This window comes from Caballeronia sp. LZ032 (assembly GCF_031451315.1).
Lineage (GTDB): Bacteria > Pseudomonadota > Gammaproteobacteria > Burkholderiales > Burkholderiaceae > Caballeronia.
On sequence record NZ_JARUXP010000004.1, the window covers coordinates 1,263,739 to 1,321,409 of the forward strand.

44 protein-coding genes, 1 tRNA gene and 1 pseudogene (2 of these 46 only partly in view) are annotated in these 57,671 nt (G+C 64.3%); 19 read left to right on the forward strand and 27 right to left on the reverse strand.

The window, feature by feature from the left end; translation table 11 throughout:
- The 6 genes from QCE69_RS33665 to QCE69_RS33690 all read right to left on the reverse strand — a co-directional run.
- Positions 1-4,162 carry the 5' portion of a hypothetical protein gene (locus QCE69_RS33665; protein WP_309935242.1) on the reverse strand. The gene continues 3,716 nt to the left of window position 1, outside the view, so the window shows 4,162 of its 7,878 coding nt (coding positions 1-4,162); its start codon is at positions 4,160-4,162; its stop codon lies beyond the left edge, outside the window.
- Between the two features lie 423 nt (positions 4,163-4,585).
- A tRNA-Ile gene (locus QCE69_RS33670) sits at positions 4,586-4,662 on the reverse strand.
- A 146-nt stretch (positions 4,663-4,808) separates the two neighbouring features.
- A complete protein-coding gene (rpoD, locus tag QCE69_RS33675; RefSeq protein WP_309935244.1) occupies positions 4,809-6,875 on the reverse strand; it encodes an RNA polymerase sigma factor RpoD in 2,067 nt (688 codons plus the stop codon).
- Positions 6,876-7,332: 457 nt separating this feature from the next.
- Positions 7,333-9,210 (reverse strand): DNA primase, encoded by a 1,878-nt coding sequence (gene dnaG, locus QCE69_RS33680; protein ID WP_309935247.1) that lies wholly within the window; start codon positions 9,208-9,210, stop codon positions 7,333-7,335.
- A gap of 19 nt (positions 9,211-9,229) precedes the next feature.
- Entirely contained in the window at positions 9,230-9,676 is a 447-nt protein-coding gene (locus QCE69_RS33685) for a GatB/YqeY domain-containing protein (RefSeq protein ID WP_309927138.1), read from the reverse strand.
- Between the two features lie 295 nt (positions 9,677-9,971).
- Positions 9,972-11,198, reverse strand: coding sequence for an NAD(P)/FAD-dependent oxidoreductase (locus QCE69_RS33690; protein ID WP_309935249.1), 1,227 nt, complete (start codon positions 11,196-11,198; stop codon positions 9,972-9,974).
- A gap of 100 nt (positions 11,199-11,298) precedes the next feature.
- On the opposite strand from QCE69_RS33690, the gene tsaD reads away from it, so the two are divergent.
- Positions 11,299-12,327 (forward strand): tRNA (adenosine(37)-N6)-threonylcarbamoyltransferase complex transferase subunit TsaD, encoded by a 1,029-nt coding sequence (gene tsaD / locus QCE69_RS33695; protein WP_309935252.1) that lies wholly within the window; start codon positions 11,299-11,301, stop codon positions 12,325-12,327.
- 5 nt (positions 12,328-12,332) lie between these two features.
- Here the strand turns inward: tsaD and QCE69_RS33700 are convergent, their stop codons facing one another.
- The gene (locus tag QCE69_RS33700) at positions 12,333-12,971 is read right to left on the reverse strand and encodes a glutathione S-transferase N-terminal domain-containing protein (protein WP_309935254.1); all 639 of its coding nucleotides are present in this window, start codon (positions 12,969-12,971) and stop codon (positions 12,333-12,335) included.
- 23 nt (positions 12,972-12,994) lie between these two features.
- Positions 12,995-14,236 carry an MFS transporter gene (locus QCE69_RS33705; protein WP_309935256.1) on the reverse strand — a complete coding sequence of 414 codons (1,242 nt, stop codon included), beginning with the start codon at positions 14,234-14,236 and terminating at the stop codon, positions 12,995-12,997.
- 104 nt (positions 14,237-14,340) lie between these two features.
- Between QCE69_RS33705 and QCE69_RS33710 the strand changes: the two genes are divergently transcribed.
- Positions 14,341-15,258: a LysR substrate-binding domain-containing protein gene (locus QCE69_RS33710; protein ID WP_309927147.1), complete on the forward strand. Its 918-nt coding sequence runs from the start codon at positions 14,341-14,343 to the stop codon at positions 15,256-15,258.
- A gap of 50 nt (positions 15,259-15,308) precedes the next feature.
- On the opposite strand, the gene folE2 is transcribed toward QCE69_RS33710, so the two are convergent.
- The 4 genes from folE2 to QCE69_RS33730 form a co-directional block, all read right to left on the reverse strand.
- Positions 15,309-16,115, reverse strand: a complete 807-nt coding sequence (gene folE2 / locus QCE69_RS33715; protein ID WP_309935258.1) for a GTP cyclohydrolase FolE2 — start codon at positions 16,113-16,115, stop codon at positions 15,309-15,311.
- A gap of 147 nt (positions 16,116-16,262) precedes the next feature.
- Positions 16,263-18,179 carry a 1-deoxy-D-xylulose-5-phosphate synthase gene (gene dxs / locus QCE69_RS33720; protein WP_309821074.1) on the reverse strand — a complete coding sequence of 639 codons (1,917 nt, stop codon included), beginning with the start codon at positions 18,177-18,179 and terminating at the stop codon, positions 16,263-16,265.
- A gap of 95 nt (positions 18,180-18,274) precedes the next feature.
- Entirely contained in the window at positions 18,275-19,162 is an 888-nt protein-coding gene (locus tag QCE69_RS33725) for a farnesyl diphosphate synthase (protein ID WP_309927153.1), read from the reverse strand.
- On the reverse strand, positions 19,159-19,497 hold the full coding sequence (locus QCE69_RS33730) for an exodeoxyribonuclease VII small subunit (protein WP_309935259.1): 339 nt from the start codon (positions 19,495-19,497) through the stop codon (positions 19,159-19,161). The genes QCE69_RS33725 and QCE69_RS33730 overlap by 4 nt, the downstream gene beginning before the upstream one ends.
- Before the next feature lie 312 nt (positions 19,498-19,809).
- On the opposite strand from QCE69_RS33730, the gene QCE69_RS33735 reads away from it, so the two are divergent.
- Positions 19,810-20,916 (forward strand): aromatic ring-hydroxylating dioxygenase subunit alpha, encoded by a 1,107-nt coding sequence (locus QCE69_RS33735; protein ID WP_309821077.1) that lies wholly within the window; start codon positions 19,810-19,812, stop codon positions 20,914-20,916.
- Between the two features lie 102 nt (positions 20,917-21,018).
- On the opposite strand, the gene QCE69_RS33740 is transcribed toward QCE69_RS33735, so the two are convergent.
- Positions 21,019-21,279 carry a PepSY domain-containing protein gene (locus QCE69_RS33740; protein ID WP_309935261.1) on the reverse strand — a complete coding sequence of 87 codons (261 nt, stop codon included), beginning with the start codon at positions 21,277-21,279 and terminating at the stop codon, positions 21,019-21,021.
- 137 nt (positions 21,280-21,416) lie between these two features.
- Between QCE69_RS33740 and QCE69_RS33745 the strand changes: the two genes are divergently transcribed.
- Positions 21,417-22,286 (forward strand): sulfurtransferase, encoded by an 870-nt coding sequence (locus tag QCE69_RS33745; RefSeq protein WP_309927160.1) that lies wholly within the window; start codon positions 21,417-21,419, stop codon positions 22,284-22,286.
- Between the two features lie 6 nt (positions 22,287-22,292).
- On the opposite strand, the gene QCE69_RS33750 is transcribed toward QCE69_RS33745, so the two are convergent.
- The 3 genes from QCE69_RS33750 to polA all read right to left on the reverse strand — a co-directional run bounded on the left by QCE69_RS33750 (position 22,293) and on the right by polA (position 27,679).
- Positions 22,293-23,168, reverse strand: a complete 876-nt coding sequence (locus tag QCE69_RS33750) for a dienelactone hydrolase family protein (RefSeq protein ID WP_309935264.1) — start codon at positions 23,166-23,168, stop codon at positions 22,293-22,295.
- 202 nt (positions 23,169-23,370) lie between these two features.
- On the reverse strand, positions 23,371-24,741 hold the full coding sequence (locus QCE69_RS33755) for an NAD(P)/FAD-dependent oxidoreductase (protein WP_309935265.1): 1,371 nt from the start codon (positions 24,739-24,741) through the stop codon (positions 23,371-23,373).
- Positions 24,742-24,940: 199 nt separating this feature from the next.
- Positions 24,941-27,679 carry a DNA polymerase I gene (gene polA, locus QCE69_RS33760; RefSeq protein WP_309935443.1) on the reverse strand — a complete coding sequence of 913 codons (2,739 nt, stop codon included), beginning with the start codon at positions 27,677-27,679 and terminating at the stop codon, positions 24,941-24,943.
- Position 27,680: 1 nt separating this feature from the next.
- Between polA and QCE69_RS33765 the strand changes: the two genes are divergently transcribed.
- Complete coding sequence (locus tag QCE69_RS33765; protein WP_309821083.1) at positions 27,681-28,430, forward strand: TIGR00730 family Rossman fold protein; 750 nt, start codon at positions 27,681-27,683, stop codon at positions 28,428-28,430.
- Positions 28,431-28,478: 48 nt separating this feature from the next.
- Here QCE69_RS33765 and QCE69_RS33770 read toward each other — a convergent pair whose 3' ends face one another.
- Positions 28,479-30,005 carry an AMP nucleosidase gene (locus QCE69_RS33770; RefSeq protein WP_309927167.1) on the reverse strand — a complete coding sequence of 509 codons (1,527 nt, stop codon included), beginning with the start codon at positions 30,003-30,005 and terminating at the stop codon, positions 28,479-28,481.
- A 218-nt stretch (positions 30,006-30,223) separates the two neighbouring features.
- Here QCE69_RS33770 and QCE69_RS33775 point away from each other — a divergent pair, with 218 nt between their 5' ends.
- From QCE69_RS33775 to QCE69_RS33785, 3 genes are all read left to right on the forward strand, one after another.
- Entirely contained in the window at positions 30,224-30,634 is a 411-nt protein-coding gene (locus QCE69_RS33775; RefSeq protein WP_309927168.1) for a hypothetical protein, read from the forward strand.
- A gap of 125 nt (positions 30,635-30,759) precedes the next feature.
- Positions 30,760-31,731 carry a homoserine kinase gene (locus QCE69_RS33780; protein ID WP_309935267.1) on the forward strand — a complete coding sequence of 324 codons (972 nt, stop codon included), beginning with the start codon at positions 30,760-30,762 and terminating at the stop codon, positions 31,729-31,731.
- 8 nt (positions 31,732-31,739) lie between these two features.
- The gene (locus tag QCE69_RS33785) at positions 31,740-32,561 is read left to right on the forward strand and encodes a BPSS1780 family membrane protein (RefSeq protein WP_309935269.1); all 822 of its coding nucleotides are present in this window, start codon (positions 31,740-31,742) and stop codon (positions 32,559-32,561) included.
- A 111-nt stretch (positions 32,562-32,672) separates the two neighbouring features.
- On the opposite strand, the gene QCE69_RS33790 is transcribed toward QCE69_RS33785, so the two are convergent.
- Positions 32,673-32,846, reverse strand: coding sequence for a DUF3563 family protein (locus QCE69_RS33790; protein WP_309821089.1), 174 nt, complete (start codon positions 32,844-32,846; stop codon positions 32,673-32,675).
- Positions 32,847-32,974: 128 nt separating this feature from the next.
- Positions 32,975-34,147: a PHB depolymerase family esterase gene (locus QCE69_RS33795; RefSeq protein WP_309935444.1), complete on the reverse strand. Its 1,173-nt coding sequence runs from the start codon at positions 34,145-34,147 to the stop codon at positions 32,975-32,977.
- 322 nt (positions 34,148-34,469) lie between these two features.
- Between QCE69_RS33795 and QCE69_RS33800 the strand changes: the two genes are divergently transcribed.
- Positions 34,470-35,156: a phosphatase PAP2 family protein gene (locus QCE69_RS33800; RefSeq protein WP_309935270.1), complete on the forward strand. Its 687-nt coding sequence runs from the start codon at positions 34,470-34,472 to the stop codon at positions 35,154-35,156.
- A 21-nt stretch (positions 35,157-35,177) separates the two neighbouring features.
- Here QCE69_RS33800 and QCE69_RS33805 read toward each other — a convergent pair whose 3' ends face one another.
- Together QCE69_RS33805 and QCE69_RS33810 are read right to left on the reverse strand one after the other, a co-directional pair.
- A complete protein-coding gene (locus QCE69_RS33805; RefSeq protein ID WP_309935272.1) occupies positions 35,178-36,002 on the reverse strand; it encodes a TOBE domain-containing protein in 825 nt (274 codons plus the stop codon).
- A 56-nt stretch (positions 36,003-36,058) separates the two neighbouring features.
- Positions 36,059-37,543 carry a CHAD domain-containing protein gene (locus QCE69_RS33810; protein WP_309935273.1) on the reverse strand — a complete coding sequence of 495 codons (1,485 nt, stop codon included), beginning with the start codon at positions 37,541-37,543 and terminating at the stop codon, positions 36,059-36,061.
- Between the two features lie 197 nt (positions 37,544-37,740).
- Here QCE69_RS33810 and QCE69_RS33815 point away from each other — a divergent pair, with 197 nt between their 5' ends.
- On the forward strand, positions 37,741-39,327 hold the full coding sequence (locus QCE69_RS33815; protein ID WP_309927182.1) for an inorganic phosphate transporter: 1,587 nt from the start codon (positions 37,741-37,743) through the stop codon (positions 39,325-39,327).
- 320 nt (positions 39,328-39,647) lie between these two features.
- Positions 39,648-39,806 carry a DUF3309 family protein gene (locus QCE69_RS33820; protein WP_086971801.1) on the forward strand — a complete coding sequence of 53 codons (159 nt, stop codon included), beginning with the start codon at positions 39,648-39,650 and terminating at the stop codon, positions 39,804-39,806.
- A 104-nt stretch (positions 39,807-39,910) separates the two neighbouring features.
- On the opposite strand, the gene QCE69_RS33825 is transcribed toward QCE69_RS33820, so the two are convergent.
- Entirely contained in the window at positions 39,911-40,219 is a 309-nt protein-coding gene (locus tag QCE69_RS33825) for a hypothetical protein (RefSeq protein WP_309935274.1), read from the reverse strand.
- Positions 40,216-40,461, reverse strand: a complete 246-nt coding sequence (locus tag QCE69_RS33830) for a hypothetical protein (RefSeq protein ID WP_309927186.1) — start codon at positions 40,459-40,461, stop codon at positions 40,216-40,218. Before QCE69_RS33830 ends, QCE69_RS33825 begins: the two co-directional genes overlap by 4 nt.
- A gap of 275 nt (positions 40,462-40,736) precedes the next feature.
- On the opposite strand from QCE69_RS33830, the gene QCE69_RS33835 reads away from it, so the two are divergent.
- From QCE69_RS33835 to QCE69_RS33845, 3 genes are all read left to right on the forward strand, one after another.
- Positions 40,737-41,009 (forward strand): DUF2866 domain-containing protein, encoded by a 273-nt coding sequence (locus tag QCE69_RS33835; protein WP_309935276.1) that lies wholly within the window; start codon positions 40,737-40,739, stop codon positions 41,007-41,009.
- Between the two features lie 93 nt (positions 41,010-41,102).
- The gene (locus tag QCE69_RS33840) at positions 41,103-41,540 is read left to right on the forward strand and encodes an MbcA/ParS/Xre antitoxin family protein (protein ID WP_309935445.1); all 438 of its coding nucleotides are present in this window, start codon (positions 41,103-41,105) and stop codon (positions 41,538-41,540) included.
- Positions 41,540-42,271, forward strand: coding sequence for an RES family NAD+ phosphorylase (locus QCE69_RS33845; RefSeq protein ID WP_309935277.1), 732 nt, complete (start codon positions 41,540-41,542; stop codon positions 42,269-42,271). Before QCE69_RS33840 ends, QCE69_RS33845 begins: the two co-directional genes overlap by 1 nt.
- Positions 42,272-42,298: 27 nt before the next feature.
- Here QCE69_RS33845 and QCE69_RS33850 read toward each other — a convergent pair whose 3' ends face one another.
- Together QCE69_RS33850 and QCE69_RS33855 are read right to left on the reverse strand one after the other, a co-directional pair.
- Entirely contained in the window at positions 42,299-43,618 is a 1,320-nt protein-coding gene (locus tag QCE69_RS33850) for a DNA topoisomerase IB (RefSeq protein WP_309927193.1), read from the reverse strand.
- An 84-nt stretch (positions 43,619-43,702) separates the two neighbouring features.
- Positions 43,703-44,440 carry a metallophosphoesterase gene (locus QCE69_RS33855; protein WP_309927195.1) on the reverse strand — a complete coding sequence of 246 codons (738 nt, stop codon included), beginning with the start codon at positions 44,438-44,440 and terminating at the stop codon, positions 43,703-43,705.
- Between the two features lie 158 nt (positions 44,441-44,598).
- Between QCE69_RS33855 and QCE69_RS33860 the strand changes: the two genes are divergently transcribed.
- From QCE69_RS33860 to glgB, 5 genes are all read left to right on the forward strand, one after another.
- Positions 44,599-45,270 (forward strand): DUF1345 domain-containing protein, encoded by a 672-nt coding sequence (locus QCE69_RS33860; protein ID WP_309927197.1) that lies wholly within the window; start codon positions 44,599-44,601, stop codon positions 45,268-45,270.
- 334 nt (positions 45,271-45,604) lie between these two features.
- Complete coding sequence (glgA, locus tag QCE69_RS33865; protein WP_309935278.1) at positions 45,605-47,281, forward strand: glycogen synthase GlgA; 1,677 nt, start codon at positions 45,605-45,607, stop codon at positions 47,279-47,281.
- Between the two features lie 374 nt (positions 47,282-47,655).
- Entirely contained in the window at positions 47,656-51,060 is a 3,405-nt protein-coding gene (locus QCE69_RS33870; RefSeq protein ID WP_309935280.1) for a maltotransferase domain-containing protein, read from the forward strand.
- A 95-nt stretch (positions 51,061-51,155) separates the two neighbouring features.
- Positions 51,156-54,554: a maltose alpha-D-glucosyltransferase gene (treS, locus tag QCE69_RS33875; RefSeq protein ID WP_409021255.1), complete on the forward strand. Its 3,399-nt coding sequence runs from the start codon at positions 51,156-51,158 to the stop codon at positions 54,552-54,554.
- A complete protein-coding gene (gene glgB / locus QCE69_RS33880) occupies positions 54,541-56,766 on the forward strand; it encodes a 1,4-alpha-glucan branching protein GlgB (RefSeq protein ID WP_309935282.1) in 2,226 nt (741 codons plus the stop codon). The genes treS and glgB overlap by 14 nt, the downstream gene beginning before the upstream one ends.
- Before the next feature lie 237 nt (positions 56,767-57,003).
- Here glgB and QCE69_RS33885 read toward each other — a convergent pair.
- Together QCE69_RS33885 and QCE69_RS33890 are read right to left on the reverse strand one after the other, a co-directional pair.
- A pseudogene (locus tag QCE69_RS33885) lies at positions 57,004-57,358 on the reverse strand (IS5/IS1182 family transposase); the annotation flags it as partial.
- 260 nt (positions 57,359-57,618) lie between these two features.
- A protein-coding gene (locus QCE69_RS33890; protein WP_309935453.1) for a hypothetical protein crosses the window boundary here: on the reverse strand, positions 57,619-57,671 show its end. Its footprint extends 733 nt past the window's final position; the window shows 53 of its 786 coding nt (coding positions 734-786); its start codon lies beyond the right edge, outside the window; its stop codon occupies positions 57,619-57,621.

The window sequence follows — 57,671 nt, forward strand, 5'->3', positions numbered from 1 at the left end:
AGTATTCGACTTCCGGCGGATAAGCGTTCGCAGCGGAAAACATGTTGGTCACGGCGGCTTCGAGTTGGGCATCGACTGCCGAGTCACCCGGCATCGGCCAGAACTCAGGACTTGCTGCCGTGGCGTCTGCGAATCGCCGCGAGCGGTGAGCTCTCGCCTCGACTGCGTCACCTTTTCCGTCGTCTTCCAGATGTGCCGCGCGAAGCAGACGCAGGTCGATCGAAGCGTCGATGACAATCTGATGCGACGGCACTGAAGGCGACTCGATGCCGCACAGGTATTCACTCGCAAGAAGATCGGACCTACCGGCCGTGTCGCCGTCGGGCGTTGCGTCGTCTTCGACAGGGGGTTCGTCGAGTGGCGTCACGAGGGCCCATACCGATCCTGCCGCCATCACCGCCGCCAGCGCGCCAATCAAAACGAAGTACTTATTGCGTCTCGAAGCGCTATTGCTGCTGCCGTTGATGCTGACTTCGATCTCGCTGACGTCACGAGGCAGCGACTGAAACTCCATGGACAATGGCGCGCTTTCAGAGGGCTCGACGCTCGACGACTCGCTTCCACGTCGTTCCGACGCATGCGCCTCAGCGCCACGCGCCGCGCGCCAGACAAAGAACAGCGTCAGCATCACGGAGAGACTGGCGGCAAGCCCAGCGGCGCCGACTATTCGCGTCCAGTTGAGGCCGGTGGCTTCCTTCGAGCCGGCGTCCGTGACGAGGAAGTCATGGATTGTCAGGCCGTCGCTCTCGATCTGCTGTACCGAAGTCGAAGAATGCTCATCGGCTGATGCAGCATCGCTTGCCGCGCCCCCGGGAAGCTTGACGGTGCGTGGCTTGACCCACCAATGCCCGCCTCTGAATTCGAGCGGATGCCAGGCCATCCGATCATGCTCCCGACCATTCGACAATACGCACAAAACGCCTTCTTCGCGGCTGTAACGCACGCGATAGACATGGGTCTGCTCTTCAATGTACCTCTTGCCCTGTATCGTATGGACGCCCTGCTCGGCGATGAGATCGCGCACCGACACATCAACGGCCCATGCCCTGTTGAGCGGCATCAGTTCGGCAAGTGTCGAAGGCGCAGCTTCACGCTGTGCAGGAGACCGGTTCAACAGCGCATTCGTCGCCTGATGCAATTTCCCGAGTATCCACGCCTCGGTCTGCTGCTCCAGGTTATGCCTGAGCCGCCTGATGACGGGCGCCTCGCTCGCGGCCAGCGCACCCGTCAGCCTGGACGCCCACTCGAGCCAGGAACCGGCTTGCGGCAATTCAATATGCTCGCGCGCCGCCAGCAGATCGGGCAACAGCGGCAGCATGTGCCGCAAGCCGGCGATGGCGTCGCTTCCCTCGAAGGACGCATCGGCGATGTGACTCAATTCGCGTGTGAGTTCATCGAGCCCACATGCGCGCTCGGCGGGATCCGCCGTGGCCAGCCGGGCCGTCAGCCACGTGAGCCTGACCACGATGAACGCGCGATAGAGCGGTCTGGTCTGCTCAAACCCCTGGAATCCGCTCAACATGGCTTGCCAGTCGCCCGCTTCCGGCTTTGCCGGGAAGCGCCGGATCGCCGTCAATGCGTGACTGAAGTGGGTCTCGCTGAACGACTCCAGCATCAGCGGGCAGAGGTCCTTGGTCGCCTCGATGAGCAGCTTGATGTCGTCCGCGACTTCCACATCGCGTGCGATCTGCCTGATCTCGCCGAACGTCTCCCGAATGACGACGAGGTTGCTTCTCAGGTCGGTGAGATTCGGGTTGTCGCCGAGCGCTTCCACGCGTTCGCGGATGCGTCGACGAAGCTCGCCGACGCGTTCTGCGAGACGCTTGTCTTCGGTACGCGCGACGTCGGTTCTGTCGGCGTGTGACAGCATGCGCGGCAGGCGCGCGGATATCTCCTTGCCGATGCCGTGTATCTCGTCGATGATCCCTTTGACCGATGCGACATCCTGAGCCATGCCCGATAGCAGCTTGTTGACCGTGGCCTGCCATGAGTCTTCTATCGTCACCTGGCCGAGCAAGCCTTGCAGGACCCGCTCCACCCCGAACAATGGCGCGTATCCCAGCGCGTGCCAGACAGCGGTTGCGCCCGCGCTTGCCATTACCTTGAAGTTGGCCAGAGGCATCAGCGCGACTTGAGCGCTGGCAAGAACCGAATCTGCTCGCGTCGCCTCGATGAAGCCCTTGAACAGTTCCTGGGCCAGCGCCGTATCGACGAAGCCATTCATCCACTCGTCTTGCGACACACCGCCGAGCGCAAGAAGCTCGCGCATTTCGGCGCTTTGTATCAGGCTCAGGAGCCATTGCGCCTGCGCGGGTAGCGCGTCGCTTTGCGGACCTGCCAAGGTGCGTTGCAGCAGCACAGAACCGGTCCGCAACATGCTGCGCGTTTCCGGCGCCACATGCTTCAGCAAGACTTCGATCCGGTCCGGGTTCTGCAGTGCATGCGCAAGCCAGCCGAGTTGTTCGGGCACGCCTGCCTGCGCGGGATACGCGGGGAGATCCGAGGTATCGGATTGCTCTGCGACATGCGAGAGCATTCGCGCCCATTCCAGTACGGGCTGAAGCACTTGGGGAAGCCATGCCGCGGGTCCGTCTTCCCTCAACAAGGTTTGCAGGAATTCGGCGAAGCTGCCGTGTCCGTGCGCTTTGAGAAGCGCGCCGAGTTGTCCCGTCAGCATCTGGCAGGAGCGCAGGACGTGCTGCACGCCTGTGCGCGCGGATTCGGGCAGCACGCGTGCCAGGCCCGGATCACGCGCCGCGCGTTCCAGTTGCGTGATGGCGCGTTCGATCGACCTGACACGCGACTCCGCCGATGATCCGTCGCTGCCCCTCCACGATGCGAGCAGACCATCGAGCAATTCGGCGATGGCCATGAGGGGCGTGCGCGCGGCTTCAGGCAGAAGCCGGCCCGCTTGACTTCTGATGAGACTCGACGATGCGCCGAGCTTCGCGGTCAACGTGTCAGCGCTGTTGTGGATCTCGTGGAACGCACCATGGAGACGCTCGGCCGTCTGATATTGCTGCATCAGCACGTTGGCCGTGTCGATGACGATCAATACGGGTTCCGGTATGTGGCTTCTCAATGGTGCGCCTGCCGGTCCCCCGAGGAAGCCGACGAGCGCCGCAAGCCGGTGATGGAGCGAGCCCGCTGCGCTGGGTTCATCGGCGGAGCCGTCTCCGCCGAGGCGATTGCTCACCACCAGATAGGCCTCGCTGAGCGCCCTGCAATAGGTAATGAAGCGGTCGAAGGAGGCGAAGCCCGTTCTCCCTTCGTCCCCGAGCAAGGTGAGCAGGGCTTGAGCGAGACCCGTGAGATTGCCCGCACGCTCGAAGATGGCGCGGGCGTCGTCCATACGACGCATGCACGCTCTAAGCGTCGCCCACGACCGCAGCGCGGCGCGCAGCGATGCGTTCCAGGTCTCCGGCAACCGGTCCGCTTGCAGTTCGATCAGATGACTGGCCTGCGCGAGCTTGTCGGCCATCGAGAGGCTGTCGTTCGTCTGCGTGGCCTTGAGGCGTTGAGTGAGATCATCGAAGGCGGCGTAGCAGGCCAGTCCTCGCTTGAGCCAATCAATGGCAGTTCGTGCGACGTCGCGCATGTTATCCGGCAGCACCGCGATGCATTGATCGAAAAGCGCGAGGCACGCGGCGAAGCTTTCGAGCCAGGATGCGTCGGCCCGGGCATCACTTCGCATGGTTCGATAGAAGCTGTCGGCTGCGCGCCAGAGGGTCAGGGCGTCGTTCAGCTTTGCGGCGGCGCGGGTTGCTTGCGGCCCGCAGGTTTCAGGAAGGTAAGCGGCGTAGGCCGGCAGCAACTCGCCGAGTTGGAGGAGCGTTGTGAGCCAGTCTTCGCGTCGAGTGTAGAGGCGCTGGAGATCGTGAAAGGCCGTTTCGCCGGCGCAGCAGTGTTGAACGACGTCCTGGCTGAAGCGCAGCGCGATACGCGTCACCAGATCTTGCACCGTGCGGATGAAGACGCTGTCTGGCGAAGCGGAGGAGTCGAAGCTCGGGGGCGTGTCATCCTGATCCGGCATTGGATTGTGTTCAAGCCTCCCGCGCGACGCGTGCGGACTCGTGTCCGTGAAGAGGTTGAACGAAGCATCGGGCGAACTTGTGCCTCTGCGGCGTGGCTGACTTTCGTCGCGCCTCTCCCATTCCCACATCGCGTGCTCCTTCGCTTTGTACGGGCATCGGTAAATCGATGTCAGAGAAAAGCAGCTCGAGTGATGCCCAGCGCAAAATGCGAAAGCGACTGGGAAACGGATATCAGGCCTGGAAAACACGTCGCATCACTGCGGGCATGCTACAGATTGACCGATCGATTCCCGGCTCGGCCGGTGCGATCAATGTCATCGATGCTACGCACACGACTTCTTCATGTTTAAATCAGGACACTAATTCACAAAGCGGAGCATCGTGTTGAAAACGCGAGACGATTTAATGTATTGATGAGAAACCGGATGAACGAATTTTCGTCTGGATGCCTGAGCGTTGCTTTGAGTGAAGCGGTGAGGCGTTTGGGAGGAGGTGCTTGCGGCGACGCGTACGAGCGGGGCTCGGGCGTCAATTGGGGAGATCAGAGGGACTGGTGGGCCGGGTGGGATTCGAACCCACTATCGGTCGATTATGAGTCGACAGCTTATACCAATTAAGCTTCCGGCCCCAGGCGCTACTGGCCTTCAAACGCGACGGGCAAAAAGAAAGCGCCGCGATCGGCGCTTTCCTGACGTCTGAACCGTGCGCTGGGCGTTTCCGAAGGCTAGCGAGTGTGCCTCACTACGCCTCTCAATACAAGCCCGCCGTGCCCGTTCAGTTGCCTTCGAGGAACGACTTCAGCTTGTCCGAGCGGCTCGGATGACGCAGCTTGCGCAGCGCCTTCGCCTCGATCTGACGGATGCGCTCGCGCGTCACGTCGAACTGCTTGCCGACTTCTTCCAGCGTGTGATCCGTGCTCATTTCGATACCGAAACGCATGCGCAGCACTTTCGCCTCACGCGGCGTCAGCGAGTCGAGCACGTCCTTTACGACATCGCGCATGGAGGCATGCAGCGCGGCATCCGACGGCGCCACCGTGTTCGTATCCTCGATGAAATCGCCGAGATGGGAATCGTCGTCGTCGCCGATCGGCGTTTCCATGGAGATCGGTTCCTTCGCGATCTTCATGATCTTGCGGATCTTGTCCTCCGGCATTTCCATCTTCTCGGCGAGCGTTGCCGGATCCGGCTCGAGACCGGTTTCCTGCAGGATCTGGCGCGAGATGCGGTTCATCTTGTTGATCGTTTCGATCATGTGAACCGGAATGCGGATGGTGCGCGCCTGGTCCGCGATGGAACGCGTAATGGCCTGCCGGATCCACCACGTGGCGTAAGTCGAAAACTTGTAGCCGCGACGGTATTCAAACTTGTCCACCGCCTTCATCAGGCCGATGTTGCCTTCCTGAATGAGATCGAGGAACTGCAAACCGCGGTTCGTGTACTTCTTCGCGATGGAAATCACGAGGCGCAGATTGGCCTCGGTCATCTCGCGCTTCGCCTGACGCGCCTTCAGTTCGCCCGCCGCCATCTGGCGGTTGGTTTCCTTGAGATCCTTCAGCGGCAATACGACACGCGCCTGCAAGTCCAGCAGACGCTGCTGCTGCTCGCGAATGGCGGGAATGTTCCGCTCCAGCACGGCGCTGTAATCGTGCCCTTCGGCAACTACTTTCTCGGACCAGTCGAGATCCGTCTCGCTGCCCGGGAAACGCGTGATGAACTCGGCGCGCGGCATGCCGCACTTGTCCACGACCGTATGGAGGATCTGCCGTTCGACCTGGCGCACTTCATCGACCTGCGCGCGCAGCGTGTCGCACAGGCGCTCGACGGTGCGCGCCGTGAAGCGGATGTTCATCAGCTCCGTCTGGATGGCTTCCTGCGCCTTCAGATACGCCTTCGACTTGTAGCCTTCCTTCTCGTAGGCACGGCGCATCTTGTCGAACCATTCGCTGATGAGCGCGAACTTCTCGAGCGACTGGAGCTTCAGGGCTTCGAGCTGGGCGGCGTTGGCGCTGGCCTGGGCGGCGCCGTCGTCCTCTTCTTCCTCTTCCTCGTCGCCGTCCTTCTCTTCCTCGGCTTCCTCGTCTTCCGATTCGATCGCCTCGTCTTCCTGTTCGGAAAAACCGTCCGTGTCCTGGGCGTTCGGATCGATCAGGCCGTCGACGAGTTCGTCAACGCGAATCTCCTCGTTCTGCACGCGCTCGGCCATGGCCAGGATGTCGGCGATGGTCGTCGGGCAGGCGGAGATCGCCATGACCATGTGCTTGAGGCCGTCCTCGATGCGCTTCGCAATCTCGATTTCGCCTTCGCGCGTCAGCAGTTCGACCGTGCCCATCTCGCGCATGTACATGCGGACGGGGTCGGTCGTGCGGCCGAATTCGGAATCGACGGTGGAAAGCGCGACTTCGGCTTCTTCCTCGACTTCGTCGTCGGAAGAGGCATTCGGCGCGTTGTCGTTCAGGAGCAGCGTTTCGGCGTCGGGCGCTTGTTCGTACACCGCCACGCCCATGTCATTGAACGTGCTGATGATGCCTTCGATCGCCTCGGTTTCCGTGAAGTTGTCCGGAAGGTGATCGTTGATCTCGCCATAGGTGAGAAAGCCGCGCTCCTTGCCGAGCTTGATGAGCGCGCGCAGCTTGCCGCGCCGCTCCTCGAGTTCCTCGACCGTGCCCGGCGCGCTCGACGAGAACGCATCCTTCAGAAGTGCCTTCTCCTTCGCGCGGCGATCGCGAGCCCTGGCCTTTTCGACCTTCGCCGCGGGAGCGGCGGCGCCAGACTCTGCGTTTTGCATTGCGTCGTCTTCGACGGATACATCGTTCAGCTTTTTCGTCATGGAGTTCGCCATACCGGCTTTAGTCTCGACTCGCGGCTGCTGGACAACAGCCGATGGAACCGTGAATACCCAATATGCGCACGCTGCTTCGTCCTGCGTGCCCTGCCCGGAGCGCTATTGCCGATCCGACAAGAATCAACTGCCTGTCTCGCCCTACCCGCAATAGCAGCCGCTTCCCTTCCGCCCGTCTGTACGCCGGCGTGCGTTTCACTCGTTTTCGTATGACTTATGCGGCCTGCGCCACGCAAATCGACGAACTTCGCAACAGAAGTTGCCGTGAAAGCGCACGTTCAGCCTGCGCCGTCGCGGGCTCCGCGTGCCGCCTGCTTCTTCCATGGCCTGCAGAAAGCCCTTTGAATGCCCTTTTTCAACCACTCCGCCGATGTTGCGCCGTGGACGTTAAACAACAGTTCGGCGACACAAGCAGTTGACAAAAAGCACTTCCGTTTGAACTTTTAATTATAGCATTTCACTTTCCGCTATCCGGACTGGCAAGGCGCCCGGCCTTGATCTGCGCGACCCGCGCCGACAGATCCGAAAACTCCGCCACTTCCTCCGCCGAAAGGTTGGCTTGCCGCGCCAGTTGATCCAGCCGCGCGCGATAGCTGTCATGCCTCAGCTTCACGACCGTGGCCTGCAGCTCCTCGGCAAGCAAACGCTTCTGTTCCTCGACCCGCTGCGCCGCATCCTCGTCGGATGGATCGCGCAACAGCAAATCGCGAACGTTTTCATCATAGGCGAGAATTTCCTGGAAGATATCTTCGTACGTGGGCGCATTTGCTGCATTTCTCAAGACGTCCGACAGCATTTGGAACTCGGCTTCACCACCCAGTTCACGCGCGTGCCCGATCACCTCGCTGAACAACTCGCCGTGTTCGGTCATGGTGACGAGCGTGCGCTCGGCTTCCTGATCCAGCGCCACGCCAATGCCCGGATACATCACCAGGTTCCGTAACGCCCGCTGTTCCTGGCCGGTCACCCGGCGACGCTCGCTCTTCGGCACGTTCGCGCGGGCCACGGCGGCCGCGCGCGAATCGATGTCGCACAGCGCGGCGATCTCCGTGAACGGCGTGCTCAGCCGGTCCGCCAGCATGTGCAGGATCTGCACGCGCAACGCGTTCGCGGGCAAGGCCTGAAGCAGCGGCTTGGCGTCGAACAGCGCTTTCGCGCGGCCTTCCGGCTGCTCCAGTTCCTTGTCGTTCAGCACCTCGTTCAGCAGGAACTGCGACAGCGGCATCGCGCGATCGACCTGTTCGCCGAAACCATCCGTCCCGAACTCGCGAACATAGCTGTCCGGGTCGTGCTCCTTCGGCAGGAACAGGAACTTGATCGTGCGGTTGTCCGCCGCGTGCGGCAGCGCCGCTTCCAGCGCGCGACGCGCGGCGCGGCGCCCCGCCGAATCGCCATCGAAGCTGAACACCACCGTGTCCGTCTGGCGAAACAGTTTTTGCACGTGAACCGGCGTGCACGCGGTGCCGAGCGTCGCGACCGCGTTGGCAAAGCCAAGCTGCGCCAGCGCGACGACATCCATATACCCTTCGACGACCAGCACGTAGCCCAGTTCACGCACGGCGAGCCGCGCCTCGAACAATCCGTACAGCTCGCTGCCCTTGCTGAAGAGCGGCGTCTCGGGCGAGTTCAGGTACTTGGGCTCGCCGCCGTCGAGCACGCGCCCGCCGAAGCCGATCACGTTGCCCTTCACATTGCGGATCGGGAACATCACGCGTTCGCGGAAACGGTCGTAGCGGCGCGCCTGCCCTTGCGCATCGGTCTTCTCGCTGACGATCACGAGCCCCGCTTCGACCAGGTTCTCATCCCGATAATCGGTAAACGCGGTTTCGAGGTTCTGCCATCCATCCGGCGCATAACCGAGCCCGAAGCGCGCAGCCACCTCGCCCGTCAGCCCACGCTTTTTGAGATAGGCGATCGCATTCGGCGCTCCCCGCAACTGCTTGCGATAGAAATCGCAGGCGGTCTGCATGACGTCGGTCAGCGCGACGCTGACGGCCCGGCTCGGCGCACTCTCGCCGCCGGATCCGCCGCCGCGAAACGACGGCTCTTGCGGCACGGTGAGTCCGGCGCCTTGCGCGAGATCCTTGACGGCTTCCGGGAAGGTCAGGCCGGTATGCTCCATCAGGAAGCCGATGGCCGTGCCGTGCGCCCCGCAGCCGAAGCAGTGATAAAACTGTTTGGTCGGGCTGACCGTGAACGACGGGCTCTTCTCGTTATGGAACGGACAGAGGCCCATGAAGTTCGCGCCGCCCTTCTTCAGCTGGACGTAGCGGCCCACCACGTCGACGATGTCGACGCGGTTGAGCAGGTCTTGCAGGAAAGCGTGAGGAATCACCGGGCAGTCGGCAGCAGATTTACTTGGAGAGCGCCGCCTTCACCTGTGCCGAAACGGCCGTCATGTCGGCCTTGCCGGCGAGCTTTGGCTTCAGCACGCCCATCACCTTGCCCATGTCCTGCGGACCGGCCGCGCCGCTCGCCGCGATGGCGGCCTGTACTTCGGCGGCGATGGCGTCGGCGGAAAGCTGCTCCGGCATGTAGGCGGACAGGATGGCGAGTTCCGCCTTTTCCTTGTCGGCGAGATCGGTGCGGCCCGCGCCTTCGAACTGGCTGATGGAATCCTTGCGCTGCTTGATCATCTTGTCGATGACGGCCGTGATGGCGGCGTCGTCGAGTGTGACGCGATCGTCGACTTCACGCTGCTTGATTGCCGCGAGCAGCAGCCGAATCGTGCCGAGGCGCTCGGTTTCGCGCGCGCGCATGGCAGTCTTCATGTCGTCGTTGATCTGGTCCTTGAGGCTCATCGTTCACCCGGTGCAATTGCGATAAATGGCGATAACTGGATTCCGGCTGGCCCGGCGGTGGCGTGATCGTGAAAGCAAAAACCCACTTGGGAACGCATCCTCAAGCGGGACTTTTCTGCGGGCCATTCCGGGCCGCGGCAAGGCGTGCCACAACGACGCTCCCGCGTGCCAGCCAGAGCGGAGGGCTTCCTCCGATGACCGGTTGAGTATAGCAAACGGGTTCGCGTTTCGAGACTCGCCAAAACCCCCGTTCCGGAACAATTGACCGGCGACCGGAGCAGCTTTCAGGCGATTCTCAACCGGTCGTCGCCTCGCTCCGCACGTGCTCCGCCGCCGCCTTGCCCGCCGCGACGCCCGAGGCCCACGCCCACTGGAAGTTATAGCCACCAAGCCAGCCGGTCACATCGACCACCTCGCCGATGAAGTACAGCCCGGCGACGCGCGCACTCATCATCGTCGCTGACGACAGTTCGCGCGTATTCACGCCGCCGCGCGTCACTTCCGCCTTGCGATAGCCCTCGGTGCCGCTCGGCGTCAGCGTCCAGTTCGACAGCGATGCGCCGAGCGCGCGCAGCGTGCGGTCGGGGAGATCGGCGAGACGGGCATCGAGGGCGACCTTGTGCGCCGCGAGCCACGCCTGCGCCAGGCGCGCGGGCACATGCGCGGCCAGCAAGTTGCCGATCTGCTTCCTCGAGCCCGCCTTGGCCTCGAGCAGCATGGCGGTGGCGTCGATGCCGGGCAGCAGGTCGATCTCGACCGGCTCAGAGGTATTCCAGTAGCTCGACACCTGCAGCACGCCCGGCCCGGACACGCCGCGATGCGTGAGCAGCAGGTCTTCGTCGAACTCCCCGCGCGTCTTGCCCTTGCCCGCACCGATGCGCACCGGCAACGACAGCCCCGATAGCGCCGCGAACGGCTCCCAGTCGGTCGACGTGAAGGTGAGCGGCACGAGCGCCGGCCGGGTGTCGACGAGCGTGTGGCCGAATTGTTTCGCCACCCGATAGCCGAAGTCCGTCGCGCCGATCTTCGGTATCGAGAGCCCGCCCGTCGCGATCACGAGCGCCGCCGCGCCGAGCGCGCCCGCGTTCGTATCCAGCGTGAAGCGCGCGCCGTCGTGGCGAATCTCGTGAACCGTAACCGGACGCCGCCAGGTCACGCCGCCCGCGTCGCACTCGCGCTTGAGCACGTCGATGATCGTTTCGCTGGAATCGTCGCAAAAAAGCTGGCCCTTGTGCTTCTCGTGCCATTTCACGCGGTGCTGCTTGAGCAATGCGAGAAAGTCGCGCGGCGTATAGCGCGCCAGCGCGGAGCGGCAGAAGTGCGAATTCTCCGAGAGAAAGTTGGCCGGCTGCGCGTGGCTGTTGGTGAAGTTGCAGCGCCCGCCGCCGGAGATGCGGATTTTTTCGGCGAGACGCGCGGCGTGGTCGATCAGCACGACGCGGCGCCCGGACTGGGCGGCCACGGCCGCGCACATCATGCCGGCCGCGCCCGCGCCGATGACGGCGATATCGAAGGATTCCATGGCGCGCATTCTAACCGCTGCGCCGGGACGGCTCGGGGCCACGGAACGCGCACGGGCCGCCGCTGCTATACTTTTTTGTTCCCTCCGAAGTTTCACTCCCATGCTCGTTCTCGGCATCGAAAGCTCCTGCGACGAAACCGGCCTCGCCCTCTACGACACCGAACGCGGCCTGCTGTCGCACGCCCTTCATTCGCAGATCGCGATGCATCGCGATTACGGCGGCGTCGTGCCGGAACTGGCATCGCGCGATCACATCCGGCGCGCGTTGCCGTTGCTCGAAGAGGTGCTGGAGCAATCGGGCGCGGCGCGCGGCGACATCGACGCCATCGCGTTCACTCAAGGGCCGGGGCTCGCGGGCGCGCTGCTGGTGGGCGCGAGCGTCGCCAACGCGCTCGCGATGGCCTGGGACAAGCCGACCGTCGGCATTCACCATCTGGAAGGGCATCTGCTGTCGCCGCTGCTGGTGTCGGAGCCGCCGCCGTTTCCGTTCGTCGCGCTGCTGGTCTCGGGCGGGCACACGCAGTTGATGCGCGTGACCGATGTCGGCGTCTACGAAACCCTCGGTGAAACGCTCGACGATGCCGCCGGCGAAGCCTTCGACAAGACTGCCAAGCTGCTCGGCCTCGGTTATCCGGGCGGCCCGGAAGTGTCGCGGCTGGCCGAGTTCGGCACGCCGGGCGCGGTGGTGCTGCCGCGTCCGATGCTCCACTCCGGCGACCTCGACTTCAGCTTCAGCGGGCTCAAGACAGCCGTGCTGACGCAGAGCCGCAAGCTCGGCGCCAATGTGTGCGAACAGGGCAAGGCGGATCTGGCGCGCGGTTTCGTCGATGCCGCTGTCGACGTGCTGGTCGCCAAGTCGCTCGCCGCGCTGAAGCAGACGGGCCTCAAACGGCTGGTGGTGGCGGGTGGCGTCGGCGCGAACCGGCAACTACGCGAAGCGTTGTCGGCGGCGGCGAAGAAGCGCCGCTTCGACGTCCATTACCCCGATCTCTCGCTCTGCACCGACAACGGCGCGATGATCGCGCTCGCCGGCGCGTTGCGCCTGTCGCGCTGGCCGGAGCAGGCCGTGCGCGACTACGCGTTCACCGTGAAGCCGCGCTGGGACTTGTCCTCGCTGGCGCGCGCCTGATCGGTTTATCTCGGCGGGTTGAACGGCTGCACGATCGACGCAAACGCCGGCAGCATCTCGCACCGGTCGCTGTGGGCGATCAGCGCGGGCCATCGGGTCGATGTGAAAATCTCCGGATGCGCCTCGCGCGCGAAGCGCAGCGCACAGGCCACGGCAATATCCGCGTGGCCGATTGCATCGCCGAACCAGAATGCCGCCGGACGCGCGGCGCGATCCGTTTCCAGTGCATTCAGCACGCGCTCGACCTGACCCGTGCAGCGGTCGAGCCAGGTCTGCGACCGCTCCTTGTGCAACGCGCGTTCATAGACCAGCGCGACGGCCTTGTCAGCGAGACCCGTGGCCAGCGCGCAGATCTTGAGCGCGTGACGCCGTTCCGGCCCCTCCGCCGCGATCAGCGCGTGCGCCGCGCCGGCCTGCTCGTCGAGGTAATCGAGGATCATCGCGCTTTCGATCAGCACGTCGCCGGAATCCAGCACCAAGGTTGGCACGCGGATCAGCGGATTGAACGGCGCGATCTTGTCGGCATCGCCGAAGACGGACCACGGACGATGCTCGACCGCCATGCCATAAAGACTCGCCGCGATGGCGACGCGCCGCACGAACGGGGAATCGTATTGGCCGATCAGGATCAAGATGCTCTCCACGGGTGTTGTGTCGGACGGCCAGTTTAAGCGCGTGCGGGCTTCGGAAACAACGGCCACGCGAGCGACGCGCACACGCCCGCCGCCAGCCAGACCAGCGGCCAGGAGCCCAGCGCGAGCACATGCGGAATGGCGAGCGGCGTCAGGAAGAAGCCGACGAACACCGCCGTGTTCGCCATGCCGAGGGCAGTGCCGGCGCGTGCGGTGCCCGCGAGCGTCGCGAGCTCGGTATAGGCCACGCCGTGCCATGCGGACACGCATACGCCTGCCAGGATCAGCATCGCGGCCAGCAATACCGGCAGATGGACCGCGCCGAGCGCCGTCGCGAGACCCAGCACGACGAACGACGCACAGGCGACAACCGTGGACATCTTCAGGTAAGCGCGGCGATTCCCGTGGCGGTCCGTATGCCGACCGCTCCAGACACGCATCCCGATGGCGCCGAGTTGCAGCGCGCCCATCGTCGCGCTGATCGCGGTCACGCCGAAACGCGCGGCGTCGTGCAGGAAAATCGTCGCGAAACTCAGCACCGCGAACTGCGGCACGCACAGCACGCCGATGCCGAACACGACGCGCCACACCTGCACGTCGCGCAAGGGCGTGCCTTGCGCCGGCCGGACCTTGCCCGGCGCCGGCTTGTGCTGCGCGAGCGGCGGTTCGTGAAGCCAGCGCCACGCGAACGCGCCCGACAAAAGGCACATCGCGGCCAGCACGCCGAAGACGGCCGAGAACCCGTGCGTCGACGCCAGCCACGGCAACAACGCCGCCCCGATGCCGCCGCCGAGCGGCACGGCGGTCTGGCGAATGCTCATGGCAAGGCCGCGCTCGCCTTCGCCGAACCAGGCCATCACCGCGCGCCCGCTCGAACCGTTCACGCTGCCGCCGAGCAGCCCGAGGCCGCACATCGCAGCGACCAGCCCCGCAAAACTCGCCGTGGCGGGCGTGGCGAACAGGGCCATCGCGATGAGCGCCGCAGCGGTCGTCAGCAGGCCGGTCAGCAGCACCGGCCGCTCGCCCCAGCGGTCCGTCAGCACGCCCCACGGCAGTTCGGACAATGCGACGCCCAGCCCCAGCGCGCCCAGCACAACGCCCAATTGGCCGTTACTGAGGTGATACGCCGAGCGAACCCAGACGGCGGTCGTCGGAAAGCCGGTCGCCGCCGCCGACACGCTCGCGTTCGCCGCGACGCCCACGCCCAGCACTTTCCAGCGATGCCGGCTGTCGAGCGCGGGCGACTTGATCGAGTTCGATACCCAGGAAATATCCATGACGCAGTCCGGATGAAGTTTGACTGCGACCAGTCTGAAGGCTTAGGATCATCCTGAAAATCGCAAAGTTTTTCACCATCCGTTCAGATAAACAGGATGATTCCATGAGCCAGACGACTTTCGACCTTGCCGTGCTGCGCAGTTTCGTCGCGGGCATGGATCTGGGGAGTTTTGCGAGGGCGGCGGACCGTGTCGGCCGCTCGACTTCGGCAGTGAGCGCACAGATTCGCAAGCTGGAAGAACAGGCCGGCACGCCGCTGTTTCGCAAGGCCGGCCGCGGACTGGCGCTCACGGATGCCGGCGAAGTGATGCTCAACTACGCGCGGCGTCTCGTCGAACTGAACGATGAAGCGGCTGTCGCGGTGCGCGGCGTCGATCTGGAAGGCTGGATCCGGCTCGGGCTGCAGGAAGACTTCGGCGAAGTGGTGTTGCCCGACGTACTCGGACGTTTCGCGCGCGCGCATCCGAAAGTGCGCATCGAGGCGCGTGTCGCACGGAATACCGAACTGTTGGAGCGCATCGACGGCGCGCAGCTCGATCTCGCGCTCGTCTGGGGCGCGGCAGGCGTCAGCGACGAAAGCCAGGCGGCCAATCTGCCGCAAGCAATCGCCGCCCCGCCGATGCGCTGGATCGCATCATCGAGCGTGCCGTGGCATTTCGACCTCGACGAACCGTTGCCGCTGATCGCCTTCGACCGGCCGTGCCTGTTCCACAGCGCAGCCGCCGCGGCGCTCGACCGCGCCGGCATCCGCTGGCGCGTGGCGTTCACGAGCCCGAGCCTGTCGGGATTATGGGCGGCTGCGGCTGCCGGACTGGGCGTGACGGTGCGCACGAGCTACGGCCTGCCCGCGACCGTCCGTCCGCTCGACGCCGACGAAGGCGGCTTGCCCGCGCTGCCGTCCATTCCGCTGGCGCTGCATCGCGCGTCGGGTGTCGGCTCGCCGCTGGTCGAGCGGCTGGCCTCGCTGGTGGTGGAATCGGTGCGGGAAGCGCATGTTTCGTCGGAAACCGCGTTCGCATAAGCAAAGAGCCGGTGCGAAGACCGGCTCTCTGGAAGACGCGGCGCGAAGGATCAGGCGTCGCGGCGCTTGTCCCGCTCGATCACCGCATACGCGCTGTGGTTGTGAATCGATTCGAAATTCTCGGCTTCGAGCGTGTACGCGACGATGCGTTCATCTGCGTTCAGGCGCGTGGCGACATCGCGCACGAGGTCTTCGACGAACTTCGGATTCTCGTACGCCCGCTCGGTGACGAATTTCTCGTCCGGCCGCTTGAGCAGTCCCCACAGTTCGCACGACGCCTCTTCCTCGGCGATGCGGATCAGTTCTTCCACCGCCACTTCGCCCGCCAGTTCGGCCGTGATGGTCACGTGCGATCGCTGGTTATGCGCGCCGTATTGCGAGATCTTCTTCGAGCACGGGCACAGGCTCGTCACGGGCACGAGCACTTTCATCGACAGGCGGGTTTCGCCGTCGCGCCGTTCGGCGAGGCAGGTCACCTCGTAGTCGAGCAGGCTCTGCACGCCGGACACCGGCGCGGTCTTCATCACGAAGTAAGGCAGGCTCACTTCGATACGTCCCGAATGCGCTTCGAGCCGGGTCAGCATGTCGGCGAGCAGCGCACGCAGCGCGGGCTGGTCGAGCGGCTCGCGATTGTCTTCGAGCAGCGCGACGAAGCGCGACATGTGCGTGCCTTTCTGGTCGGCGGGCAGGTGCACGTCGAGATTCCATACGCCGACGCTCGGCTGCACGCCATTCGCCGTACGCACCGACAACGTATGCCGCACGCCCATCACGACGACGAGCTGTATGACTATCTGACGCGTGTCCGGCGTGCTCTGGACGTCCGGCATCACGAAGGCGGGATTCATCTGGTTCATTTGTTATGTCCTTATGCGCCGCGCGTCATGACGATGCGGGCGGTTCAATGCTTGAAGCGCACACGGCGCGGATTGGAGCCCGCGCCGTGTGTGAAGCGAATCACTTGAGTCATTCCATACGGTGCGCCCCGAGCGCGCCGTACTGTTTCAGGCCACGCGCTTGGTCAGCTTGCCTGCCTGCTCGCTCTCAACGGCATCGAGAAAGCGTTCGCGAATCGAGCGCGCGATGCCGGCCGCGTCGAGGCCCACGCTCGCGAGCAGCTTCGCGGGATCGCCGTGATCGATGAACACGTCCGGCAGACCGAGTTGCAGCACCGGCTTCAGCACGCCGCCCGCAAGCAGCGCTTCCACGCAGGCCGAGCCCGCGCCGCCCATGATCGTGCCTTCCTCGATGGTGACGATGGCATCGTGCGTGGCGGCCAGTTCGCGCAGCAGGTCGGCGTCGACCGGCTTCACGAAGCGCATGTTCGCGACGGTGAGATCGAGTTCCCCGGCCGCGGCCAGCGACGGCGCGACCATCGTGCCGAACGCGCAGATGGCAATGCGCTTGCCGGAGCCGAGCTTCTGCGACGACTCGCGGCGAATCTCGCCCTTGCCCACCGGCAGCGCGGTCATCTGCTTGACGGTCGCGACACCGGCGCCCGCGCCGCGCGGGTAACGCACGGCCGTCGGGTTGGATTGCTGCAACGCCGTGTAGAGCATCTGGCGGCATTCGTTCTCGTCCGATGCCGCCATCACCGTCATGTTCGGGATGCAGCGCAGGAACGCGAGGTCATAGTTGCCCGCGTGCGTGGCGCCGTCCGCCCCGACGAGGCCCGCGCGGTCGATGGCGAACACGACCGGCAGGTTCTGCAGCGCGACGTCGTGGATCAGCTGGTCATACGCGCGTTGCAGGAAGGTGGAATAGATCGCGACGACCGGCTTCATGCCGTCCGCCGCCAGGCCGCCCGCGAAGGTCACCGCGTGCTGCTCGGCGATGCCGACGTCGAAGTAACGCTCCGGGAAACGCTGTTCAAACTCGACCATGCCCGAGCCTTCGCGCATCGCCGGCGTGATGCCGACCACGCGCGAATCCTGCGCGGCGGCGTCGCACAGCCATTCGCCGAACACCTGCGTGTAGGTCTTCTTCGAAGGCGCCGTCGACGGCTTGATGCCTTCGGCCGGATTGAACTTGCCCGGGCCGTGATAAAGCACCGGATCGGCTTCGGCGAGCTTGTAGCCCTGGCCTTTCTTTGTCACCACGTGCAGGAATTGCGGACCGCGCAGTTCCTTGATGTTCTGCAACGTGGGGACCAGCGAATCGAGGTCGTGACCGTCGATCGGGCCGATGTAGTTGAAGCCGAACTCCTCGAACAGCGTGGCCGGCACGATCATGCCCTTCGCGTGTTCTTCGAGCTTGCGCGCGAGGTCCAGCATGGGCGGCGCGGCGCGCAGCACGCGCTCGACGCCCGCGCGCGCGGCGGCGTAGAAACGCCCCGACATCAGACGCGCGAGATGCCGGTTCAGCGCGCCGACCGGCGGCGAGATCGACATGTCGTTATCGTTGAGGATGACGAGCAGCGGCAGGTCGTCGGCGACGCCCGCGTTGTTCATCGCCTCGAAGGCCATGCCGGCGGTCATCGCGCCGTCGCCGATCACGGCGATGGAGTAGCGGTTGTCGCCCTGCAGCTTGTTCGCGACCGCCATGCCGAGCGCCGCCGAAATCGACGTGCTCGAATGCGCGGTGCCGAAGGTGTCGTACTCGGACTCGGAGCGGCGCGGGAAGCCGGAGATGCCGCCCAGCTGGCGGAGTCCGGACATCCGGTCGCGGCGGCCGGTGAGGATCTTATGCGGATAGGTCTGATGGCCGACATCCCAGACGATGCGGTCAGCAGGGGTATCGAACACATAGTGCAGCGCGATTGTCAGCTCGACAGTGCCCAGATTGGACGACAGATGCCCGCCCGTCTGCGAGACGCTGTCGAGCACGTAGGCTCGCAGCTCGTCGGCTAGCGGTTGCAGTTGGCGTCGATCGAGGGCACGCAAGTCGGCCGGATCGTCGATGGATTTCAGCAGGTCGTACATCGTCGTCCCATTTTAGGAAAACTGGCGTGATTCGTTCAGCGCGATGCTTCCGGGTCGGACCGCTCGCGCCGTGGGGTTCGTCACGCGTTCAACAATCAATTCACCCGGTTCACGACCAGGTCTGCAAGCTCGGCCAGCCGCTGGCCGCGCGGGCCGAACGGCTGGATGGCGCCGTGCGCGTCGCGGCCCAGCTGCGCCGCGAGTTCGCGCGACGCGTCGAGACCGATGATCGACACGTAAGTGGGCTTGTCATGCTGCGCGTCCTTGCCCGCCGTCTTGCCGAGCGTGGCGGAGTCGGCGGTGACATCGAGGATGTCGTCGACCACCTGGAACGCAAGTCCGACCGCGGCGGCGTATTGATCCAGCGCCGCGAGCGCCTCTGCGTCCGGCGTTGCGCCCGCCAGCGCGCCCATGCGCACCGACGCGCGCAACAACGCGCCTGTCTTCTTGCGATGCATGGTCTCGAGCTCGGGACGCGAGAGCTTGCGTCCGACGCTTTCGAGGTCGATGGCCTGCCCGCCCGCCATGCCGAGCGAACCGCTCGCGACCGCCAGCTCGCGCACGAGCGCGGCCTGCTGGGTATCGTTCAGACCGTTGCCGGCCGCGGTCAGCGCAACGAAGGCCTGCGATTGCAGCGCATCGCCGACGAGCAATGCCGTCGCTTCGTCATATTGGATATGTACCGTGGGCTTGCCGCGACGCAATGCGTCGTCATCCATGGCGGGCATGTCGTCATGCACCAGCGAATACACGTGAATCATTTCGAGCGCCGCGCTGGCCGCTTCCACCGCCTGCGCGCTCGCGCCGGTCAGTTCGCCGGCCGCATGGACCAGCAGCGGACGCACACGCTTGCCGCCGCCGAGCACGGCATAGCGCATGGCTTCGTGCAGACGCGCCGGCGCGACATCGGTACCCGGCAGATAGTGCTCCAGCGCTGTCTCGACGCGGTCGAGCGTGGCACGCATCCATTGTTCGAAGGTCATAGGTCGTCGTCCCCGTTGTCTTCCGTTGCACCCTGGGTGGCGCGCTGTACCTCGGCGGGCAGCGGCTTGAGCGTCTCGCCATCGAGGACGCGTACCTGCTGCTCGACTTTTTCGAGCTGTTGTTGGCAAAACCCTACAAGCGCGGCGCCGCGACGGTACGCCGCAAGCGATTCCTCGAGACTCAGCGCGCCCTCTTCCATGCGCGCCACGAGCAATTCGAGTTCGCCCAGCGCCGCTTCGTAATTCTCCGGAAGCTGCGCGGCGTCCGCGCCGGGCGCTTCGGCGCTGCTCGCGCCGGTGACCTCACCTGTGTCCTGAACAGCGGTTTTCGCCATGAATCGTGGATGTGCAATTTAATTTTTGGAGCCAAGTCGCACATTCTACGGCAAAAGACAAAATTTCGACCCGCATCCGGGCTATCCGGAAGTGCTAACAGTGCGTTGCCGCATCGTTCGTGAATTCGCCGGCGGAATGCGAAACGTGTCTGCCCGCGACGCGAATGCGCGGAACTCCCGACACAATTTATACCCAAATCAAGACCTTAAGCTCCCCAAAGAGGGGGATTTCGGTATAATCGCGGGCTCCCTAAATCGAATCCATCGATGGTTGGGTTGTTCACTGCTTTCACGTTTTCATCGGGAGTGGGAATGTCCAATCTGAGCAATGCATTGCAGCTCAAGGCTGTTCATAGCCAACTGCCAGTCACGGCTTACTTTGACGAAGCGCTTCTTACGCGCGAACTCGACATACTTTTCAAGCAGGGTCCACGCTATATCGGGCACGAACTCATGGTGCCGGAAGCGGGAAACTATTTCGCGCTTCCGGGTGAAGGCGAAGGGCGCGTGCTCGTTCGTAATCAGCAGAACAATATCGAATTGCTGTCGAACGTGTGCCGCCATCGTCAGGCCATCATGCTCAATGGCCGCGGCAGCGCGGACAACATCGTCTGCCCGCTGCACCGCTGGACCTATGACCTCGACGGTCAGCTGCTCGGCGCACCGCATTTCGCGGACAAGCCCTGCCTCAACCTCGGCAAGACCCCGCTGCAGAACTGGCAGGGGCTGCTGTTCGAATCGGAGGGCCGCAACGTCGCTGCGGATCTCGCCAGGCTTGGCACCGCCCGGCATTTCAACTTCTCGAATTTCATGTTCGATCACGTTGAAGTGCATGAGTGCAACTACAACTGGAAGAGCTTCATCGAGGTCTATCTCGAGGACTATCACGTCGCGCCGTTCCATCCGGGACTCGGCAGCTTCGTGTCGTGCGACAACCTCGAATGGGAATTCGGCGACTGGTACAGCGTCCAGACGGTCGGCGTCCACAAGAATCTCGAGAAGCCGGGCAGCCCGACGTATCGCAAGTGGCACGACGAAGTCCTGCGCTTCCGCAACGGCACGCCGCCCGAGTTCGGCGCGATCTGGATGGTGTATTACCCCGGCCTGATGATCGAGTGGTATCCGCACGTGCTGGTCGTGTCGTGGCTGATCCCGGAGGGCACGCAGAAGACGCGGAACATCGTCGAGTTCTATTACCCCGAGGAAATCGCGCTGTTCGAACGCGAGTTCATCGAGGCCGAGCGCGCCGCCTACATGGAAACCGCGCGCGAGGACGACGAGATCGCCGAACGCATGGACGCCGGCCGCCGCGCACTCATGTCACGCGGGGAGAACCAGGTCGGTCCGTACCAGAGCCCGATGGAATCCGGCATGCAGCATTTCCACGAATTCCTGCGGCATCAGCTCGGGACGATCTGAAGGTCGCGACGCAAGCTTCAGAATGACGAATGGCCCGACCGGTGCAAGCCGGTCGGGCCATTTGCTTCCTGCGCGGACTATGGGCAGCCGCGCGGTCTGGCGTCAGTGCTTCGGTTCGCTCTTCGTGATTGCACCTGAATGGGGATCGACGTGCAGTTCGTAGATCCGCCCGCCCTTGGTGGCCTCGCCTTCCCAATGACCGTCATCGGCCTTCAGATAGGCGTTGGCATAGCCCTGTTGGCTCAGCTTCTGAATGGCCTGTTCCTTCGGCATCCAGTCCGCGCCGGGGGTATCGGCGAATGCGGTGTGAGCGGCCAGTACGGTCGCCGTCGCCAGCAGAACCCGCAGTTTGGTTGTTTTCATTGAAGCCTCCGTCGTATGAATACCGGACGCAGCCGCAAGATCCGCGCCGCTTTGTCCCTGGACCGGTGACGACCCACCCCTTGTGTGTTTAGACTGACAACTCCCCTCGCCAAACGAGCGTCGCTCCAGGAGCCGCCATGCAGCACACCCACTACACCACGCTCATCTCCGCCGCGAACCTCGCCGACCGGCACGCGGCCGCGCCCGGCAGCGTGCTGGTCTTCGACTGCCGCTTCGACCTCGCCGCGCCCGAAGCAGGCGCGGCCGCCTACGCCGCCGGTCACATTCCCGGCGCGCATTACCTGCATCTCGATCGCGACCTGTCGGGCGCGAAAACCGGCTCGAACGGACGGCACCCGTTACCCGAGCGCGCGGCGCTCGTCGAAAAACTGGCGAGCTTCGGACTGGACGAAGGACGCCAGGTCGTCGCCTATGACGCGCAGGGCGGCATGTATGCGGCGCGTCTCTGGTGGCTGCTGCGCTGGCTGGGACACGATTCCGTCGCGCTGCTCGACGGCGGGCTGAACGCCTGGGAAGCCGCCGGACAGCCGCTGGAGACCGCCGTGCCGGCGCGCACGCAGGGTACGTTCAAGGCGGCGGCGCCGCTGCAGGTGACCATCGATGCCGCGGCGATCGAGCGCAGCATCGGCACGCGTGATCACCTGCTGATCGATGCCCGCGCCGCCGACCGCTATCGCGGCGAGAACGAAACGCTCGATCCCGTCGGCGGCCACATTCCGGGCGCGCTGAATCACTTCTTCAAGGACAACCTGAACGCCGATGGCCGCTTCAAGACCGCGCACGACCTTCGCGAGGCCTTCGGCACGCTGATCGGCGCGACCTCGCCCGACCGCATCGTGCTGCAATGCGGCTCGGGCGTGACGGCGTGTCACAACGCCATTGCAATGGAAATCGCCGGGCTGCACGGCGCCGCGCTCTATCCCGGCTCGTGGAGCGAGTGGAGCGCCGATCCGGGCAGGCCCGTCGCGACCGGCGCGAAGCCCTGAGACGCCTTACCGGACGCCGTGCTCGCGGAACCACGCGAGCGCGCGCTTCCAGGCGTCTTCCGCGTCCGCCTTGCGATAGCTCGGCCGGTAATCGGCAAAGAACGCGTGCGGGGCGTCGTCGTACACGACGAACTGCGAGTTGCGGGCGGGCGGCGGATCGTTGGCGAGCGCCTGCTTCATCTGCTCGATGGTGTCCTGCGGAATGCTCTGGTCCAGCCGGCCATACAGCCCGAGCACCGGCACCTTGAGCCCGCTGGCGAGATCGAGCGGATTGCTCGGCGTGTTCTCCGTCTTGTTGCCGACGAGCCGTCCATAGAAAGCGACCGCCGCCTTGAGCGACGGATTGTGCTCCGCATACAGCCACGAGATGCGTCCGCCCCAGCAGAAGCCCACAATGCCCACACGCTTCGGATCGCCGCCATGCTCGCCCGCCCACTTGACGGTCTGGTCGATGTCCGAGATTACCTGCGCGTCCGGTACCTTCGACACGAGTTGTTCGTTGAGCTGCTGCATCGACTGGTAGGCCGAGGCGTCGCCCTGGCGCGTGTAGAGGTCCGGCGCGATCGCCAGATAACCCTGCTTCGCGAAGCGCCGGCACAAGTCGGCGATGTGCTCGTGCACGCCGAAGATCTCATGAATGACGATGATGACCGGCAGATGCGTCTTGCCCTTCGGCTGAGCGCGATACGCCGGCACGAGCGTGCCGTCCGCGCCGCGCACGCCGATTGCGCCGGCTTCGAGGCCGTCGCTGTCGGTATGGATGGTTTGCGCGGAGACCGGCAGCACCGCGGCCGCGAAGCCGGTGCCGATGCTTGCCTTGATGAAGTTACGGCGATTGAACGGGACGTGCGGAATGAGGCTGTCGACTTCTGGGTCTAGCATACGTGGCTCCCGCGGCGAGGCCGTCGCATTGCGCTTGCAGTGTCAATGCGCGGCACGGATCCTTGAAACCGCGCGACGTGCTCAAGGCTGCACGCGGCGCGGCGCTGCACGACGACGAACGTGCGCTTCGGAAAAAGCGCGCCGCTCATTCTAAACAGCTTTGAACGAACGACGCAGCGCTTCTATTCCAAACCCGTGCACATCAATGCAGCTTCACACGCGGCGCAGTGGAGCGGCGCAGCCAGTGCGCGATGGTATCGAGCACCATGCGTGCATAGCCGTGCAGCGCGGCGACATGCAGCCGGTACAGCGACATGTACATGAAACGCGCGAACAGCCCCTCGATCAGCATGTTGCCGCCGATCAGCCCGCCCATCAGGTTGCCGACCGCGCTGTAATGCCCGAGCGACACCAGCGAGCCGAAGTCACGATAGGTGTACTCCGGCAGCGGCTTGCCCTGCAGCAGCCGCTCGAACGACTTGAACAGAAAGCTCGCCTGCTGATGCGCGGCCTGCGCGCGCGGCGGGACATTGCGCTCGTTGCCGGGCCACGGGCACGCGGCGCAGTCGCCGAGGGCGAAGATGTTGTCGTCGATTTCGGTTTGCAGCGTGCGGCGCACGTTCAGCTGGCCGAGGCGGTTGGTCGGCAGGCCGTCCAGGTTGGCAAGGATGGCCGGCGCCTTGATGCCCGCCGCCCACACCGTGAGGTCCGCGCGAATCATCTTGCCGCTCGCCGTGTGGATCGAGTCGCGGCCCACCTGCGCGACGGTTTCGCCGGTCAGAAGCTTCACGCCGAGCTTGGTGAGCAGTTCGGCGGTCGCGGTGGAGACGCGCTCCTGCAGCGCAGGCAGGATGCGCGGCCCGGCCTCGATCAACACGATGCCGATGTCATGTTTCGGGTCGAGCTTGTGCAGCCCGTAGGCGGACAGCACCTGCGCCGTGTTGCGCAGTTCCGCCGACAATTCCACCCCGGTCGCGCCGGCGCCGACGATCGCCACCTGGATGCGCGGCACCGGATCGACGCCCGGCGGATCTTCGGCTTCGGCTTCGTCGATGCCGGCGGCCACCGGCTCGGGCGCGACGTGCTCGGCGCGAATGCACGCCGCGATCAGCCGCTTGCGGAAAAGCTCGGCCTGGCCGACGGTATCGAGCGCGATGGAATTGGCTTGTGCGCCCTCGACGCCGAAGAAATGCGTCGTGCTGCCGATGGCGATGACCAGCGTGTCGTACTCCAGGTCGCGTTCCGGCAGCAGTTCGCCGGCTTCCTCGTCGCGCAGCGCGCTGATCCTGATGCGCCGGTTCGCGCGGTCCAGTCCGATCAGATCGCCCTGCTGGAACTCGAAGCCATGCCACAGGGCTTGCGCCGCGTATTCGAGTTCCTGCGTGAACGGGTCCATGCTGCCGCCGGCGACTTCATGCAGCAGCGGCTTCCAGATGTGCGTCGGATTGCGGTCGACCAGTGTGATCTGCGCTTTTGGCGGCGTCTTGCTGTCCGTGCTGCCGAAGCGGTCGCCGAGACGCGTCGCGAGTTCGAGGCCGCCGGCCCCTCCGCCGACGATGATGAAGCGATGCATGGAACTCTCCCTGTGCTTTTATAACCGGTCCGCCGTCGTGCCCGTTGTGTTCGTTCGTGCTTGTTTCCTCGATGAACGGATTGTGCGCGAGGCCCGAAGACAGTCACAAGCGCGTCGATGACATGCCGGGCATATGCATCCGAAGCAGCATAGGCCTTCGCGCGGCGTGTGTCAGCAGGCCTCGATGAAGCTCAGGGCGTCAGTGCGCCTCTTCCCAGTTGTTGCCGACGCCCACTTCCGCGACGAGCGGCACCCTCAGCTGCGCGACGCCGCACATGAGTTCAGGCAAGCGCTTCCTGACTTCGGGGAGCGCTTCCTCCGGGACTTCGAGCACGAGTTCATCGTGTACCTGCATGATCATCTTCGCACCTGTGCCCGAGGTTTCGAGCCAGTCCTGCACGGCGATCATCGAGAGCTTGATGAGGTCGGCGGCGGTGCCCTGCATCGGCGCATTGATGGCCGCGCGTTCCGCTGCCTGCCGGCGCGGACCGCTGCCGCCGTTGATCTCGGGCAGCCACAGACGCCGGCCGAAGACCGTCTCGACGAAGCCATGCGCCTTCGCGGCGAGACGCGTGTTCTCCATGTAGGCGGCGACGCCCGGGTAGCGCGCGAAGTACCGGTCGATATACAGCTTCGCCGCATCGCGCGTGATGCCGAGATTCGACGCCAGACCGAACGAGCTCATCCCGTAGATCAGGCCGAAGTTGATGACCTTGGCGATGCGGCGCTGATCGTTGTCGACTTCAAGCGGCGTCACGCTGAACACTTCCGAGGCGGTCGCGCGATGCACGTCCTCGCCTTCCTTGAACGCGCGCATCAACGAGGCGTCGCCGGAAATGTGCGCCATGATGCGCAGTTCGATCTGCGAATAATCCGCGGACACGATCTTGCGGCCCGGCGGCGCGATGAACGCTTCACGAATGCGGCGTCCTTCGCCGGTGCGCACCGGGATGTTCTGCAGGTTCGGTTCGTTCGACGACAGCCGCCCCGTCACCGCGACCGCCTGTGCATAGTTCGTATGCACGCGGCCGGTGTTGGCGTTGACCATGCGCGGCAGTTTGTCCGTGTAGGTGGACTTTAGCTTCGACAGACCGCGATGTTCGAGCAGCACCTTCGGCAGCGGAAAGTCTTCGGCGAGCTTCTGCAGCACTTCTTCGTCGGTGGAAGGCGCGCCGCTCGGCGTCTTCTTCACGATCGGCAGTTGCAGCTTTTCGAAGAAGATCTGGCCGATCTGCTTCGGCGAGCCGAGATTGAACTCGCCGCCCGCAAGCTCATACGCCTGCGCCTGCAAATCGATGAGGCGCTTCGCGATCTCGTTGCTCTGCGCATCGAGCCGCTCGCGGTCGATCAGCACGCCGTTGCGTTCCATCTTGCGCAGCACGCGCGACGTGGGCAATTCGATGTCGCGATACACCCGCAGCAGCCCTTCTTCCTGCGCCACTTGCGGATACAGCGCGCGATGCAGGCGCAGCGTGATGTCGGCGTCTTCGGCGGCGTAGGCCGCGGCCTGTTCGAGCGGGACTTCGTCGAAGCCGATCTGCGCCGCGCCCTTGCCCGCGACGTCCTCGTACTTGATGGTCTTCACGCCGAGATGGCGCAGCGCGAGGTTGTCCATGTCGTGTGGACGATGCGACTCCAGCACGTACGATTGCAGCAGCGTGTCGTGCTCGACGCCGCGCATCTCGATGCCATAGTTCGCGAGCACCTGCTCGTCGTACTTCAGATGCTGGCCGACCTTCTTCTTCGATGCATCTTCGAACCACGGCTTGAGCTTCGCGAGCACTTCGTCGCGCGGCAACTGCTCGGGCGCATCCGGCCCGCGATGCGCAACCGGGACATAAGCCGCATGACCCGGCTCGACCGAGAACGACATGCCGACGATCTGCGCAGTCAGCGGATCGAGCGACGTGGTCTCGCTGTCGAACGACGTGAGCTCGGCTTCGTTGATGCGCTTGAGCCAGGCATCGAACTGTTCCCACGTCTGCACGGTCTCGTAGTGATGCTCGATCTCCGTGACTTCGGCGGGCGGCGTGTCGCTCGGCCCTTCGACGGCATCGGCGATTTCGATCTCGCGCAGCCAGGTCTTGAAGCCATGACGCAGGAACACGTCGCGCAGTTCGTCGCGTGATTCGGGACGGCTGGCGAGCGTGGCATCGATTGATTCGATCTGCGAGGCAAGGTCGCATTCCGTGTGCACGGTAACGAGCTTGCGGGCCATGGGCAGGAAGTCCAGAGCCTTGCGCAGATTGTCTCCTACCGCACCTTTGATCTCGCCCGCATGTTCTACGATGCCATCAAGGGTGTCGTATTGCGTGAGCCATTTGAGCGCGGTCTTGGGTCCGCATTTCTCGACGCCCGGCACGTTGTCGACCGTATCGCCGATGAGAGAAAGATAGTCGACGATGCGCTCCGGCGGCACGCCGAACTTGGCCTGCACGCCGGCGCGGTCGAGCGTTTCGTTGGTCATCGTATTGATGAGGGTGACATGATCCGTCACAAGCTGAGCCAGATCCTTGTCGCCCGTCGAGACGATCACCTTCATGCCGCGCTTCTCGGCCTGCACGGCGAGCGTGCCGATGACGTCGTCGGCCTCGACGCCTTCGATCATGACGAGCGGCCAGCCAAGCGCGCGCACGGCAACGTGAATGGGTTCGATCTGCCTGGAGAGGTCTTCCGGCATCGAGGGCCGGTTGGCCTTGTACTCGGCGTACCAGTCGTCGCGGAAGGTCTTGCCCTTGGCGTCGAAAATGCACGCGCTATACTCTGCATTGATTTCGCGCCGCAAGCGCCGCAGCATGTTGATCATTCCATACAGTGCGCCAGTGGGACCGCCGTCGGGGCCTCGCAGGTCAGGCATCGCATGGTAGGCCCGGTACAAGTAACTAGAACCGTCGACCAATAGCAGGGTCTTACCTTCAAGACTGAGTTCTTCAGGCATTATGAACAAGAGAAAAGTGATTCCGAGTCTGCGATCGCTCGCAGATCAAGAGCGCGCGACAGCCAAGAAGGCTCGCGCATCGTGGCAGATGTTCACGATTATGGCAGAGTTTATCGAGGCGACCGAGTACCTCTCGGAGATCCGTCCTGCCATCAGTATCTATGGTTCGGCCCGTCTCAAACCCGAGTCGCCGTACTATCAGCGCACCATTGAAATCGCGCAGAAGTTCTCCGATGCGGGCTTCGCCGTGATCTCGGGCGGCGGCCCGGGCATCATGGAAGCGGCCAACAAGGGCGCGCACGCGGGCAAGTCGCCTTCGGTCGGTCTCAACATCGAATTGCCGCATGAACAGTCCGGCAATCAATGGCAGGACATCTCGCTGCGCTTCCGTCACTTCTTCACGCGCAAGGTCACGTTCGTGAAGAACTCGGACGCGGTCGTGGTGATGCCGGGCGGCTTCGGCACACTCGACGAACTCGCCGAAGTCCTCACGCTCATCCAGACGAAGAAGTCGCGCCATGTGCCCATCGTGCTGGTCGGTGCGGAGTTCTGGGCCGGCCTGCTCGACTGGTTCAAGAAGACGCTGCTGACCAATGGCGTGATCGGCGAGAAGGATCTCGACCTGATGCAGGTCATCGACGATCCCGATCAGGTGCTCGACGCGGTGCTGCGCTTCTATGAAGACCGCGAGGACGCGCCCGAACAGCCCGCCGAAGGCAAGTCGGACGAAGACCGGATGTTCTATCTGTGAGATGGGTGGCGGGGCGAGCGCCGCTCGCCCCGATGCAACGCTTCTGACTTACTGGAACGCCACTTCGGCGAAGCTGCGCAGCTTGCGGCTGTGCAATTGCGACAGCCCGTTCATGCGCAGCAACTCCATCGCCTTCACGCCGATCTGCAGATGCTGATCCACTTGCGCGCGATAGAACTGGTCGGCCATACCGGGCAGCTTCAGTTCGCCATGCAGCGGCTTGTCCGACACGCATAACAGCGTCCCGTACGGCACGCGGAAGCGGAAGCCGTTGGCGGCGATCGTCGCGCTTTCCATGTCGAGCGCAACCGCCCGGCTCTGCGACAGCCGCCGTACCGGCTCGCGATGATCGCGCAGTTCCCAGTTGCGGTTATCCACGCTCGCCACCGTGCCCGTGCGCATCACGCGCTTCAGGTCGGTGCCTTCGAGCCGCGTCACCTGCGCGACCGCCTTCTCCAGCGCCACCTGCACTTCCGCCAGCGCCGGCACCGGCACCCACAGCGGCAGGTCGTCATCGAGCACGTGATCTTCACGCACGTAACCGTGGGCGAGCACGTAGTCGCCGAGCCGCTGCGTATTGCGCAGCCCCGCGCAATGTCCAAGCATGATCCACGCATGCGGGCGCAGCACCGCGATATGGTCCGTGATCGTCTTCGCGTTCGACGGTCCCACGCCGATGTTCACCATCGTGATGCCGCTGCCGTCCGCGCGCTTCAGGTGATACGCGGGCATCTGCGGCAGGCGCGCGGGGGCCGAGCCCTCCTCGGGCTGTTCGCCGAGGTTCGCGTTATACGTGACGACGTCGCCGGGTTCGACGAACGATGAATACTCGCTGCGATAGGCGCGCGTGGCTTCGTCGTCGGCACGCGACATCATCGTGCGGCCGAGCTTCACGAATTCGTCGATATAGAACTGGTAGTTCGTGTACAGCACGTAGTTCTGGAAATGCGTCGGCGAGGTCGCGGTGTAGTGGCGCAGCCGGTGCAACGAGAAGTCCACGCGCGCCGCCGTGAACAACGCGAGCGGATGCGGCTCGCCAGGACCGGGCTCGAAGGTGCCGTTGACGATGCGGTCGTCGAGCAGCGCGAGGTCCGGCGTATCGAAGATATTGCGCATCGCGAGCAGACGGTCGCGGTCCAGATCGCCTTCGAGATGAATGCCTTCGGCGAATGCGAAGTGAATCGGAATCGGCTGCGCCGACACGCCCACTTCAATGCCTACATGATGATTCTTCGCGAGCAGGCGCAACTGCTCGCGATAATAATCGCCGAACAGGTCGGGGCGCGTGAGCGTCGTTTCATAAATGCCCGGCCCGGCGACGAAACCATACGAGCGGCGTGAATCGATCTGCGTATTCCACTCGGTTCGCACGCGCACGAACGGATAACACGCACGCACACGATGCGTGAACTGCTCATTGCGTCGATAGCGCGCGAACGCATCGCGCAGGAATGCGGTGTTGGCTTCGTAGATGGCGGAAAGCCGCGTGACGGCCGCGACGGGATCTTCGAAGGATTCGGTCGGGAAGTCGTTGGCAGGCGTGCCCTGGGTGCTTTGAGTCCGGTCGTTTGTCATGATCTTGTGTCTTTTTTTGATGCCTTCGATGAATCGACATTAACACGGAAGAATGCCCGATCCATGAAGCCCCTGATCACGTGAGTGCGTGCAATCACACCGTGCAACAGTGTTTTTTCGGCGCCACGTCGAAATGCTGAAAACCGGCGCACAATAAGGCGTTCCACTGATTCGGCAAGGCTTTTTGCTAGAATCCGGCCATCGCCTGGAGAACCATCATGAAGCTGCACCTTTGCGCCGCCGTCGCGGCAGTCCTCGCCGCCGCAAGCCTCGGCGCAGTCGCGCAGCCGGCGCCGCAAGCCGCTCAAATCGAGCCGCAACCCGCCACGCAGAAAATGTCGCCGGAAGAAGCAGCGGGACTTCCGGATCTGAAAGCCATCAACCGCCCGCCGGCCAATGTCAGCTCGAAAGTCGAAATCTCGCCGCCGCGCACGCCGAGCTTTCACGAACTGAGCACGAACGGCACTGAAATCACCGAGTTCCGCGACAAGGGCAAGCCGGTCGAGATCGACGTGCGTTCCAACTTCGGCACGCGTTACCAGATGAGCTCGCCCGCCGATACCTCGCCGCAAGTACGCGACAACGGCAAGGCCAGCACCCGCCTGCCATCGATCAACCTGCGTTACTGATCTTTCCTGATCGCGCCGGACTCGCTACGAATGCGAGTCGCGGTCTCGCGGCGCGGCGTCCGACAGGCCGCGCCGATCTTCACAGGCCCGCTCCGGGCCGTCCAACCTGACCGACGCTTCCCTGCATGGCCGTCTTTACCCCCGTCACCCACGCCGAGCTCGGCGACTGGCTGCAAGACTACGATCTCGGCGATGTCGTCGAATTGCGCGGTATCCAGTCCGGTATCGAAAACAGCAACTTCTTTCTCACGACCACGCGCGGCGAATTCGTGCTGACGATCTTCGAGAATCTGAGCGCCACGCAGTTGCCGTTCTATCTCGATCTGATGCGTCATCTGGCCTCGCATCGCGTGCCCGTGCCCGATCCGATGCCGCGCCGTGACGGCACGCTGTTCGGCATGCTGCATGGCAAGCCCGCTTCGGTGGTCACGAAACTGGACGGCGCGCCTGAACTTGCGCCGTCGCCCGCGCATTGCATCGAGGTCGGGCAGATGCTTGCGCGCCTGCATCTTGCCGGAAGCGATTTCCCGCAGCATCAGCCGAATTTGCGCAGCCTGTCGTGGTGGCAGGAGAAGGCGCCGTCGATCGTTGAATTCCTGAGCCATGAGCAGCGCGAGTTGTTCGAGGGCGAACTGGCCTGGCAGGCGGCGTTCTTCGGCTCCGCGGATTACGCGGCGTTGCCCGGCGGCCCGTGTCATTGCGACTTGTTCCGCGACAATGTGCTGTTCGCGCCGGGGCTCGAACATGCGCGTCTCGGCGGCTTCTTCGACTTCTATTTCGCGGGCGTCGACAAATGGCTGTTCGACGTTGCCGTGACCGTCAACGACTGGTGCACGGATCTCGCCACGGGCGCGCTGGATGCCGCGCGTGTCGATGCGTTGCTGCGCGCGTATCAGACCGTGCGGCCGTTCACGCCCGCCGAGGAGCGTCACTGGAACGACATGCTGCGCGCAGGCGCGATGCGGTTTTGGGTGTCGCGCCTGCATGATTTTCATCGGCCGCGTGAAGCGCAGATGCTGAACGCGCACGATCCGGGTCATTTCGAACGCATCCTGCGCGCGCGCGTCCAGGCTGCTGCTCCATCCGCACAAGGCTAATCCTCTCTATGCGACTCATCGAAGTCCCCGCCAAGACCGGCTACGTGTGGTTCCGCCAGGGAATCTGGCTGTTTCGCCGCAATCCCTTTGCGTTTCTCACGGTGTTCTTCGCCTATTTGTTCGTGATGACGCTGATTTCGCGCGTGCCGCTGATCGGGCCGGTGCTGCCGCTCCTGTTCATTCCGGGCGTGGCGGTCGGCTTCATGGCGGCATGCCGCAACACGATTGCCGGCAAACCCGTCTGGCCGACCGTGCTCGTCGACGGCTTCCGCTCGTACGGGAGCGTCGTTGCGCGCCGGTTGCTCGCGCTCGGCGCGTTGTATGTCGTGGCGATGGCCGTGATCTTCGCGGTGTCGGCGCTGGTGGACGGCGGCACGCTGCTGAACCTCATGATGGGCGACGCGCCCGCCGGCGACCCCGAAACTGTCGCGGCGAGTTTCAGTCCGCTAGCGGTGCTCGTTGCGCTGGTGTGCTACATCCCGTTCGCGATGCTGTTCTGGTTCGCACCGATTCTTGTCGCATGGCACGACGTGCCGCCCGCCAAGGCGTTGTTCTTCAGCCTGGTGTCGTGCTGGCGCAACCGTGGTGCCTTCGTCTATTACGGCGTGTTGTGGATTTGCATTGCGCTTGCGGTGTCGTTCGGCCTCACCGCATTGATGCAGGCGCTCGGCGCCGGGCAGGAGATGGCATTGGCGGTGCTGATGCCGGCGTCGATTCTTGTCACTACCGCACTGTATTGCTCGTTCTACGCCACGTATCGCGGCTGCTTCGGCGTGCAGTCGCCGGATACGCCGGATATCCCGGACACCTCCGACGCCCCGAAGGTCTAGAACGACACGCGCAAAAATTCGGGACGAGAAAAAGCCGGCTCAAGCAAATGAGCCGGCTTCTTTATGCGTTTCTGCCGGAAGATAATCCGGCGAACAACTCAAGTCAGAAACTTAGTTCGACATCCACTGCGGATGACGTGTCTTGACTCGCTGGTCCAGCTTCTTCATACGATATTCGAGATCGTAGACGTCCGTGGCTTCGGCGAGATAGGCGTCGTCGCGCTCGCGGTCACGCTGGTCGGCAGACTTGGTCAGGAACAGGAAAATGCGGCTGAGCAGGAACATGGTGGGCCTCGCTGGGATACTAGGGTTACTACCTATGAAGCGATTATAGGGTAATCCCTGATCCAGCGCCAGCCCCGACAAAATAAATCTCTGATCTCAAACACAATTTTGCGACACTTCGACGCCCGTTACGCCACGCGGGCCTTGCTGGCAGCCCCGCCGGAGCGTCGCTGGTGCTTAAAAAATTCCCACATCACGGCGGCTGAATCTGGCCCTTTCGATGAATGGAAGGCCACGGTGTCATCGCCGCCGGCCCATGCATGGCCGAGTCCGCGCACAATCGACGTCTTCACGACCCGACGGCCGTTCTTGACGTAATCGCTGATCACGCCGTCGGCGAGTTTCTCTTCGCGGACTTCGCCCGCACGGCGGTTGCCTTCAGCATCAATGAAACCGTTCAGCCGCAAGAACTGCCGGGTCAACTGTTCGGCATTCGCGGCCGTGACGACAGAATCCAGCTCGCCATGCACGATGATCGCCGGCATGCCGGGGTACTCGCGAACGTCGACGGCGGCATCGATCAAGGCGACCGGATCCGTGCGGCTGCCGCGGCGCATGACATCCATCGCGCCGATGGCCGAATGCGCCTCGCCGAATACCACGCCGGAATGCAGCCCGACCGCCGCGAACGTCTGCGGATGGCGGATCGCGAGCAGCGCGGCAAGTCCCGCCCCGGCCGACATCCCGGCAACGTAGACGCGCTCTTCGTCGAGATCGTGCTCCGCGACGATGGCGTCAATGAGCGAGATCACGGAAGCCGCCTCGCCGCCACCGCCGCCGCCCGAGTCGTCGTACCAATGCCAGCAGCGATGCGCATGCTCGTGCTTCGACTGCTCCGGATACAGCACCGCGAAGCCGTATTTATCGGCGAGGAGATTGATGCGCGTGCCTTGGGCGAACTCGTCTGCGTTCTGCTTACAGCCGTGCAACATGACGACGAGCGGCATCCGCTCGGCGCTTTCGTTCGGCGGCAGATAGAGCGCGTACGACAAGTGATTCACCAGCCGGCCAGCCGATGTCGGCGGCGCCGAATGGTAGGAGCGCGCCCACTTCCCACGCGCCCAGGCCGACGCACGCGGCCGCACCCGCGACTCGCGCGCGGCCGGGCGCGTGCCGGTACGCGGCGACGACGCCTTGGCGGCCGCGCCCGACTGAAGTTTCGACTTGACGGTCTTGGCCCGCGTGGGCGTGGGCTTGGCCTTGGGTTTGGTCCGTGGCTTGGGAGCGTGAACCGCTTCAACGTGGCTGGCGACCAGGCGTCTCAAGCCGCGCAGCCAGAGCTTGGTAAGGCTTTTCGACATTCGGCTGGGTCCTCTGGAAACTGGCAATCGAACGGCGCGAGCAGGAGTTCCACGCCGGGTTGTGCAATGCACAATAACATCTTTTGCCCGAGCGATCGCTCGTCCGCGCATGACATATCGGGACGAATTAACAGCAATTCAACAAAATAGCGAAAAATAAACGAAAGTTACGCGATGTAACCCGTAAACGCGGCCTACGTTGTCACATAATTGCGTACGGCAGCAGGCAGTTATACTGCTGAGGATTAGCCTGCCAAAACAGGAGATGGCAGTGCAAGCCGTCGGCTACCGCGCTGCAGCAACCCCTATTCCCAAGCCATCAATGTCCATGGAGCTTCCCGTTTCCGTCTGGTACTGGATCACCGCGCTCGGCAGTGTCGGCGTGATGGGTCCGGTCGCGCTCATCATTGCCGCGTGGCTCGCGCTCGGCTATCGCTGGAAATACGCGGGCGCATGGCTCGCGCTGCTTGGCACCGCAAGCGGCCTGGTCGCACTGAGCAAGATCGCATTCATCGGCTGGGGAATCGGCATGCGCAATCTCGATTTCACCGGCATCAGCGGACATGCGCTCATGTCGACGTCGGTGCTGCCGGTGGCCGTTTTCGTCGCGCTGCTGCCCGCGCGGAATTCGCTGCGGGCGCTCGGCGTCGCAGCCGGATTGCTGCTGGGGCTGGCCGTGGGCGTATCGCGCGTGGTGCTCGATGCTCATTCGGTGTCGGAGGTCGTCGCGGGGTGCGCGCTCGGCGCCGTGGTCGCGCTGGCTTTCGTGCGCTTCGCGTGGCGCGCCGAGCCCGGAAAGCTCGCGCCGATGCCCGTGGCCGCGAGCTTCGCCGCGGTCGTCATCGCGTTGCACGGCGTGCCGGTGCCGACGCAGCACTGGATCACCGAGATCGCCCTCGGTTTGTCGGGCCATGCACGGCCCTATGTGCGAGCCAGCTGGAAGGTGAAACGCCCGCGTGCGCCGGAGCATCGGACGGAGGTTCAGGCGACGGATCCAGACGCCGCCTGAGATTCAGTCGAAATCAGAGGCTCAGTCGTTCACGCCGATGATCACGCTCGACGCCTTGATCACCGCCACCGCCTTCTGACCTTGCGCGAGTCCCAGCGTGTCGGCGCTCTGGTTGGTGATGATCGCCGTCACGGTGGTGCCGCCGTCGAGCGTCAGTGACACTTCCGCATTCACCGCGCCTTTCGTCACGTTGCTGACCGTGCCGTGCAGCTGATTGCGCGCCGAGAGCCTGGCGTTCGTGTCTTCCATCAGCATCACCCACGATGCCTTGATCAGCGCGAAGGCGTCGCTGCCTTCCTTCAGGCCAAGCGCCTGCGTGCTTTCATGGGTCACGACCGCGACGATGGTCTGGCCGCCCGGCAGGCCGAGTTCGATTTCATCGTTGACGGCACCGCGCGTGACCTTGGTCACCTTGCCTGCCAGTTGATTGCGTGCGCTTGTTCTCATCCCCAGTCTCCCGATCAGTTGCCAGTCATGGGCAAAGTCGGCGATCGCCGCGCCCGCCCGTTGCAGAAATTTGCGATGCTCGCGCTCCACCACGCGATAAGTCTCGATGAGCCGCAGCGCTGCCGGCGTGAGCGTCGTGCCGCCACCACCGCGGCCGCCGCTTGACGTGGTCACGAGCGGCTCGCCGGCGAGGTTGTTCATCGTGTCGACGGCGTCCCATGCGGCCTTGTAGCTCATGCCGATCCGCTTGGCGGCGGCCGTGATCGACCCGGCGTCGCGGATCGCGGCAAGCAGCGCAATGCGCGATGCGCCGCCCAACGTTTCCGCCCCGTTCGTCAGCCACACGGAACCGCCGATTTCGAGCGGCTCGCGTCGTGCGAGCGGTTCGTCACCGTTCATGCATCGTCTCCAGAGGTCGCGCCGTTACTGAAATCGAAACAATCCGGCGTGCCGCATTATAACGACGCCTTCAGACGCGGACGACGCAGCGCGCGCAACACGCGCTCGCCTTCCTGCGCGCCCGTGCGCGACGTAGCCGCGCTCCACGCGCGCGCGAAACCGCGCTGATAGTCGGTGGCTTCGGGCAGCGCGACGAGGCGGTCGGCGGCGACGGCGGCATCGTTGGCTTCGCCCAGCGCGGACTGGAGTTGCCCGAGCAGCGCGCCGGCGTGCTTGCGGGTTCGGGACGACAGGATCGAGCGGAAGAATTCCAGCGCGTAGCACAGCCGCTTGGCCTGAATGCGCACGCGATGCCGCTCCTGCGCCGGAAGCCGGACGAGATCGGGCACGCCGGCGATCCGGCGATAGTCCTTGTGGATCCGCCTCGCCCCGAACGCGACGAAACTCGTCGGGGCGGCATCCTCCTGCACCGCGAAGCGCGCGAGCCATTCGATGAAGGCCAGCGCGAGCCGCGCATGCCGTTTCGACGCGAGCGCCTCGCGCAGCCTTACGCGCGCGTCCTGCCGCCGCGCTTCCGCCGCCGCGATGAGCGCTTGCCAGCGGGTGGCGTCATCGTCGGAAGCGGCGTAGGCCGGCAGCGTCGTGCCGGCGAAGACGTCCCAGTCGCGCGCCTCGGCGAGAAAGCCGCCGAACCAGGCAAGTTCAGGAGCGATGTGCGTGTGCCAGGTCTCGTCGATATCGTCGCGAAACAGCTTCAGAAGCGTCTTCAGACGCCTCTGCACGACCCGCAACTGATGTACGTGCTCGTCGCCGAGACCGTCGCGCGCGGCAGCTTCGTTGCCGAACCACTGCCCGGCCACCGACGCCGCCATCGCGACGAAGGCCGCTCGCCGCGTCGCTGAAGGAGGCACATCGAGGCTCGTTGCGCAAACGGGATCGGCACTCGGCGCGGAAGCCGCGCCGGACGCGATGACGAAAGGCGTCGCGTCGATGACCGCGCCGGCGAGACTGAACAGCGCATCCATCGAACCATCGACGGCGGGCGCGGCGAGGCGCAGTTCCGGATGACCATCGGCAGCGGTTTCAAGCAACGCGCGCAGGAATACGCCCTCGATGTCGATGCGCCATGCGATACGCTCGATTTCACGACCGTCTGCGGCCGCCGGCACCGCCTGGGCAGCAAAGCCGATCACCCGATGCGCCTTGGCCAGCGGCACGCGCAAACCGGCCTCGGCTTCGGCGAATTCGCGCAGCGATGCGGCGAGATCATCGCCCGCCGGTCGCGCGAAGCTCCGGTAGCGCGCAAAGCCGGGAACGGGCGGCTGTTCCGTCAGGACGGCGCGCAGGGTGCGCGCGCCGTTCTGGGTTTCGACCGTCAGCCGCCAGTCCGGCGCTTTCAGCGGAATCTCGCGTACATGGAGCAACCCACGCGTGGGTGGATGCCCGACAAACGCGGCGATCCGCTCGAGCGCCGCGATCAGCGTGGCCCGCCCCTCCTCTCGCTGCACCGCCCGCAACGCGATTTCGATCCATATCGTCATGCTTCCTCCCGAACGCGCCTGCGCCGCGGTTCAGATCATATGAATTCATGATTGATCCGCGATTGATGCGTGTTTCACGAAATCGACACACGGCGGGTGAAACATCAGCGATTGTGCTTCGCAACGCACCCATCCGCCGTTTCCCTATTTGCCGCCCACGCGCGCAACGCGCACAAGCCCAGCCTCAAGGACGCGACATGAATCAAGTTGTCTTTCCTCAAACCGAGAGCGGCCGCTCTCCCGGCCAGCGCTACGCCCTGCTGATCTTTCTGCTGGTGATCGCGGCCGGCGTCGTCTATTGCGTGATGCATCTGCTCGAAGATCTCGCGCCGGTGCGGGAATCGTCGGTACTTCCGTATGTGCTGCTTGGCGTCGCGCTGCTGATCGCGCTCGGCTTCGAATTTGTCAACGGCTTTCATGACACGGCCAACGCCGTCGCCACCGTCATCTACACCCATTCGCTGACGCCCAATCTGGCGGTCGTCTGGTCCGGCATGTGGAACTTCATCGGCGTGCTGATTTCCAGCGGCGCGGTGGCCTTCGGCATCCTGCAACTGCTGCCGGTCGAACTGATCATCGGCGTCGGCAGTTCGCAGGGCTTCGCCATGGTGTTCGCGCTGCTGATCGCGGCGATCATCTGGAACCTCGGCACCTGGGCGCTCGGCCTGCCGTCGTCCAGCTCGCATACGCTGATCGGTTCCGTGATCGGCGTCGGCCTGATGAACCAGATGCTGCATGGTTCGAACGGCACGTCGGGCGTCGACTGGAGCCAGGCGGTGTCGGTCGGCAAGTCGCTGCTGTTTTCGCCGATCGTCGGCTTCATTCTCGCGGGCTTCCTGCTGTATGTGCTGAAGCTCGTCGTGCGCGTGCCGGCGCTCTACAAGGAGCCGGAAAAGAACGCGCCGCCGCCGTTCTGGATCCGCTGCCTGCTGATCCTGACCTGCACGGGCGTCTCGTTTGCGCACGGCTCCAACGACGGCCAGAAGGGCATGGGCCTCATCATGCTGATCCTGATCGGCACCGTGCCGACTGCCTATGCGCTCAACAAGGCCGTGACGGCCAACGAAACGCAGACCTTCCTCGCCGTGAGCCACAGCGCGGCCGAAGCGTTGCAGCGCTACAGCAACGGCGTCGCGCCCGCCGCCGATGCCCGCGCCCAGGTCGAGAAGTTCGTCCAGACGAAAACCTTGGCACCGGACTCGGTGGCCTCGTTGAACAGCCTCGTCGACTCGATCGAATCGCAGGTTCGCCCGAGTCAGACCATGGCTGAACTGCCGCAAGGCAACGTACGCAACGTGCGCAACGAGATGTATGTCGCGTCCGAGGCGCTGCGCATCATGGAGAAGCAGAAGACGCCCGCGTTCTCGCAACCCGACCTCGCGACCCTCGACAACTACAAGAAGCAGCTCGATCACGCGACCAAGTTCATCCCGACGTGGGTGAAGGTAGCCGTGGCGGTAGCGCTGGGACTTGGCACGATGGTCGGCTGGAAGCGCATCGTCGTGACGGTGGGTGAGCGCATCGGCAAGACGCATCTGACGTATGGACAAGGCGCATCGGCTGAACTCGTCGCGATGCTGACCATCGGCGCCGCCGATGCCTACGGCCTTCCGGTCAGCACGACGCACGTGCTTTCGTCGGGCATTGCCGGCACGATGGCCGCGAACGGTTCCGGCCTGCAATGGCGCACGGTGCGCAGCCTGGCGCTGGCGTGGATCCTGACGCTGCCGGTTTCGATCGCGCTCGCGGGCTTCCTGTTCTGGGTGTTCCGCGGCATCTTCTGAATCGCCGCCTGAACGCGTGCGTGGCGGGAGCGCGGCGATCCGCGCTCCCGCCGGTTGCAAATTTTGCGCTTCCCCTATCGTTCGCTCGTCATTTTTGACAATCCGCCTGTTCCGACGTCTGTCCGGGAAACGCCCGAAGCCTTGTGCCGCCTGGGTTTCAGGCTGACTGGCACAGCCATTGCTCTACTCTTCTCGTCGATCGCACCTCGGACCGGACGGCAGCAAGTTCCGCCGCCCCGGCGCACTGTGTTGCAGGCAGTTGGGAGGCCGCGCCGGGTGTCGATTCGTCAATCGCGATCAATTAACAAGGAGACGTCAAAATGACGATCGGAACCATCCTGCTGATCATCCTGATCCTGATCCTGATCGGCGCCATTCCGTCCTGGCCGCATAGCCGCAGTTGGGGTTATGGGCCGAGCGGTATTGTCGGCGTCGTGTTGATCGTGGTGATCGTGCTTTTGCTGATGGGACGGCTGTGACGTCCCGCGCGCCCGCGCTGCATTGAGCGGGTAGCGACTTGCGCAAATGAAAAGGGGCGCCCGACCGGGCGCCCCTTTTCATTTTCTTGACCCGTCCGGCGCTATCAGACGCGCATGACCTGCCCGTTCGGTTCGATCTTGCGCGGAATCATGGGTTCGGATTGTTTCGGCGACGATGCCTTCGGCCGTGCCGTGACGACAGGCGCTTCGATCGCGGCCTTGTCGGCCACCTGCTTCACCGCCGTCGCGCTCTTGCGCTTTTTCTTCGCGGCGACCTGGCTGCCCGTGTGGGACTTCGGCTTGCCCTTCACGGCTTGCGCCTCGGGCGGATTCCAGACTTCCGTGTAACGCTCGGCCGCGAACAATGACGACGAGCCGAAGACCAGCAGAAGAATGAGCAATGCGCGCTTCAAAGGTTTCGCTCCAACGGTGAGTGGCCCGCTCTGCGCGAGAGGATGGCGTCGAGCGAGCGCTCGGAGGTGTCGAGTTCGTGTAACGCGGCGTCGAGTCGCCCGAGTGAACACGCGGCGGACTGACCGCTTGCTTCTAATCCAGGCTCGCTTCGCGTGGCGTCGAACGCTGCGTGGACGGCTCGCGTCGCGCGCATGAAACGTTCGAGCGCGGCGGCTTCGAGCGAATCGCTGTGTCGATTCATCGGCAAGCTCCTGTGACGAACAAGCTGTACGAATATACAGTAATCGACCGCCCCGGCAAACCTGCTGATTTCAGCGTGGTGAAAATGCAGCAACCCCTCTTGACCCGCGCGCCAACGCCATTTTTCCCCGTCCCGGTGACATTTCGACGCGCCTTGTCTTCAGCCATCTCGAAATTAAGGCGCGCTTAATTCTGGGCCGACACACTCCAAGCGCGATCCGGCTCCGCTGGCGCCGTCAGATGACGGTCCGAGCCGCCCACGATGAGGAATGTGCCATGCCTGCCAACACCACTGCGCGCCCGTCTTTCGCCAATCTCGCTCCGACGCTGCGCAAGAAGCACGCGCTCGCGCTGCGCCGCTGCCGTCTGTCGGCGCCGGTCGAGCCGTTGTTCGGTCTGGCCTACCGGATGGTCGAATGGGAAAGCAAGAACGATCCGCGCGTCCAGTGCCGCATCTTCCCCGCCGACTGCACGTCCAAGCAGATCGCTGAAGCGTTGCGGGCGCATGTGCCGGGCCGCCGTTACGGACCCGTCGATGAAGACGCGTGATCCGTCGCGCCGAGCACGAAAGTTCATGCATCGCTTGAATTAATCCACATATGGACTAATATGGTCATCAAGTTCCTTTCGAGACTTGATGACATGTCCCATGCCGCACGCGCCCATTCAGCGGCGACAGGCCACACGCCGCCGCCCCCGGCACTGCGTACAGGCGACCTTTCCGCCGCCGGCCTGCGCGCCTTCATCAACATCGCCCGGGACTGGTCGCTAACGGCCGAAGAGCAGATCATCCTGCTGGGTTCGCCCGGGCGTTCCACATATTTCAAATGGAAGAACGCGCCTGAATCGGCGCGGCTCGAACGCGACAAGCTCGAGCGCCTGTCGCTCATTCTCGGCATCTACAAGGCGTTGCAGATCCTGCTGCCGGACCCCGGCGCCGCCGACACCTGGATCCGCCGCCCCAACACCGCGCCGCCCTTCGGCGGCAAGCCGGCGCTCGACCGCATGCTGGCAGGCAATATCAGCGACCTGCTCGCCGTTCGGCAGTACCTCGATGCGATGCGAGGCGGATGGGCGTGATGGGTATCGAATTCGGCAAGAACCCGTCCGACTGGCGGGAGCGCTGGCCGCATGGCCTGCTCGACTGGTCGCCCGCGTATCGCGTGATTCCCACTCGCTTTCCCGCTGTGAACCTGTTCGACCGCGTGGCGTCGCCGCACGATTTCGAAGCGTTGTACGCGCTGGAGGCGATGACCAACGACCGCCTGCGGACCGAACTCGGCGAACTGGATCTCGTGCCGCAGGACGAGCGCTGCTTCGGGCCGGGCTGCGGGCCGATCATGGCCGCGTTCACGCATCTGAATCCGAACGGCAGCCGTTTCTCCGACGGACACTACGGCGTGTTCTATTGCGCGCGTGATCGTCAGACGGCCATCGAGGAAACGCGTTATCACTCGAGCCTGTTTCTGCGCGCCACCAACGAAGCGCCGCTGCGGCAGCAGATGCGCCTCTATTCGGTGACGGCGTACGGTGAAGTGGTGGATTTGCGCGGGGACGCCATCGCACGGAATGGCCTGGATGCGCGTCTGCTCGATCCCGTCGATTACGGCGCGGGCCGCGCGCTCGGCCGTGCGGCGCGTGAGGCCGGCGCGGCGGGGATTGCGTATCCGTCGGTGCGCGACCCGCAGGGCGAGTGCCTCGCGGCCCTCCGCACGACGATGCTGCGCGACTGCCACCACGCGGCCTATCTCGAATACGACTGGAACGGCCACGCGATCGACTACGTGTTCGAGCTGAACCAGGTCGGCTGAATGCACCGCACGTCAACGCACGTCACGTCAGCGGATAGCCAACGCCGTGGACGAACGCGTCCGCGCGATCTTCTTCGACGCCGGCCGCGCTGCCTTCGGCGCCGGCTTCTTCGCGACGCGCTCCAGCGCCTGCGCCGCCGCGCGCTTGCCGCTGGTCTTCAGCGCACCGGCGCGCGCCTTGCGGCTGGAGGCGTCGAGCAGGTTGGTGAGACGCGCATCGCTCGGGTCGGCGCCCTTGCGATGCTTGCGCGCCGCTTCGCGGGCACGGCGCTTCGCGTCCAGTTCGAGAAAGATCGCGAGCGCGGCTTCGTCGGTCTTGAGTCCGTGACGGCGGCTCGCCGGCATCGATTCGGCCAGTCCGCCCGCCTCGAAAGCCTCGATCACGGCGGGATGCACATAGCATTTGCGGCACACCGCCGGCGTGTTGCGCAGCAACTGGGACACTTCCTTGATGGTCCCGACAATATGCTTGCGCGCCTCCGTCACCGTGTCCCACTTGAGCCTGCGCAGCGCCGCGAGCGCGAACACGCTGCCGGCCCAGGTGCGATAGTCCTTCGCGGTGAAGTCGGCGCCGGTGATCTCGTGCAGATAGTCGTTGATGTCGGATGAGCTGACGGAGTGACGCTCGCCATCGGCATCGAGATACTGGAACAGGTCCTGCCCCGGCAGATCCATGCAGCGCTTGATGATGCGTGCAAGCCGCGCGTCGCTCACCGAGACATCGTGCTCGATGCCGCTCTTGCCGCGAAACTTGAAGCGCAGCGTGCCCGCCGAGACCTTCAGGTGCCGCTTGCGCAGCGTCGTCAGCCCATACGAGCGGTTCTCACGCGCATATTCCTCGCTGCCGACACGGATCAGCGTCGTGTCCAGCAAGCGCACCACCGTCGCGAGCACCTTGTTGCGCGGCATACCGTCCAGCGACAGATCGCGCGTCACGCGCGCCCGCAGCTTCGGCAGCACCGCGCTGAAGGCCAGCATGCGTTCGTATTTGGTGGCGTCGCGAGTCTCGCGCCATTGCGGGTGATAGCGATACTGCTTGCGTCCGCGCGCATCGCGGCCGGTGGCCTGCAAGTGACCGCGGGCATCGGGGCAGATCCAGACATCGGTATAGGCAGGCGGAATCGCGAGCGCCTTGATGCGGCGCACCTCGGCTTCGTCGTCGATACGCTTGCCCAGCGTGTTGAAGAACGCGAACGCGCCATCGATCCATTCGCGCGTATAGCCGCGCCGGGAGTCGTCCATGTAGCGCAGGCCCGGCGGCAGATCTTCCGGGCAACCCTGCACGCCGCCGGCCGGCACGTCGCTCGCGCCGCCGCCCGCTTCATTGTTTCGTCCGATTCTCGCCACCGTGTGCCTCGCCTGATTCTTGTTCGACTGATGGCAAGACATCGAGCAACGGCCGTGCCGGGCGCGCCGGCCGCCGCGCGGGAGTCAGGGCAGCGCGAGTGTGCGGGCGCCTTCGGAGGCGGCCCAGCGTTCCTTCACCGACCAGCGTTCGTCCGTGCCGGCCTGCACGATGGTCAGCCGCCCTTCCGACGCGAACGCGCCCGTGTCGATGAAAATCTGCGAGCCGATCTGCTTGATGGCGCGCATCGGCGTGTGGCCGCAGTAGGTGGGCGACAGCCCGCGCTGCTGCCCGGGGTCCGCCTGACCAAGCGCGAGACCGCGTCCCCACAGCATCTGGTTGCGGACGTCGTCGGAATAATCGGCGGTGTCGAGGTCGGCGTCGCTGCCGAAGAACTCCGCATGCAGCACGTTGAAGCGCCGCGCGCCCTCGCCGACGATGCGCACCAGCGGCAGTTTCGCGAGCCGCACCGCGAGGTCGCCGAGCTGATCGTCGGCGAGCGTCTCGGCCCAGGCACCGCCGATCGCATACCACGCCTGTCTGCGCATCGCGCCGGTAGCCACGGCGATCAGCGAATCCTCGTGATTGCCGAGCACCGGATAGAACCACGGCTTGTCGATCAGATCGACCGCCGCGAGCGAGTCCGTGCCGCGATCGACCAGATCGCCGACGGAGAACAGCCGGTCCCGCGCGCCATCGAAGTGGATTTCGTGCAGCAGGTAGCGCAGCGCATCGACGCAGCCGTGCAGGTCGCCGACCACGAAATCGCGGCCCGCGTCGTTGGCGGGATGTCGGCAGACGACAGGATAGGTAGGACCATTCATGCGTCGATCTTAGCGCCGGTGGATGACAGCGTGTGCGGGCTTGCTCGCTTTCGGAGCCGAATGGTGCACGCCCGGGTGACGCCAAGCACGCGCTGCGCAGTTTGAAAGGCTCATAGGCAATAATTGCGGCATCGCGCGCATCCGTCAGGACTTAGTGCATGCCGAATAACAAGCAAAAAAACTTCCTCCCGTCCGTGCTGCGCAACCGCCCGCGGATGTTGATCGGCCTGATGGTCGGCTGCGTGGTGGCCGCACTGGTGCCCGCGCATTTCCGTCCGACCGCGCGCGCCTTGATCGGCTGGGATACGGCCGTGTGGCTGTATCTCGTGTTGATCTGGCTGCAGATGGCCACGGCCGGCCAGAGCGACGTGCAGGCGCTGGCCGAGCGCGAGGACGAGAACGCGGCGATGGTCCTGATGATCGTCAGCGTGGCGGCGCTGGCGAGCATCGTGGCGATCGTCGTCGAGCTGGCGTCCGCGAAGAGCCTCGGCGTCAAGGCCGTGCCGAACTACCTGCTCACCGGCGCGACCATGCTCGGCGCCTGGTTCCTGATCCCGACGATGTTCACCCTGCATTACGCGCGGCACTATTATCAGTCGCCCGACAACGAACCCGCGCTGCGCTTCCCCGACAAGCACCTGAAGCCCGACTACTGGGACTTCCTGTACTTCTCCTTCACCATCGCGGTCGCCTCGCAGACCGCCGATATCGCGCTTGGCTCGACCGCCGCGCGCCGCAGCGCGCTTGCCCAGTCGGTGCTGTCGTTCTTCTTCAATCTCGCGGTGCTGGGACTCTCGATCAACATCGCGGCGAGCCTGGTCGGCGGCTGAAGACGGCTGAGGCGGCTGAAGGCGAAACGCAGCCTTCATCACGCCGCTGTCACGCGGCTTCCCCACACTCACTGAACACGCGTGTAAAAACGCGGCGCGCGCCGCTGTCAGTTTTACACGCGCCGCCGACGCCGTTGCGCGCCGCGTCGGACGAGTGCGGTCGGACGCTCTTGTCGAACGAAAGGCGGACGACGCCGTGCTGCACCGCACATAAGCCAGGCAGCGGTGGCACGGCGATTGCTGCATTGCGCCAGCCATTCCCAAATGCACAACTCCAATCAGCTTCGCCGGCGCGGCGCATCGACCGCGCGTTCCTCTCGCTCAGGAGCCCATTTTGCCTTTGAACGTTCTGCTGGTCGCCTCTGAAGCCGTCCCGCTCGCCAAGACCGGCGGACTCGGCGACATGGTCAGCGCCTATGCCGCCGCGCTGCGCCAGGCCGGCGTCGATGCCACCATCCTGCTGCCCGCCTATCCAAACGCGGTAGCGCAGACGGAAGGACTCACCAAGGTCGGCACGCTTGCCGGCCTGCCTGGCGGCGACGCCGACTTGCTGCGGGGCCGCATGCCCGGCACCGGCGTCCCCGTGCTTCTGCTGCGCTGCGACAAGCTGTACGCACGCACTGGCCTCTACCAGGACGCTCAGGGTCGCGACTACACGGACAACGCCGTACGTTTCGCGACGCTTTCGGCAGCCGCAGTGCGGATTGCGCAAGGCGTCCGCAACGTGAAGCGTCCGGACATCGTGCATGCGCATGACTGGCATACCGGCCTTACGCCGCTGCTGATGAAGGCGGCGGGCGTGCACGCAAAGAGCGTTTTCACGATCCACAACCTCGCATTCCAGGGCAACTACGCGCTCTCGCTTGGTGCGTCGCTCGGCGTGCCGGAGAAGTGGCTCGTGCATGCGCTGAGTGATCCGCAGAGCATCGAGTTCTACGGCGCGTTGAGTCTGATGAAAGCGGGCATCGTCCACGCGGATCGCGTGACGACCGTCTCCGAAAACTATGCGCGCGAAATCCTGACGCCGCGCTTTGGTCATCTGATGGAAGGCGTGCTGCAAAGCTGCGCGGACAAGCTGTCGGGCGTGGTGAACGGCATCGATGAAGACGTGTGGAATCCCGCCACGGATCCGACCATCGAGCGCAACTATTCCTTCGACGACATGCGCGGCAAGCATGCCTGCAAGCGCGCGCTGCAACGCAAGTTCGGCTTGCCCGTCGATCCGTTCGCGCCGGTGATGGCGATCGGCAGCCGCATGACCAGCCAGAAGCTCGCCGATGTCGTGCTCGAAGCGCTGCCGCGTCTGCTGGCCCAGCATCCGCGTCTGCAACTGGCCGTGATCGGCAAGGGCGAGGCGCACATCGAAGCAGGCTTCCGCAAGCTGGCGCAGGAATGGCCGGATCGCGTCGGCGTGACGATCGGCTATGACGAACGGCGCGCGCACTTGCTGCATGCCGGCGCCGACATCCTGTTGCACGGCAGCCGTTTCGAGCCATGCGGACTGACGCAGATGTATGCGATGCGCTATGGCACGCTGCCGATCGCATCGCGCGTGGGCGGTCTCGCCGACACAATCGTCGATGCAGCGCAGAACGCCGATGTCATCGCCTCCAACGTGCTGCGTCCGTCCGTGTATCTGCGCGACGGCACGCACGACCAGCCCGTCGCACACGCCCCCGTGCAGCGGACCGCTGATGCGCCCACGGGCTTCCTCTTCGACGGCGAACGCGCCGACGACATTCTCCACGCCGCCGCCCGCGCGCTCGACGCCTATATGCGTCCGCAAGTGTGGCGCGCGCTGCAGCGCAACGCGATGTCATGCGATTTCGGATGGAACGAAGCCGTCGCGAAGATGGTCGCACTGTACGCCGGCGTGAGCGATGCCCGGCCGAGCCGGACGGCCCTGCGGCCGCGCCGTGCCGCCGAGGCCGTGAACGCGCCGGTATCGGTGCCGACACCGGACGCGCATGCACGCACAACCGACAAAACGCTGGTCGCGCGCAGTGCGTGAGCGCGACGCCTGCACTTGCTCCATAGTAGTGCCCTGATGCAGAGCTGACCCGGCCGGCGTGCCGGGCGCGGCACGCAACGTGCTCCCTCCCCGTGCGATGTTCCTGGGGCATCCGTCGGGATCGACTGCCGGGAACGCGTGGCGCGCCGCGAGCGCGAATTGCGCCCGGCGCACCGTGTAACGCGTGACGCAAGCAGGGCGAACAGGCCGATGTCGACACCCGACCGGTTGCGCGCCTGTCGTCCGCACGCGAGCAGCAGTGCGCCATGCGCCGGAACGTGCGGACCGGCTCTTCAGCCGTTTGGTCCGTGAGCGCGATCGCGATCGAAGTCCGCATCCCCGCCACCGCAGGACGACTCTGGAAAATACGAACGATGGAAAACCATCAAGCTCATCATGCGTACGCGCCGCGTATCTACTTCATCGATCCCCTGCTCGTCGGCCCTCTTGCGAACTGGGCAGCCCAGTTCGAGCACGCGGCCTCGCTGGGCTTCGATCACATCCTGATCGGCTCGCCGTTCGTGCCCGGCAGCAACGGGCATCGCGAGGCCGTCGCCGATCATCACCGTCTGCATCCCGTATTCGAGTTCGACGGCAGCGCCGCCGAAGGCCTGGGCCAGCTCGCCGCCGCCGCAAGGAAGCACGAACTCACGCTGCTGGTCGATATCGTGATCGATCGCGTCAGCGCCGAAGGCGGCCTTTATCAGGACAACCAGCACTGGTTCCAGCCGTTCGAAAGCGCCGATGCGCGCCTCGATCCGCGCATGCCGCCGCGCAAGCGCGATGTCGCCTGGGCCGACTTCACGAATGGTGAAGCCGCGGACCGCCTGACCGAATGGTGGGCGCGCGAGCTGAACCAGATGTCCGACGCGGGCGTCGGCGGCTTTCGTTTCGATTCACCGCACGCGGTGCCCGCGCACGTGTGGCGGCGCCTCGGCGCGGCGGTGCGCGAGAAGCATCCGGAGTCGCGCTGGCTCGCGTGGACCGTCGGCGTCACGCGTCATGACCTGCACGGCCTTTCCGATGCCGCCTTCGACGCCGTCTTCACCTCCACCCGCTGGTGGGACTTCAAGAGCGCCTGGCTGTGCGACGAGCACGCGGCACTGGCGCGCATTGCGTCGCCGGTGGCGTTTCCGGAAGATCCGTTCGGCACGCGCTTCATCGGCGACCTGACCGACACCAGCGACACCGCGCTGCTCGAGCGCGCCTATACGCGCGTGCTCGACACCGCCGCCGCGCTCGGCACCGGCTGGATGGTGCCGATGGGCTTCGAATACGGCATCGGCCTGCCGCTGTCGCCGCAGTATGGCGTCGCGGCCGAATACGCGCGCGCGACGAGCGAGAAGCGCATCGACCTGACGGCGCGCATCCGCCGCGCCAATGACCTGCAACGCAATGTGGCGACGCTGTCGAGCGTCGGTGAACTGCGCTCGCTGACTGGCGCGGGCACGCCCTACGCCGCACTGATCCGCGCCGACGGCGGCGATCTGCGGCGCAGCGAAGGCGCCGTGCTGGCCGTCTTCAATCCCGATCTCGTCGCGCCGGTGCATGTGGACACGCTGCATCTGCTCGAATCGGTGCCGGGCAACTACACGCGTTTCGCACCCATCGATGACACCCTCGGCCAGGCCCAACGGCTCGCGCCGTTCACGCTGCATGCGGGCGAAGTGCGGCTGTTCCGCGCGGAAGCCGAGCCGTTCATCCTGCTCGCGCAGCCGCAGGTCAAGCGCGGCGCGAAGGCGGCCGACAAGAAATCGGTGGCCGAGGCGATCGCTGCGCCGCGCGTGTCGATTGAAAGCGTCACGCCTTCGGTGGATCACGGACGCTTCCCGGCGAAACGCATCGTTGGGGAGGCGCTGGAAGTGCAGGCCGCGATCTTCGCCGAAGGTCACGACAAGATCGCCGCCGCGGTGCAATGGCGCGCCGCCGATGAAACCGACTGGCACGAAGCGCCGATGACCGCCGTGCAGCCCGCCGGCCTCGACCTGTGGAGCGCGCGCATTCCGCTGGAACGCGTGGGGCGTCACGAGTTCGTCGTATTGGCGTGGCGCGACGACTACGCGTCGCTGGTCGATCACATGCAGAAGAAGCTGAAGGCCGGGCAGACGGTAGAACTGGAAGTGGAGGAAGCGAAGCATCTGTTCGCGCTGATCCTCGCTGAAGTCAAGACCGCCGGCGACGCCGGTTCCGACAGCGCCTCGCTCGACGCCATCGTCAAGGAATTCACCAAGGCCAACGACGCGCGCAAGCTGGAACTGGTGCTGGCGCCCACGACCGCCAAAGCGGTGGCGGCGGCGCGGCACCGGCCGTTCCTGTCGCGCGATCCGGTCGTGTACCGTGTGGACGCCGAACGCGCCGCCGCGCGCTTCGCGAGCTGGTACGAGATCTTCCCGCGTTCGATGAGCGACGACGTGAACCGTCACGGCACCTTCATCGACGTGATCGGCAAGCTGCCGCGCATCCGCGAGATGGGCTTCGACGTGCTGTACTTTCCGCCGATCCACCCGATCGGCGTTGCGAACCGCAAGGGCAAGAACAACACGCTGACGGCCCAGCCGGGCGACGTGGGCAGTCCGTATGCCATCGGCGGCAAGGAAGGCGGCCATACGGCGGTGCATCCCGAACTCGGCAATCTCGATGACTTCAAGCGCATGCTCGAAGCCGCGCATGAACATGGCCTGGAGATCGCGCTCGACTTCGCGGTGCAGTGCTCGCCGGATCACCCTTGGCTCAAGGAGCACCCGACGTGGTTTGCATGGCGTCCGGACGGCACGCTGCGTTACGCGGAAAACCCGCCGAAGAAGTATCAGGACATCGTCAACCCGGACTTCTATGCGCAGGATGCGAAGCCTGAACTGTGGACTTCGTTGCGCGACGTGTTCCTGCACTGGATCGATGCGGGCGTGCGCATTTTCCGGATCGACAACCCGCACACCAAGCCTTTCCCGTTCTGGGAATGGGTCATCAGCGACGTGCGCGCGCGTCACCCCGACGTGATCTTCCTCGCCGAAGCGTTCACGCGCCCGCGCGTGATGAACCGGCTGGCGAAGCTCGGCTTCTCGCAGTCGTACACGTACTTCACGTGGCGCGAGAGCAAGCGCGACTTCATCGAGTACATGCACGATCTCACGCAGACCGACGCGAAGGAATTCTTCCGTCCGAATTTCTTCGTGAATACGCCGGACATCAATCCGCGCTTCCTGCAAAGCTCGGGACGGCCGGGCTTCGTGATCCGCGCGGCGCTGGCCGCGACGCTTTCGGGCCTGTGGGGCGTGTACAGCGGCTTCGAATTGTGCGAGTCGGCTGCGCTGCCGAACAGCGAGGAGTATCTGAACTCCGAGAAGTACGAACTGCGCGCATGGGACTGGAACCGGCCCGGCAATATCGTCACCGAGATCACCGCGCTGAACCGCATCCGCCGCGCGAACCCGGCATTGCAGTCGCATCTTGGCATCAACTTTCTGCCCGCGCATAACGACCACATCCTGTTTTTCGAGAAGGCGAACGCCGCGCGCGACAACGTCGTGCTGGTTGCGATCAATCTCGATCCGTTCAACGAACAGGGCGCGGATATCGAATTGCCGTGGCAGACCCTCGAAGCCTGGGGCGTGCACGAATGGGACGCGGTGAGCGTCGAAGACCAGGTGACGGGCGAGCGTTTCGAATGGCGCGGACGGCGTCAGCACGTGCGGCTCAATCCGCATTCGCTGCCGTTCGCGATCTGGCGCATCGCGCCGCCCTGGGGCTTGCCGAAGCCTCAGCCGGACACGGCGGCATGAATCGATAAAGCATAAAAAAGCAGCGGCGAACGAGAGCACACCAGAACAGGGGCGAACCGCCATTGGCGAGCCCGACAGGACATTGGAGCGAAACCGTGGATACAAGGGTGAAGCGCAACAAGAAGGCGTCGATTCTCAGCGACGATCCGCTCTGGTACAAGGACGCGATCATCTACCAGGTTCACATCAAGTCATTCTTCGATGCGAACAACGACGGCATCGGCGATTTTCCCGGCCTGCTCGCGAAGCTGGACTACATCGCGGAGCTGGGCGTCGATGCGATCTGGCTGCTGCCGTTCTATCCGTCGCCGCGTCGCGACGATGGCTACGACATCGCCGACTACCGCAACGTGCATCCCGACTACGGCACGATCGCAGACGTCAAGCGCTTCATCCAGGAAGCGCACGCACGCGGCATTCGCGTGATTACCGAACTGGTCATCAATCACACGTCGGACCAGCATCCGTGGTTTCAGCGCGCGCGCCATGCGAAGCCCGGCTCGGCGCACCGCAATTACTACGTATGGTCCGACACGGACAAGAAATACGAAGAGACGCGCATCATCTTCATCGATTCGGAGCCGTCCAACTGGACGCATGATCCGGTCGCGGGCCAGTACTACTGGCACCGCTTCTATGCGCACCAGCCGGACCTCAACTTCGATAACCCGGCGGTCCTGAAGGAAGTGCTGTCGGTGATGCGCTTCTGGCTGGACATGGGTATCGACGGTCTGCGGCTGGACGCGGTGCCGTATCTGGTCGAGCGCGAAGGCACGAACAACGAGAATCTGCCGGAAACGCACGACATCCTGAAGAAGATCCGCGCGACCATCGACGCCGAGTATCCGAACCGCATGCTGCTCGCGGAAGCGAACCAGTGGCCGGAGGACGTGAAGGAATATTTCGGCGACGAAGACGAATGCCACATGGCGTTCCACTTTCCGCTGATGCCGCGCATCTACATGTCGATTGCGAGCGAAGACCGCTTTCCGATCACCGACATCATGCGGCAGACGCCGGACCTCGCCGAAACCAATCAATGGGCGATCTTCCTGCGCAATCACGATGAACTCACGCTCGAAATGGTCACGGACTCCGAGCGCGATTACCTGTGGAACACCTATGCGAGCGACCGCCGCGCGCGCCTGAACCTGGGCATTCGCCGGCGGCTCGCGCCGCTGATGGAACGCGACCGTCGGCGTATCGAACTGATCAACTCGCTGCTGCTCTCGATGCCGGGCACGCCGGTCATCTACTACGGCGACGAGCTCGGCATGGGCGACAACATCCACCTCGGCGACCGCGACGGCGTGCGCACGCCGATGCAGTGGTCGTCGGACCGCAATGGCGGCTTCTCGCGCGCCGATCCCGAGCAGCTGGTGCTGCCGCCCGTGATGGGCTCGCTGTACGGCTATGACGCGGTCAATGTGGAATCGCAAAGCCGCGATCCGCATTCGCTCCTGAACTGGACGCGCAAGATGCTCGCGGTGCGCCGTTCGAAGCATGCGTTCGGGCGCGGCGCGATCCGCTTCCTGCGGCCGGCGAACCGCAAGATCCTCGCTTATGTGCGCGAACTCGAAGGCGAGCCGCCCATCCTGTGCGTGGCGAACCTCTCGCGTGCGCCGCAGGCGGTGGAGCTGGACCTGTCGGAGTTCGCCGGCTCGGTGCCGCTGGAAATGACCGCCGATTCGCCGTTCCCGCCGATCGGCCAGCTGACCTATCTGCTGACGTTCCCGCCGTATGGCTTCCTGTGGTTCCAGCTGTGCCCGGGCAACATGCGGCCCGCGTGGGCGCAGGCGCCGTCCGAACAGTTGCCGGAATTCGTCACGATGGTGATCCGCGCCGGCCAGACCGGACCGACTCCCGAGAACGTGCGCCTGCTCGAGTCCGAAGTGCTGCCGAACTACCTGAGCAAGCGCCGCTGGTTTGCATCGAAGGATCAGAAGCTGCATGCGGTGCGCCTCGCCGCGCTGACGACGATCGAGAACGCGGGCTTCGCGTTCACCGAAATCGAAGCCGATGTCGGCGATCACTGCGAGCGCTACGTGCTGCCGCTGTCGATTGCATGGGGCACGGAGACCACCTCGCCGCTGTACATGCAGCTGGCGCTGGCGCGTGTGCGCCGCAACCGCAACATCGGGCATCTGACCGATGCGTTCGCGGTGCCGCAATTCGCTTATGGCGTGCTGCGCAAGCTCAAGGAGCGCGCGGCCGTGCCGACCGTACAGAAGAGCGAAATCCGCTTCCTGCCGACGGAACGCCTCGACCAGCTCGACTTCAATCCGGCCCAGCCGCCGGAAATCCGCTGGCTTGCGGCCGAGCAGAGCAACAGCTCGCTCGTGATTGCCGATACCGTCGTGCTCAAGCTCGTGCGGCGCGTGGTCGGCGGCATTCATCCGGAAGCGGAGATGAGCCGCTATCTGACGAGCCTCGGCTACGCGAACACCGGTCCGCTGTATGGCGAAGTGGTGCGCGTCGATCCGGAGGGCGTACCGCATACGCTCGTGATCCTGCAGGGCTTCATCGACAACCAGGGCGATGCGTGGAACTACGCGCTCGATTACCTGCGCCGCACGGTCGATGAACTGGCAGTGGTGGTCGAAGTCGACGAGAACACGCAGGAACGCGATGCACAGGCCGAGGGCTTCACGGGCTACGCGAACATTGCGGGCGTGATCGGCAAGCGGCTGGGCGAATTGCACGTCGCGCTCGCGAGCCCCACGGATGACGCCGCGTTCGCGCCGCAGCGCGCGAGCAAGGAAGACGTGAAGAACTGGATGGACGGCACGCTGAAGCTGCTCGAATCGGCGCTGGATATCGTGGCGCAGAAGATCGGCGAGTTCAATGAACACGACAAGTTCCTCGCACAGAGCCTGCTGGACCGGCGCGACATGCTGGTCGATGCCGTGAAGAAGCTGGTTGCGCCGTCCGCTGATGCCCTGTGCATCCGCATCCATGGCGACTTCCATCTGGGTCAGGTGCTGATGGCGCAGGGCGATGCGTATCTGATCGACTTCGAGGGCGAACCGGCGCGCGCGCTGGACGAGCGCCGCAGGAAGACGAGCCCGCTGCGCGATGTCGCGGGGCTGCTGCGTTCGCTGTCGTACGCAAGCGCCGCGGCGCAGTCCACTACCGAAGTGGCGCCCGCGCTGACCGCCGACCGCAAGCGCGCGCTGTTCGAACGGCTGCGGACGATTGCCGAGGAAAGCTTCTTGCGCGAGTACACGGCAGCCATCGCTGCATCGCCTGAACAGATTGCGGCTGAAGATGTGTTCGAGCCCTTGCTCGATCTTTTTCTGATCGAGAAGGCCGCTTACGAAATCCGCTACGAAGCAGCGAACCGGCCGACCTGGATCGGCCTTCCGTTGCGGGGTCTCGCGTCGCTCGCGAGCCGCCTGCTGGGCGACACGGGCGAGCCGCCCGCACCCGGCACGCGACCCGTGTACGGAGCAACCAAGGACAATCCGGATGGAACCCACCATGAACAATCGTAGCGATCCGGCGGATACCAGAAATCCGGCTCACGGCCTCAATCCGCTCGATATCGATGCGCTCGTCGACGCGCGCCATCCCGACCCGTTCTCGATGCTCGGCATGCATCAGACGGATGTCGGCCACGTCGTGCGCGCCTACTTGCCGGGCGCATCCGGTGCGAACGTCATCGATGCGGCGAGCGGCGAGCATCTCGGCGCGCTGACGCGGATTCACGACGCCGGGCTCTATGCGGGCTTCGTCGAACGGCCTGCGGCTTATCGGTTGAAGATCGACTGGCACGGCACGCCGCAGGAAACACACGACACGTATTCGTTCGGTCCCGTGCTCTCCGATGAGTCGCTGACGCGTCTCTCGCATGCCGATCCCTACGCGGTGCTCGAATGCCTCGGTTCACGGCCGGTCACGCATGGCAATGTGGCGGGTGCGCGCTTCGCCGTGTGGGCGCCGAATGCACGCCGTGTGTCGGTGGTCGGCGACTTCAACACGTGGGATGGCCGACGTCATCCGATGCGCCTGCGTCACGGCTCGGGCGTGTGGGAGCTGTTCATTCCGGGCATCGGTGCAGGCACGCGCTACAAGTACGAGATCGTCACGCGCGATGGCCACACGCTGCCGCTCAAGGCCGACCCGTGCGCCATGCAGAGCGAGAAGCCGCCGTCGACGGCCTCGGTGGTCGCGGATGCGGATGCCATCGATCATTACGCGTGGACCGACTCCGACTGGATGGCCTCACGCGGCGGCAAGCAGACGGCGCAGTCGCCGATTGCCATTTACGAGGCGCATGCCGAGTCGTGGCTGCGCGTGCCCGAGGAAGCCAATCGCGGCATGAACTGGCATGAGCTGGCGGAGCGGCTGATTCCTTATGCGAAGGGCATGGGCTTCACGCACCTCGAATTCATGCCGATCGCCGAGCATCCTTTTGGCGGTTCATGGGGTTATCAGCCGCTCGGGCAGTTCGCGCCTTCCGCGCGCTTCGGCACCCCGGAGCAGTTTGCCGAGTTCGTGAACCGGGCGCACGAGGCGGGACTGGGCGTCATCATCGACTGGGTGCCCGCGCACTTCCCGAACGATGCGCATGGACTGGTGCAGTTCGACGGCACGCCGCTCTATGAGCATGCGGATCCGCGCGAGGGCTATCACCAGGACTGGAACACGATGATCTACAACCTCGGACGCAACGAGGTGAGCGCGTTCCTGATTGCATCGGGTCTGGCGTGGCTGAAGCGTTATCACGTCGATGGACTGCGTGTGGACGCGGTGGCGTCGATGCTGTATCGCGACTATTCGCGCAAGGCCGGCGAATGGGTGCCTAACATTTATGGCGGGCGCGAGAATCTCGAATCCATTGCGTTTCTCAAGCGCCTCAATCATGAAGTGCGGCAGATTCCGGGCGCGATCACGGTGGCGGAGGAATCGACGGCCTGGCCTGGCGTGACGGCAAGCGTGGAAAGCGGCGGACTGGGTTTCGACTTCAAGTGGAACATGGGGTGGATGCACGACACGTTGCATTACATGGAGGAAGACCCGGTCTATCGCCAGTATCACCATCATCTTTATACGTTCGGGATGGTGTATGCGTATTCCGAGCGCTTTGTGCTGCCCTTGTCGCACGATGAGGTAGTGCATGGGAAGGGCTCGTTGATCGGCAAGATGCCGGGGGACCGTTGGCAGAAGTTCGCCAATCTGCGGGCTTACTTCGGTTTCATGTGGACGCATCCGGGGAAGAAGCTCTTGTTCATGGGCGGCGAGTTCGGGCAGGTTGCAGAGTTCAATCACGACGAATCGCCGCATTGGCATCTGCTCGACGATGCGCTGCATGGCGGGTTGCAGAAGTGCGTGCGTGATCTGAATTTTCTTTATACCGGTGAGCCGGCGTTGCACAAGCTGGATAGCGATCCGCGCGGGTTTGAATGGATCGTCGGGGATGACAACGGGAATAGCGTGTATGCGTATCGGCGGACGGACGCCGAAGGGCGTGATCTGGTTGTTGTTTGCAACATGACGCCGGTGCCGAGGCTGGCTTATCGGATCGGCATGCCACGGGCCGGGCGCTGGAGTGAAGTGTTCAATTCTGACGCCTCCGTGTACGGCGGATCGAACATGGGCAATGGCGGTGTCATTCATACGGATGACTATCCGAGTCATGGGAAGGGGCAGTCAGCAGCGTTGACATTGCCGCCGTTGGCGACGGTGGTGTTGCGGGCGGACTGAGCGCCGTGGACCGCCGCTGAGAGTTCAGCGGCGGTCCACGGGTAATGTGCCCTTCGATTGGCCTTGCGGAAGCACGATCCTGGCGAGACTGGATTCAAGCCCACTCAATCTGGCAGCCGGTTGAAGTATTCGTCGTTGGCGTGCCAAGACGCATGGCGACGCATGCTGAACTCGTGCTTCTGATACGCGCAAGAGCTCTTGTGAGCGTTCGATGCTGCTCGTGAGTTTACATCAACATGTAGTTCGCTCAACGACCGCTAAGCCTCCTGAACGTCCTTCGTTTTGAGTCATATGCGGCCTGACGCAATTCGCGCAACAACTGCATCGAAGCCGGCAGCGTCGTAGTTCTTATCCGCACCGACCGTGATGCCGCTTGGTGAAACTCTCGCAGCATCGGCAAGCATCTGCGCCGTGCAGCCTCGCTCGGCGGCGCCGTCGCCAGCGTTACCTGCGCGTTGACCACCAGTCCATGTCGGTTATCAGTCAGTACATGACCCATATAACAGAGCATCGCTCCTGTTCTCTTGCCTTTGCGAAACAGGCGCGCTTGTTCGTCCGTCGCGGATTGGTGCGCTTCTATACAGCGTTTTTGTCAAGCCAATTGTCATTCGGTGTGGGCGGCTCGTCCATTGACTCGACAATCCTTCGCTGCCACGCACCCGTTCCATCTCGCTGGCGTCAATGACTTTAAATTCAACGTTCAACCTTTTGATCCAGCATGACTGTTTGGCGAGCGATTTGAACGACCTGCTAGTAGTATTTCCAGACCAAGATGTTCGAGTCGTCCGTCAAGAATTGATCGTAATCCTTGAAGAAACGATTGAGCGAGGAGCGATTCTTTTCAAGCATGGACTATCCGTCTATCACTAACTTGTAGGAATCAGGGTTGTCAGCCATGTAAGGAG

What these genes read in the sequence shown, in the direction of transcription:
- rpoD (WP_309935244.1), bottom strand. Translation starts at nt 6,875, where the DNA reads ATGGCGAACTCCATGACGAAAAAGCTGAACGATGTATCCGTCGAAGAC.
- QCE69_RS33685 (WP_309927138.1), bottom strand. Translation starts at nt 9,676, where the DNA reads ATGAGCCTCAAGGACCAGATCAACGACGACATGAAGACTGCCATGCGC.
- QCE69_RS33690 (WP_309935249.1), bottom strand. Translation starts at nt 11,198, where the DNA reads ATGGAATCCTTCGATATCGCCGTCATCGGCGCGGGCGCGGCCGGCATG.
- tsaD (WP_309935252.1), top strand. Translation starts at nt 11,299, where the DNA reads ATGCTCGTTCTCGGCATCGAAAGCTCCTGCGACGAAACCGGCCTCGCC.
- QCE69_RS33705 (WP_309935256.1), bottom strand. Translation starts at nt 14,236, where the DNA reads ATGGATATTTCCTGGGTATCGAACTCGATCAAGTCGCCCGCGCTCGAC.
- QCE69_RS33710 (WP_309927147.1), top strand. Translation starts at nt 14,341, where the DNA reads ATGAGCCAGACGACTTTCGACCTTGCCGTGCTGCGCAGTTTCGTCGCG.
- folE2 (WP_309935258.1), bottom strand. Translation starts at nt 16,115, where the DNA reads ATGAACCAGATGAATCCCGCCTTCGTGATGCCGGACGTCCAGAGCACG.
- dxs (WP_309821074.1), bottom strand. Translation starts at nt 18,179, where the DNA reads ATGTACGACCTGCTGAAATCCATCGACGATCCGGCCGACTTGCGTGCC.
- QCE69_RS33725 (WP_309927153.1), bottom strand. Translation starts at nt 19,162, where the DNA reads ATGACCTTCGAACAATGGATGCGTGCCACGCTCGACCGCGTCGAGACA.
- QCE69_RS33730 (WP_309935259.1), bottom strand. Translation starts at nt 19,497, where the DNA reads ATGGCGAAAACCGCTGTTCAGGACACAGGTGAGGTCACCGGCGCGAGC.
- QCE69_RS33735 (WP_309821077.1), top strand. Translation starts at nt 19,810, where the DNA reads ATGTCCAATCTGAGCAATGCATTGCAGCTCAAGGCTGTTCATAGCCAA.
- QCE69_RS33740 (WP_309935261.1), bottom strand. Translation starts at nt 21,279, where the DNA reads ATGAAAACAACCAAACTGCGGGTTCTGCTGGCGACGGCGACCGTACTG.
- QCE69_RS33745 (WP_309927160.1), top strand. Translation starts at nt 21,417, where the DNA reads ATGCAGCACACCCACTACACCACGCTCATCTCCGCCGCGAACCTCGCC.
- QCE69_RS33750 (WP_309935264.1), bottom strand. Translation starts at nt 23,168, where the DNA reads ATGCTAGACCCAGAAGTCGACAGCCTCATTCCGCACGTCCCGTTCAAT.
- QCE69_RS33755 (WP_309935265.1), bottom strand. Translation starts at nt 24,741, where the DNA reads ATGCATCGCTTCATCATCGTCGGCGGAGGGGCCGGCGGCCTCGAACTC.
- polA (WP_309935443.1), bottom strand. Translation starts at nt 27,679, where the DNA reads ATGCCTGAAGAACTCAGTCTTGAAGGTAAGACCCTGCTATTGGTCGAC.
- QCE69_RS33765 (WP_309821083.1), top strand. Translation starts at nt 27,681, where the DNA reads ATGAACAAGAGAAAAGTGATTCCGAGTCTGCGATCGCTCGCAGATCAA.
- QCE69_RS33770 (WP_309927167.1), bottom strand. Translation starts at nt 30,005, where the DNA reads ATGACAAACGACCGGACTCAAAGCACCCAGGGCACGCCTGCCAACGAC.
- QCE69_RS33775 (WP_309927168.1), top strand. Translation starts at nt 30,224, where the DNA reads ATGAAGCTGCACCTTTGCGCCGCCGTCGCGGCAGTCCTCGCCGCCGCA.
- QCE69_RS33780 (WP_309935267.1), top strand. Translation starts at nt 30,760, where the DNA reads ATGGCCGTCTTTACCCCCGTCACCCACGCCGAGCTCGGCGACTGGCTG.
- QCE69_RS33785 (WP_309935269.1), top strand. Translation starts at nt 31,740, where the DNA reads ATGCGACTCATCGAAGTCCCCGCCAAGACCGGCTACGTGTGGTTCCGC.
- QCE69_RS33790 (WP_309821089.1), bottom strand. Translation starts at nt 32,846, where the DNA reads ATGTTCCTGCTCAGCCGCATTTTCCTGTTCCTGACCAAGTCTGCCGAC.
- QCE69_RS33795 (WP_309935444.1), bottom strand. Translation starts at nt 34,147, where the DNA reads ATGTCGAAAAGCCTTACCAAGCTCTGGCTGCGCGGCTTGAGACGCCTG.
- QCE69_RS33800 (WP_309935270.1), top strand. Translation starts at nt 34,470, where the DNA reads ATGTCCATGGAGCTTCCCGTTTCCGTCTGGTACTGGATCACCGCGCTC.
- QCE69_RS33805 (WP_309935272.1), bottom strand. Translation starts at nt 36,002, where the DNA reads ATGAACGGTGACGAACCGCTCGCACGACGCGAGCCGCTCGAAATCGGC.
- QCE69_RS33810 (WP_309935273.1), bottom strand. Translation starts at nt 37,543, where the DNA reads ATGACGATATGGATCGAAATCGCGTTGCGGGCGGTGCAGCGAGAGGAG.
- QCE69_RS33815 (WP_309927182.1), top strand. Translation starts at nt 37,741, where the DNA reads ATGAATCAAGTTGTCTTTCCTCAAACCGAGAGCGGCCGCTCTCCCGGC.
- QCE69_RS33820 (WP_086971801.1), top strand. Translation starts at nt 39,648, where the DNA reads ATGACGATCGGAACCATCCTGCTGATCATCCTGATCCTGATCCTGATC.
- QCE69_RS33830 (WP_309927186.1), bottom strand. Translation starts at nt 40,461, where the DNA reads ATGAATCGACACAGCGATTCGCTCGAAGCCGCCGCGCTCGAACGTTTC.
- QCE69_RS33835 (WP_309935276.1), top strand. Translation starts at nt 40,737, where the DNA reads ATGCCTGCCAACACCACTGCGCGCCCGTCTTTCGCCAATCTCGCTCCG.
- QCE69_RS33840 (WP_309935445.1), top strand. Translation starts at nt 41,103, where the DNA reads ATGTCCCATGCCGCACGCGCCCATTCAGCGGCGACAGGCCACACGCCG.
- QCE69_RS33845 (WP_309935277.1), top strand. Translation starts at nt 41,540, where the DNA reads ATGGGTATCGAATTCGGCAAGAACCCGTCCGACTGGCGGGAGCGCTGG.
- QCE69_RS33855 (WP_309927195.1), bottom strand. Translation starts at nt 44,440, where the DNA reads ATGAATGGTCCTACCTATCCTGTCGTCTGCCGACATCCCGCCAACGAC.
- QCE69_RS33860 (WP_309927197.1), top strand. Translation starts at nt 44,599, where the DNA reads ATGCCGAATAACAAGCAAAAAAACTTCCTCCCGTCCGTGCTGCGCAAC.
- QCE69_RS33870 (WP_309935280.1), top strand. Translation starts at nt 47,656, where the DNA reads ATGGAAAACCATCAAGCTCATCATGCGTACGCGCCGCGTATCTACTTC.
- glgB (WP_309935282.1), top strand. Translation starts at nt 54,541, where the DNA reads ATGAACAATCGTAGCGATCCGGCGGATACCAGAAATCCGGCTCACGGC.